At 64.8% G+C, this 41,040-nt stretch carries 40 protein-coding genes and 3 pseudogenes; 23 read left to right on the forward strand and 20 right to left on the reverse strand.

Annotated features, from left to right (window positions below; all coding sequences use genetic code 11):
• Positions 1–58: 58 nt before the first annotated feature.
• The 8 genes from LB528_RS26780 to LB528_RS26815 all read left to right on the forward strand — a co-directional run bounded on the left by LB528_RS26780 (position 59) and on the right by LB528_RS26815 (position 6,273).
• Positions 59–454 (forward strand): endonuclease domain-containing protein, encoded by a 396-nt coding sequence (locus LB528_RS26780; protein ID WP_224716905.1) that lies wholly within the window; start codon positions 59–61, stop codon positions 452–454.
• Positions 451–837: a VOC family protein gene (locus LB528_RS26785; RefSeq protein ID WP_224716906.1), complete on the forward strand. Its 387-nt coding sequence runs from the start codon at positions 451–453 to the stop codon at positions 835–837. The genes LB528_RS26780 and LB528_RS26785 overlap by 4 nt, the downstream gene beginning before the upstream one ends.
• A gap of 39 nt (positions 838–876) precedes the next feature.
• A complete protein-coding gene (locus LB528_RS26790) occupies positions 877–1,368 on the forward strand; it encodes a GFA family protein (protein WP_224512492.1) in 492 nt (163 codons plus the stop codon).
• Positions 1,365–1,841, forward strand: a complete 477-nt coding sequence (locus tag LB528_RS26795) for a GFA family protein (RefSeq protein WP_224512493.1) — start codon at positions 1,365–1,367, stop codon at positions 1,839–1,841. The genes LB528_RS26790 and LB528_RS26795 overlap by 4 nt, the downstream gene beginning before the upstream one ends.
• A complete protein-coding gene (gene pip, locus LB528_RS26800) occupies positions 1,838–2,803 on the forward strand; it encodes a prolyl aminopeptidase (protein ID WP_224716907.1) in 966 nt (321 codons plus the stop codon). Before LB528_RS26795 ends, pip begins: the two co-directional genes overlap by 4 nt.
• 54 nt (positions 2,804–2,857) lie before the next feature.
• Entirely contained in the window at positions 2,858–4,474 is a 1,617-nt protein-coding gene (cimA, locus tag LB528_RS26805) for a citramalate synthase (protein ID WP_224716908.1), read from the forward strand.
• A 129-nt stretch (positions 4,475–4,603) separates the two neighbouring features.
• On the forward strand, positions 4,604–5,533 hold the full coding sequence (gene rarD, locus LB528_RS26810) for an EamA family transporter RarD (RefSeq protein ID WP_224716909.1): 930 nt from the start codon (positions 4,604–4,606) through the stop codon (positions 5,531–5,533).
• A 53-nt stretch (positions 5,534–5,586) separates the two neighbouring features.
• Positions 5,587–6,273, forward strand: coding sequence for a glutathione S-transferase (locus tag LB528_RS26815; RefSeq protein WP_224512497.1), 687 nt, complete (start codon positions 5,587–5,589; stop codon positions 6,271–6,273).
• A 4-nt stretch (positions 6,274–6,277) separates the two neighbouring features.
• Here the strand turns inward: LB528_RS26815 and LB528_RS30315 are convergent, their stop codons facing one another.
• The 3 genes and pseudogenes from LB528_RS30315 to LB528_RS26825 all read right to left on the reverse strand — a co-directional run bounded on the left by LB528_RS30315 (position 6,278) and on the right by LB528_RS26825 (position 10,073).
• On the reverse strand, positions 6,278–6,511 hold the full coding sequence (locus LB528_RS30315) for a CorA family divalent cation transporter (protein WP_263487492.1): 234 nt from the start codon (positions 6,509–6,511) through the stop codon (positions 6,278–6,280).
• A 136-nt stretch (positions 6,512–6,647) separates the two neighbouring features.
• Positions 6,648–7,109 (reverse strand): annotated as a pseudogene (locus LB528_RS30320) (CorA family divalent cation transporter); the annotation flags it as partial.
• 366 nt (positions 7,110–7,475) lie between these two features.
• A complete protein-coding gene (locus LB528_RS26825; RefSeq protein WP_224716925.1) occupies positions 7,476–10,073 on the reverse strand; it encodes an EAL domain-containing protein in 2,598 nt (865 codons plus the stop codon).
• 356 nt (positions 10,074–10,429) lie between these two features.
• Between LB528_RS26825 and LB528_RS26830 the strand changes: the two genes are divergently transcribed.
• The 4 genes from LB528_RS26830 to LB528_RS26845 all read left to right on the forward strand — a co-directional run bounded on the left by LB528_RS26830 (position 10,430) and on the right by LB528_RS26845 (position 13,156).
• Positions 10,430–10,651, forward strand: coding sequence for a DUF680 domain-containing protein (locus tag LB528_RS26830; protein ID WP_224716910.1), 222 nt, complete (start codon positions 10,430–10,432; stop codon positions 10,649–10,651).
• A 298-nt stretch (positions 10,652–10,949) separates the two neighbouring features.
• Entirely contained in the window at positions 10,950–11,921 is a 972-nt protein-coding gene (locus LB528_RS26835; protein ID WP_224716911.1) for an MBL fold metallo-hydrolase, read from the forward strand.
• 36 nt (positions 11,922–11,957) lie between these two features.
• Positions 11,958–12,419, forward strand: a complete 462-nt coding sequence (locus tag LB528_RS26840) for a tetratricopeptide repeat protein (protein WP_224512505.1) — start codon at positions 11,958–11,960, stop codon at positions 12,417–12,419.
• A gap of 254 nt (positions 12,420–12,673) precedes the next feature.
• Entirely contained in the window at positions 12,674–13,156 is a 483-nt protein-coding gene (locus LB528_RS26845; protein WP_224512506.1) for a DoxX family protein, read from the forward strand.
• Between the two features lie 30 nt (positions 13,157–13,186).
• Here the strand turns inward: LB528_RS26845 and LB528_RS26850 are convergent, their stop codons facing one another.
• Complete coding sequence (locus LB528_RS26850) at positions 13,187–13,969, reverse strand: glucose 1-dehydrogenase (RefSeq protein ID WP_224716912.1); 783 nt, start codon at positions 13,967–13,969, stop codon at positions 13,187–13,189.
• On the reverse strand, positions 13,956–14,987 hold the full coding sequence (locus tag LB528_RS26855; RefSeq protein ID WP_224716926.1) for an L-idonate 5-dehydrogenase: 1,032 nt from the start codon (positions 14,985–14,987) through the stop codon (positions 13,956–13,958). The genes LB528_RS26850 and LB528_RS26855 overlap by 14 nt, the downstream gene beginning before the upstream one ends.
• Before the next feature lie 197 nt (positions 14,988–15,184).
• Here LB528_RS26855 and LB528_RS26860 point away from each other — a divergent pair, with 197 nt between their 5' ends.
• A complete protein-coding gene (locus LB528_RS26860; RefSeq protein ID WP_224512510.1) occupies positions 15,185–15,901 on the forward strand; it encodes a FadR/GntR family transcriptional regulator in 717 nt (238 codons plus the stop codon).
• A 57-nt stretch (positions 15,902–15,958) separates the two neighbouring features.
• On the opposite strand, the gene LB528_RS26865 is transcribed toward LB528_RS26860, so the two are convergent.
• The gene (locus tag LB528_RS26865) at positions 15,959–16,729 is read right to left on the reverse strand and encodes a pyrroline-5-carboxylate reductase (RefSeq protein WP_224716913.1); all 771 of its coding nucleotides are present in this window, start codon (positions 16,727–16,729) and stop codon (positions 15,959–15,961) included.
• Positions 16,730–16,858: 129 nt separating this feature from the next.
• Positions 16,859–17,149 carry a muconolactone Delta-isomerase family protein gene (locus LB528_RS26870; protein ID WP_224716914.1) on the reverse strand — a complete coding sequence of 97 codons (291 nt, stop codon included), beginning with the start codon at positions 17,147–17,149 and terminating at the stop codon, positions 16,859–16,861.
• A 107-nt stretch (positions 17,150–17,256) separates the two neighbouring features.
• Here LB528_RS26870 and LB528_RS26875 point away from each other — a divergent pair, with 107 nt between their 5' ends.
• Both LB528_RS26875 and LB528_RS26880 read left to right on the forward strand, forming a co-directional pair.
• Positions 17,257–18,141, forward strand: a complete 885-nt coding sequence (locus tag LB528_RS26875) for a LysR substrate-binding domain-containing protein (protein ID WP_224716915.1) — start codon at positions 17,257–17,259, stop codon at positions 18,139–18,141.
• Between the two features lie 184 nt (positions 18,142–18,325).
• Positions 18,326–19,017, forward strand: a pseudogene (locus tag LB528_RS26880) (molybdate ABC transporter substrate-binding protein).
• Between the two features lie 8 nt (positions 19,018–19,025).
• Here LB528_RS26880 and LB528_RS26885 read toward each other — a convergent pair.
• Positions 19,026–19,637, reverse strand: coding sequence for a TIGR00730 family Rossman fold protein (locus LB528_RS26885; RefSeq protein ID WP_224716916.1), 612 nt, complete (start codon positions 19,635–19,637; stop codon positions 19,026–19,028).
• A 120-nt stretch (positions 19,638–19,757) separates the two neighbouring features.
• Between LB528_RS26885 and LB528_RS26890 the strand changes: the two genes are divergently transcribed.
• The 4 genes and pseudogenes from LB528_RS26890 (at position 19,758) to LB528_RS26905 (ending at position 24,267) form a co-directional block, all read left to right on the forward strand.
• Positions 19,758–21,236, forward strand: coding sequence for a LysM peptidoglycan-binding domain-containing protein (locus tag LB528_RS26890; protein ID WP_224716917.1), 1,479 nt, complete (start codon positions 19,758–19,760; stop codon positions 21,234–21,236).
• Positions 21,237–21,452: 216 nt separating this feature from the next.
• Entirely contained in the window at positions 21,453–21,788 is a 336-nt protein-coding gene (locus LB528_RS26895; protein ID WP_224588895.1) for an ArsR/SmtB family transcription factor, read from the forward strand.
• Entirely contained in the window at positions 21,788–23,671 is a 1,884-nt protein-coding gene (locus LB528_RS26900) for an ABCB family ABC transporter ATP-binding protein/permease (RefSeq protein ID WP_224716918.1), read from the forward strand. Before LB528_RS26895 ends, LB528_RS26900 begins: the two co-directional genes overlap by 1 nt.
• A gap of 253 nt (positions 23,672–23,924) precedes the next feature.
• Positions 23,925–24,267: pseudogene (locus LB528_RS26905) on the forward strand (antibiotic biosynthesis monooxygenase).
• Here LB528_RS26905 and LB528_RS26910 read toward each other — a convergent pair.
• Positions 24,243–25,139, reverse strand: a complete 897-nt coding sequence (locus LB528_RS26910; protein WP_411962264.1) for an SMP-30/gluconolactonase/LRE family protein — start codon at positions 25,137–25,139, stop codon at positions 24,243–24,245. The pseudogene LB528_RS26905 and the gene LB528_RS26910 sit on opposite strands and share 25 nt — an antisense overlap.
• Before the next feature lie 149 nt (positions 25,140–25,288).
• Here LB528_RS26910 and LB528_RS26915 point away from each other — a divergent pair, with 149 nt between their 5' ends.
• On the forward strand, positions 25,289–26,026 hold the full coding sequence (locus tag LB528_RS26915; protein WP_318012362.1) for a phosphatidylserine decarboxylase: 738 nt from the start codon (positions 25,289–25,291) through the stop codon (positions 26,024–26,026).
• Between the two features lie 3 nt (positions 26,027–26,029).
• Positions 26,030–26,845, forward strand: a complete 816-nt coding sequence (locus LB528_RS26920) for a CDP-alcohol phosphatidyltransferase family protein (protein ID WP_411962265.1) — start codon at positions 26,030–26,032, stop codon at positions 26,843–26,845.
• Positions 26,846–26,854: 9 nt separating this feature from the next.
• Here the strand turns inward: LB528_RS26920 and LB528_RS26925 are convergent, their stop codons facing one another.
• Positions 26,855–29,077, reverse strand: a complete 2,223-nt coding sequence (locus LB528_RS26925; RefSeq protein ID WP_224716920.1) for an AMP-binding protein — start codon at positions 29,075–29,077, stop codon at positions 26,855–26,857.
• A 299-nt stretch (positions 29,078–29,376) separates the two neighbouring features.
• A complete protein-coding gene (locus LB528_RS26930) occupies positions 29,377–29,784 on the reverse strand; it encodes a tautomerase family protein (protein ID WP_224716921.1) in 408 nt (135 codons plus the stop codon).
• 112 nt (positions 29,785–29,896) lie between these two features.
• On the opposite strand from LB528_RS26930, the gene LB528_RS26935 reads away from it, so the two are divergent.
• On the forward strand, positions 29,897–30,751 hold the full coding sequence (locus tag LB528_RS26935; protein WP_224512535.1) for a LysR substrate-binding domain-containing protein: 855 nt from the start codon (positions 29,897–29,899) through the stop codon (positions 30,749–30,751).
• Between the two features lie 148 nt (positions 30,752–30,899).
• On the opposite strand, the gene LB528_RS26940 is transcribed toward LB528_RS26935, so the two are convergent.
• The 3 genes from LB528_RS26940 to LB528_RS26950 all read right to left on the reverse strand — a co-directional run bounded on the left by LB528_RS26940 (position 30,900) and on the right by LB528_RS26950 (position 34,387).
• Positions 30,900–31,817, reverse strand: coding sequence for a DMT family transporter (locus LB528_RS26940; protein ID WP_224512537.1), 918 nt, complete (start codon positions 31,815–31,817; stop codon positions 30,900–30,902).
• Positions 31,818–31,854: 37 nt separating this feature from the next.
• The gene (locus LB528_RS26945; RefSeq protein ID WP_224512539.1) at positions 31,855–32,751 is read right to left on the reverse strand and encodes a DMT family transporter; all 897 of its coding nucleotides are present in this window, start codon (positions 32,749–32,751) and stop codon (positions 31,855–31,857) included.
• A 139-nt stretch (positions 32,752–32,890) separates the two neighbouring features.
• Positions 32,891–34,387, reverse strand: a complete 1,497-nt coding sequence (locus tag LB528_RS26950) for a S10 family peptidase (protein WP_224512542.1) — start codon at positions 34,385–34,387, stop codon at positions 32,891–32,893.
• A 389-nt stretch (positions 34,388–34,776) separates the two neighbouring features.
• Between LB528_RS26950 and LB528_RS26955 the strand changes: the two genes are divergently transcribed.
• Positions 34,777–35,280, forward strand: a complete 504-nt coding sequence (locus LB528_RS26955) for an OsmC family protein (RefSeq protein WP_224512544.1) — start codon at positions 34,777–34,779, stop codon at positions 35,278–35,280.
• A 167-nt stretch (positions 35,281–35,447) separates the two neighbouring features.
• Here the strand turns inward: LB528_RS26955 and LB528_RS26960 are convergent, their stop codons facing one another.
• From LB528_RS26960 to radA, 6 genes are all read right to left on the reverse strand, one after another.
• Positions 35,448–35,672, reverse strand: coding sequence for a hypothetical protein (locus tag LB528_RS26960; protein WP_041008353.1), 225 nt, complete (start codon positions 35,670–35,672; stop codon positions 35,448–35,450).
• A 136-nt stretch (positions 35,673–35,808) separates the two neighbouring features.
• Positions 35,809–36,447 carry a hypothetical protein gene (locus LB528_RS26965; protein ID WP_224716922.1) on the reverse strand — a complete coding sequence of 213 codons (639 nt, stop codon included), beginning with the start codon at positions 36,445–36,447 and terminating at the stop codon, positions 35,809–35,811.
• A 76-nt stretch (positions 36,448–36,523) separates the two neighbouring features.
• Positions 36,524–37,267 (reverse strand): SDR family NAD(P)-dependent oxidoreductase, encoded by a 744-nt coding sequence (locus tag LB528_RS26970; RefSeq protein WP_224716923.1) that lies wholly within the window; start codon positions 37,265–37,267, stop codon positions 36,524–36,526.
• A 23-nt stretch (positions 37,268–37,290) separates the two neighbouring features.
• Entirely contained in the window at positions 37,291–38,772 is a 1,482-nt protein-coding gene (gene purF, locus LB528_RS26975) for an amidophosphoribosyltransferase (RefSeq protein WP_224512549.1), read from the reverse strand.
• A 114-nt stretch (positions 38,773–38,886) separates the two neighbouring features.
• Positions 38,887–39,564: a CvpA family protein gene (locus LB528_RS26980; protein WP_224716924.1), complete on the reverse strand. Its 678-nt coding sequence runs from the start codon at positions 39,562–39,564 to the stop codon at positions 38,887–38,889.
• 42 nt (positions 39,565–39,606) lie between these two features.
• A complete protein-coding gene (gene radA, locus LB528_RS26985; protein ID WP_224716929.1) occupies positions 39,607–41,010 on the reverse strand; it encodes a DNA repair protein RadA in 1,404 nt (467 codons plus the stop codon).
• Positions 41,011–41,040: the final 30 nt, after the last annotated feature.

Here is a 41,040-nt window from a genome sequence, read left to right on the forward strand (position 1 = left end):
GGGGGAGATTAGCCGGCGCGTCCGGTTTCGCTAATCTCCAGCGCAAGGCGGTCTGAACATGGGCCACGACCGCTTTCCTCTTGGTCAGCGCAAGAACGCCAAGTCGATGCGCCGCGCGATGACCGATGCCGAGCTGAAACTCTGGAACGAGTTGCGCGCTCACCGGCTGGGAATGAGCTTCAGGCGGCAAGTGCCCATCGGACCCTACATTGTCGATTTCGCATGTTCGGCATATCGCCTCATAATCGAGGTTGATGGCAGCCAGCATGGTGATGCGGAACACTCTCGGCGGGACGAGGAAAGAACTGCCTATCTAGCTGCCGGAGGCTGGACCATTCTGCGCTTCTGGAACGACGACGTGATCCGCGATATCGACAATGTCTGCCAGCACATCGTCATCGTGGTCGGCCTTGCCGATGCGCCCGCGCCACAAACGGAGGAGTTCGTCCCGTGATCGATCATCTTGGCATCAATGTTTCCAACTTCGGAAAGTCCAAGTCCTTCTACGACAAGGCGATGGCGCCGCTGGGGGCTTCGCTGCTTTACATGGTGCCTGAGCAATATACCGGCGGCGCCAAGGTTGGCGGCTATGGTCGCGACCGGCCGGTGTTCTGGCTGAGCGACAGCACGGACAAGCCGAAATCCACCCAGCATGTCGCCTTTACCGCCCGCAGCCGCGCCGAGGTCGATGCCTTCCATGCGGCTGCACTTGTCGCCGGCGGCAGGGACAATGGCGCGCCGGGCCTGCGTCCACATTATCACCCCAACTATTACGGCGCCTTTGTCTTCGATCCCGACGGCAACAATGTCGAAGCGGTTTGCCATGACCCGGAGTAAACCCATGACCCGGAGTAAGCCGATACCCAGGAGTGAGCGATGAGCCTCGACAACCGGCCGGTCTATACAGGTGGCTGCCAGTGCGGCGCCGTGCGCTTCCGCGTCGAAGGCGCGCTGGGAGACGCCTCGGTCTGCCATTGCCGCATGTGCCAGAAGGCGAGCGGCAATTTCTATCTGCCGCTGGTCTCGGTGCGCGGCGCTACGCTCGACTGGACGCGCGGCGAGCCGAAACGCTTCCGCTCGTCCAATGCCGTCCGGCGCGGCTTCTGCGCCGAATGCGGCACGCCGCTGACCTTCGAGGCGCCGGATGGCATCGCGCTAGCGATTGCCGCCTTCGACGACCCGACCGGCATCGCGCCCACCATCCAGTGGGGCGTCGAAGCAAAGCTTCCCTATGTAGACGGCATCGCGAAACTGCCGTCCGAGGAGACGATGGGCGATATCACGTCCGCGCCTTACCTCGCCGAGCTCGTCTCCTATCAGCATCCCGATCACGACACCGAGCAATGGCCGCCGGAGGAAAAACCATGACCGATCAAGTTCGAACCGGCGGCTGCCAGTGCGGCGCCGTGCGCTTCCGCGTGCACGGCAAGCTCGGGCGCCCGTCCATCTGCCATTGCCGCATGTGCCAGAAACAGTTCGGCAATTTCTTCGGCGCGCTGGTGACGGTGCCGAAGGACGGCGTCGAGTGGACCCATGAGGAGCCGAGCTATTTCCAGTCCTCGGTCAACATCGACCGCGGCTTCTGCGCCCGCTGCGGCACGCCGCTGACCTACCGCCAGCCCGGCTCGCTGGAGATCGCCATCGGCGCTTTCGACGACCGCTCCGACCTCGCACCGCAGATCCAGGTGAATTACGCCGTTCGCCTGCCCTGGGTGGAAAAGATCTTCGAGGCGCCGATCCTTGACGACCCCGACTTCTATCGGCGGCAGGAGCAGATCATCTCCTTCCAGCATCCCGACCACGAGACGGCCAACTGGCCGCAGCACGGTTTGAAACTATGACGATCCACGGCAGTTCGTTGTGTACGCTCTATCCCGAGATCGAGCCGTTCGAGTCAGGCATGCTCGATGTCGGCGACGGTCACACCGTCTATTGGGAGCGCTGTGGCACCAAGGGCCGCAAGCCCGCCGTGTTCCTGCATGGCGGTCCGGGCGGCACCATCTCGCCGAAACACCGGCGCCTGTTCGACCCGAAACTTTATGACGTCATCCTGTTCGACCAGCGCGGCTGCGGCAAGTCGATGCCCAACGCCTCGCTCGAGGCCAACACTACCTGGCATCTCGTCGCCGATATCGAGCGTCTGCGCGAGATGGCGGGCTTCGACAAATGGCTGGTGTTCGGCGGCTCCTGGGGCTCGACCTTGGCGCTCGCTTATGCCGAGACGCATCCGGAGCGCGTCAGCGAGCTCGTCGTGCGCGGCATCTACACGCTGACCCGCGCCGAGCTCGAATGGTACTATCAGTTCGGCGTCTCGGAGATGTTTCCCGACAAATGGGAGCGGTTCCTGGCGCCGATCCCCGAGGCCGAGCGCGGCGACATGATGGCCGCCTATCGCAAGCGGCTGGTCGGCTCCGACCGCAAGGCTCAAGTTGAGGCCGCCCGCGCCTGGAGCATCTGGGAAGGCGAGACGATCACGCTGCTTCCCGAGCCCGAGACCAGCGACCAGTTCGCCCAGGACGACTATGCGATCGCCTTCGCCCGCATAGAGAACCACTATTTCGTCCATGCCGGCTGGCTGGACGAAGGGCAGCTTTTGCGCGACGCCTGGAAGCTGAAGGACATTCCCGGCACCATCGTCCACGGCCGCTATGACATGCCGTGCCCGGCGAAATATGCCTGGGCGCTGCACAAGGCCTGGCCGAAGGCGGATTTCCACCTCATCGAGGGCGCCGGCCACGCCTATTCGGAGCCCGGGATTCTGGACCGGCTGATCCGGGCGACGGATCGGTTCGCGGGGAAATAGTGATGCACGTTCGCGGCTCCACGGTGAAGGAGCGCGGGATTTCGAGCTACTGCCATGACAAAGCAACGCCTCTACCTCTTCGACACGACCCTTCGCGACGGCCAGCAGACGCCGGGCATCGACTTTTCTGTCGAGGACAAGATCGCGATCGCCAAGCTGCTCGACGACTTCGGCATCGACTATGTCGAGGGCGGCTATCCGGGCGCCAACCCGACCGACACGACCTTCTTCCAAAAGAAACGGACTGAGAGCGCGAAATTCGTCGCCTTCGGCATGACCAAGCGGGCGGGGGTCTCGGCCTCCAACGACCCGGGGCTGGCGGCGCTGGTGCAGTCGAAGTCGGATGCCATCTGCTTCGTCGCCAAGAGCTGGGACTATCATGTGCGCGTCGCGCTCGGCTGCACGAATGAGGAGAACCTGGACTCGATCAAGACCTCGGTCGAGACGGCAGTCGCGGCCGGCAAGGAGGCCATGGTCGACTGCGAGCATTTCTTCGACGGCTTCAAGGCCAATCCGGGCTACGCGCTGGCCTGTGCGAAAACCGCTTATGATGCCGGCGCGCGCTGGGTGGTGCTGTGCGACACCAATGGCGGCACGCAGCCTTCGGAGGTGCAGGAGATCGTTGGGAAGGTCATCGCCGGCGGCATCCTAGGCGATCATCTCGGCATCCACGCCCACGACGACACCGGCCAGGCGGTGGCGAATTCACTCGCCGCCGTCGAAGCCGGCGTGCGTCAGATCCAGGGCACTCTGAACGGCATCGGCGAGCGCTGCGGCAATGCCAATCTGATCACGATCATCCCGACGCTTTCGCTGAAGCCCGCCTTCGCCGACCGCTTCGAAACCGGCATTTCGGCCGAAGATCTGACGGGGATATCCAGGCTCTCCCGCGCCTTCGACGAATTGCTCAACCGGGCGCCGGAAGCGCAGGCACCCTATGTCGGCTCCTCCGCCTTCGCCACCAAGGCCGGTATCCACGCCTCGGCCCTGGCCAAGGAGCCGGCGACCTATGAGCATGTGCCGCCGGAAGCCGTCGGCAACCGCCGCCGCGTCATGGTCTCCGACCAGGGCGGCAAGGCCAATTTCCTCGCCGAGCTGAAGCGGCGCGGCATCGACGTGCCGAAGGACGATCATCGGCTCGACGCGCTGATCGCCGTGGTCAAGGAGCGCGAGGCGGAAGGCTATGCCTATGAGGGCGCCGACGCCTCTTTCGAGCTGCTCGCGCGAAAAATGCTGCACGGCCTGCCGGAGTTCTTCAACGTCACGTCCTTCCGCTGCATGGTCGAGCGCCGCTTCGACGCCAACGGCAATCTGAAGACCGTCTCCGAGGCGATCGTGAAGGTGGAGGTCGACGGCGAGGAGAAGATGTCGGTCGCCGAAGGCCACGGCCCGGTCAACGCGCTCGACATCGCGCTGCGCAAGGATCTCGGCAAGTACCAGAACGAGATCGCCGATCTCGAGCTCGCCGATTTCAAGGTGCGCATCCTCAACGGTGGCACCGAGGCCATCACCCGCGTCCTCGTCGAATCGCATGATTCCACCGGCGCCCGCTGGTGGACGGTCGGCGTGTCGGAAAACATCATCGACGCCTCCTTCCAGGCGCTGATGGATTCGATCGTCTACAAGCTGATGAAGAACCGCGACATGGCGGGATTGGTGGCGGCGGAGTAGGCCGCCGCCCTTCCTCGTCCCCAAAGTGAGGCGAGAACTGGGACCTCCTTGAACCATCACCAAAACTCCGTTGATCCATCATGATTTTGTGATGGTCTTGGGCGCTCCGCTGGGCCATAGCGTTAGGCCATGGTCACCGCTACAGCCGATCTCGATCAGGATGCCAAGGCCCGCCGCGGGTTCCTCCTGGCGCTTGGCGCCTATTTCCTTTGGGGGCTCTTACCCTTCTACATGAAGGCGGTGGCGCATCTGCCGCTTGCCGAGGTGATCGCCAACCGCGTCGTCTGGTCGGTGCCGATCGCGGCGGCGGTGCTCATCTGGGCCGGCCGCACCGCCGATTTCAAGGCGGCGATCCGCTCGCCGAAGAGCCTTGCCATGGCGGCGCTGACGGCGGTGCTGATCTCGATCAACTGGGGTATCTATGTCTGGGCGATCGCGGTCGACCGCACCGTCGAGACCGCGCTTGGCTACTATATCAACCCGCTGGTCAGCGTCGTCGTCGGCGCCGTGCTGCTCGGCGAGCGGCTCGACAGGCTGCAGATCGCCGCAGTAGCGCTCGCCACGATCGCGGTGACGGTGCTCACAGTCGAGGCCGGCAAATTGCCATGGGTATCGCTGGCGCTCGCCTTTTCCTTTGCCGCCTATGGCTTCTTCCGCAAGACGCTGCCGATCGGCCCGAGCCAGGGTTTTCTGCTCGAGGTGCTTTTGCTCTCGGTGCCGGCGCTTGGCGACATCGCCTACCTGATCGCCACCGGCCAGGATCATTTCATCTCCAGCAGCGGTGCCGACACGGCCTTGCTGATCGGCTGCGGTCCGGTCACCGCGGTGCCGTTGCTGCTGTTTGCCTTCGGCGCCAGGCTGCTGCGCCTGTCTACCATCGGCATCATGCAATATATCGCGCCGACCATGGTGTTCCTGATCGCCGTGCTGATCTTCGATGAGCCGTTCGGCACCACGCAGGCGATCGCCTTCGCACTGATCTGGACGGCGCTGGCGATGTATTCATGGTCGATGTTCAGGGGCCGCGAGGTCCGCCCGCCGGCGCCCGCAACAAGATAGGCAAGCGCAACGTTCTCCGTCTGAGATTGCGTGACCAGGGGAAGGGGCGTCAGATGTACGTTCTGCATATCGGCAACAAGAACTATTCGTCCTGGTCGCTGCGGCCATGGCTGCTGATGCGCGTCCTCAACATTCCGTTCGAGGAGCGGCTGACGCCGTTCCCGACCGGGCCGAGTTTCGAACTCTACCGACAATTCTCGCCTAATGGCCGGGTACCCTGCCTGGTCGATGACGGCTGGGCGGTCTGGGATTCGCTCTCGATCGTCGAATACCTGGCCGAACGCCACCAGGGCGTCTGGCCGGCGGAGGCGAAGGCGCGCGCCTGGGCGCGCTCGGCCGCCGCCGAGATGCATTCGAGCTTTACCGCGATGCGCAATGACTGCCCGATGAGCTGCGGCGTCCGCGTCCAGCCATTGCCGATGTCCGGCGCGCTGAAGCACGACATCTTCCGCTTGGGAGACTTGTGGAACGATGGCCTTGCGCGTTTCGGCGGGCCGTTCCTGGCCGGCGACCGTTTTGGTGCCGTCGATGCCTTCTTTGCCCCCATCGCATTCAGGGCGCAGTCCTATGGCCTGATTTTCGAAGGCGAAGCGGCTAACTATCCGCAGCGGCTGCTCGACCTCCCGGCCATGCGCGAATGGTACGCGGCCGGACTTGCCGAGACGTGGCGCGAACCCGGCCACGAAGCCGAAGTCCAGGCCGCCGGCACGATCGTCGAGGATTTGCGGGCAACCGCCTGAAGCGCTACACGCGCCCCAGCCGTCGCACGACCATATAGATGATGCCGGCGATGACGACCGAGATCGTCGTCACCGCCCAGAATCCCAGCGGCGTGCCGACCAGCGGCAATCCGCCGACATTCATGCCGAACAGCCCGGAGATGATGGTCATCGGCAACAGCACCGCCGTCATGACGGAGAGGATATAGAGCAGCTGGTTCGACTGCTCGGTCAGCTTGGCCATCAGCTCGTCCTGCAACAGGCGCGTGCGCGCCTGCAGTTGTTCGCCGTCGTGATGCAGCGTGTGCGCCCGATGCGAAAGCCATGTCGTTGATGGGGTCGGGCAGTTCGTTGCGATGCGAATGGTCGAGATGGCGGAAGAGGCTGGTGAGCGTCGCCATCTGCCGGTGGATCAGCACCAGCTGCCGGCGCGCGTCGACCAGCGCCTGGCGCTCATTGTGCCATGCATCGCACACGATGCGATCCTCGATTCCGTCGAGCGTGTCGCCCATCTTGCCGAGCTCGGCCGCCATGCCGTCGAGCGACTGGCCCATCACCGCCTCGATCAGCTCGGCCGGCGAGCGGAATTTTCGCGTGCCGCTCTCCACCAGCTTGCGGATCTTGTCGACCGATTCCAGCGGCTGCTTGCGGGCGCCGACCAGCATCTTTTCGTTGAAGCCGAAACGGAAATGCGTGAGCCCGCGCGCCTCGGCAAAATCGTGCCTGAGGTCGGGCAGGTCGCCATAGAGGAAGTCGTCCTCGAAGTCGATCTGGCAGCCATGGCTGGGCGACAGGAAAGCATCGCGCACCGCCGCCGGCAAGGCCTGCTCGGCGCCGATCTCCTGGCGGGCGCGCATGTCGGTGATCTGGTAGCTGCGCCAGCTCCAATGCGCCTCCGCTGGATCCTTGGTGCGGCTCCCATCGGCCTTGAAATGGTAGATGAAGAACAGCCCGTGCTCGTCCGGCAAATAGGGCGAGAGGTCGGTGCCTTCGGCGGGGGAGGGCGATGTTCATGGCGGCTGCGCCGGCTCTTGATGTGGTCAGGGGCCGCGGAGGCGGCCTCGGCAAACCTACCATGGCGGTTGCCGCCTGGTGTGACAGTTTGGTGACTTATGACTGCAGCTGCTCTCGCTCTCGACAGGGCTGTCCTATCGTTTGCTCGTTTGCCGAACGGGTTGCGCAGCCGGTAGCGGTGCGGTCAAACGGAAGCTCGCTTCATCCGCCTATGCCGTGGCCAGCCATTTGCGTGACGCCGCGAAGGTCCTGAAGGACTTTGCGTCCATCGGGCGCCCGAATGCGTAGCCCTGCAGGATGTCGCAGCCAAGCTCTTTCAGGATTCGCGCATGTTCCATCGTCTCGACGCCTTCCGCCACGACCCCGATGCCTAGCGATTTGCCGATCTCGATGATGGACGACACCAGCCGCCGCTGCGCCGCCGAGCCCGTTATCGGCGTGACGAGCTGTCGGTCGATCTTGAGACGGCGCGGTTGCAGCTTGAGCAAGCTGACGACGGACGCATGGCCCGTGCCGAAATCGTCGATCTCGATGTCGATCCCGAGCTCTTTGATGTGCTCGATGTTCCAGGCGACAAGCTCGTCATTTTCGTCCAAGAAAATGGATTCCACGAGCTCGAACGAGATGGTTCCCTCCTTGATCGCCAGCATGCGCAGGCCGTTGATCAAGTCTTTGTCCTCCAGCCTTCGTGCTGAGACGTTGACGGAAAAGCGCGGGATGTTGAGGCCGTCGCGCGACCAGCGCTGGAAATTCTCGAGCGTTTGTTCGAGGATCGTGCGGTCGATCAGCGAGACCACATTCAATTCCTCGGCCACTTTGAGGAAGATGTCGGGGGCGAGGAGGCCGCGCCGTGGATGGCGCCAGCGCGACAGCGCCTCGACGCCGACGATCTCGAGCGTCTTGGCATCGAACTGTGGTTGATAGTAGGCGATGAATTCGTTGCGCTCCAGCCCGCCGAGGATCTCGTCAGCGGTCTGCTTGGTCCTGACGATCTCGCTCTGCAGCTCTTCGTTGAAGAACTCATAACGGTTGCGACCGCGGCTCTTGGCTCGATAGAGCGCGAGATCGGCGTTGACCAGCAACTGCTTCGCATCGACGCCGCTAAGCGCCGCAATCCCGATGCTGACCCCGAACCGGCATTGGTGGCCTTTATAGTCGACGGGCTGACGCATTTCTTCGATGATACGGTCCGCTAGCGCGGCGAGTTCATTGTCATCGCGCCCCTGGCACACCACAACAAACTCGTCCCCGCCGATGCGCGCCACGAAGTCGCCTGCCCGGACGTTGGCTTTGATGACCTTCGAGGCGTGCATGAGCATGGCGTCGCCCGCCGCATGGCCGAGCGTGTCGTTGATGTGCTTGAAGCGGTCGAGGTCGAGATGCAGCAGCGCAGTGCGATCCTCGGGCGAACTGGCCAGCATCTCGTCGAGGTAACGGCGATTGGGTAGGCCTGTTAGCGAATCGTGCAGCGCCACATGCTCGATGCGCGCCTTGGCGGTCTTGAGTTCGGCATTCTTCGATTCCGACAATTGCCGTTCACGCACCAGATTCTCGTTGAGCAGAACGTCGCTGGTCACGTCCCATTCGGCCCCGACCATCTTCGGCGTGCCGTCGCTGTCCTGGAAGTAGCTTGCGCGCGCGCGCACATGGCGGACGGTGCCGTCTGGGCGAAGCAGTCGATACTGCGAGGAGTAGGGACCTTTTGCAGCCACGGCAAGGTCGAACTCGCGCTGTGCCCGCGCGATATCCTCGGGGTGGATCGCCAGTGCCCAGTCGTCATAGCCGCGCGGCTTCCCGTCGGCGGGCTTGCTGTAGATCTCATTGACGCGATCGTCCCACAGCAGCTCGTCGGTGACGAGGTCTTGCTCCCACACGCCGATGCCTGAAGCCTCCAGAGCTAGTTCCAGCCTCCCGGACAGGCGCCTCAATTCGGCATAGTTTTTCTGCCTTTCGCCGAACAGCCGTCCGGCCACCAGGATGGGCAGCACCACCAGCACAGCGGCGAGCGCCATGAGCGCCTGCAAGACTCGCTCGTTCTTCGGCACGGTCGGCCAACCGCCCTTGGGAATTGCCGAAATCTGCCAGGAACCGAACGGTAGCTGCACTTCTGCCGTCACCGGATTGTTCTCGACGATGTCGGCGCTACCGAAGAAGCGCTGGCCGCCCCCGCCAAGCGCGTCCTTTCCGGTAAGCGCCACGTCTATGTCGAGATCGGGGTCGGTGAGTCCGCTTGCGGCGTAGAGCCGATCGATGTCGATAGCCGCCGAGACAAGGCCCCAGAAGCGATCGCCGCCCCCCGCCGTCGGTACGAAGACAGGGATCCGGCCGATGAAGGCGCGCCCGCCCTGCCTGAGGTCGACGGGACCGGCAAGCACCGATATGCGCTGGTCGCGCGCCCTAAGTGCCGCCAAGCGTTGCGCCTCGTTCTTGCGGTAGTCGAGCCCGATCGCCTTCTCGTTGCCCTCCATCGGATACATCATCGAAATGACGAGATCGGGCGCGCCGCCAATGTTGCGCAACTGCGATTTTTGCTTGAAGAGATTGGCAGCCAGGGAGGCAAATCTCTGCTGGCCCATATAGGGCTCGGTGACGATGGCCGCGACGAGGCCCTGAACCAGCTGGAGATTGCCGTTGATGTTTCCTTCCAGCTTGGCGCGGATGATGTTGACCTTGTAGAGGACGTCGGCGCGCGTGAGTTGATCGGAAACCCTTTTGTTCTGCTGGTCGACGAAGATCGCGCAGATCAAGAGCACGACGAAAGCAATCGCCGCCGGCACGTTGGCGGAAGAAAAAACGGCCTGCCTGATACGGCCGATGTTGAAATTTGTCGCGGTCAATTCAACCCGAATAGCTTTCCTGGACGACGCTCCGTCGATCGGAGGACGACGCGCCATCGATCGGAGTTAAAGGAAAGTGCTTAAATTAGAACTTCCATGCCCGCCTCAAGGTGCGCCATTCGCGGCCTGGAGGCTTGCCTTGAGCCAACAAACTCAAGCCATGATTAACGCCGGCTAACTGGGCCGTTCATTCCACAAAAATCGCGATCTTCCGTTGCCAAAAAATTCTTCCGCGTCCCGGGAATAAAGCCCGGGCCTTCCGGGTCTTGGCTGTAGCGGGGCCATCCTCCCAAGGCACGCATCAACCAACCGGAAGGACTACGCATATGAACAGAACCGCTTTTGCCGCAGTCGCCATGCTCGTTGCCACCGGCAGCGCCTTCGCCGGCAGCGACCACTTCTCCGGGACAAATGGCGGCCAGCAGGCCGTCGCCATCGACACCACAACCACCGCTTCCCTCGCGAAGCCCGACATGGACCGCCTCGCCATGAAGCCGGCGGCCAGGATCGCTGCGGAAGAGCCCGGCCAGGGCATTTGGGGTCGGTAGGCAGGCGGGACCGAAAGGTCCTCGCCCAGGAGTAGGGACTACAGGTCCCGATCCCAGGCGGGACCGAGGTCCTCGCCCGGGAGTCGGGACCAAAGGTTCTGATGCCGGTGTGAGGAAGGCACGCCTCGCCTCGGGTCAACGACCAGACGTCCCGATCTCCCCGGCGCCGGCCGGTCTTCAGTCGGATCGGCCGGTTACGGTTTCCGCAGCCGGCGGAGGGCAGCACTGGGCCCTCCGCCATTCTCTCACGCCGCCTGAAACTTGAAGCAAACGCGCAAGCCACAAGAGGAGATTTCTGATGTTCAACATGACACGCCGCATGGTGCTCGGTTCCGCCGCCGCCGCGGCCGCCTTCGGCATTGCCGGCAAGCTGGAATTCGCGCCCGCGGCTCACGCCGAAACCCCGGTGGAGCCGCTGGTCGGCTTCTACAAATACAAAGTCGGTTCGCTTGAGGTCACCGCCGTCTATGACGGCATTTGGCGCAAGCCCCACGACCCGGCCTTCATCAAGGGCGTGTCGGTCGACGACACCAAGGCAGCGCTTGCCAAGGCGGGGCTGACCACCGAGTTCATGCCGATCCCGCTCACCGTCGTGGTGCTCCAGATGAACGGCCGCACCATCATGATGGACGCCGGCTCCGGCGTCGGCCAATGGCAGGCCAACGCCACGCATCTGCCGGCCAACATGAAGGCGGCCGGCATCGACTACAAGGCGATCGACACCATCATGATCTCGCATTTCCATCCGGATCATGTCTGGGGCCTGATGGAAAAGGGCACCAACAATCCGGTGTTCCCGAATGCCGAGCTGATCGTTAACGCGACCGAGTACAATTGGTGGACGGATCCGAGCCGCCTCGCCAAGCTGCCCGAGGGCCGCAAGCCGGCGGGCAAGCGCATCGCCGAGAACTTCCCGAAATGGAAGAACTGGAAGCTGGTCGACGACGGCACGGAAGTGGTGCCCGGCATCCGCATCATGGCGGCGCCCGGCCACACGCCCGGCCATTCCGTCTACCATGTCGACGCCGGCTCAGAGCAATTCCTCGTCTCGGCCGACACCATGTACGTGCCGGCGCTGCTCGCCCCGCATCCCGAATGGCAGGGCAGCTACGACCAGGACGGGCCGATGGCGATCGCCACACGCCACAAGATCATCGACCAGGTGATTGCCGACAATATCCGCATCTGCGGCTCGCACTTCCCGTTCCCTGGCACAGGCAGCTTCGTCAAGGACGGCAACGCCTACGCCTTCACCCCAACGCAGATCTGATCTGAATCGGATCCTGAAGAGAAAGCGACATCTCCCATGAAACACGCACTTTTCGCGGTGCTCGGCGCCATTGCGGTCTTGACCGCGGCCCCGATCGCCATCGCCGTGCCGGCCTATGCCGTGGACGACATCGAAGGCGCCGACGCGCCGGACCTGACGGCGGTGAAGGCCAAGATCGAGGCCAAGGATTACAAGGGCGCGCTAGCCGACCTGCGCGACCTGGCGCAGGACAACCAGCAGGCCGACGTCTACAATCTGCTCGGCTTCACGCTGCGCAAGACCGGCGACTACCAGACCTCGCTGACCTACTACACCAAGGCGCTGGAGCTGCAGCCCGATCATAAGGCCGCGCATGAATATCTGGGCGAGCTCTATGTCGAGACCGGCGACATGGCCAAGGCGAACGAGCAGCTCGCCTCGCTGCAAAAACTCTGCCCGGCGGGCTGCGAGGAGCTTTCCGACCTCAAGCAGGCCATCGACACCAAGGTGACGAAGTAGCTCGACCTGTTTCCTGGTCCCCACAAGGTGGCGGAGAACTGGCCGCGGAGCGGCCGGAGAGGGGCTTGGCACTGACCTTGCCCCGAGTGCCGACTTTTGGGCGCCACGGCGGTAGCGTGCCCGAAAACCGGAGCCGGCGTTCCTCTCCCTCGCGCCGGCTCCGACCTTTCAACCTCGAGCACTTGCAGGCGCACGTCCATCGGCGTGGCGCCCCGCTCATACCAGATGCCTGTTTTCAAAGACCGGAGCCGACCATGACACCGATCGAACTTGCCGAAAGACTTCACGCCAGGGACGTCGTCCTGCTTGCCGGCCGCCTGCTTCTATCGCTGATCTTCGTGCATGAGGGTCTGCAGTTGGCGACGCATTTCGAGGGCGCTCAGAAGGCGATGGCCGCGGTCGGCGTCAGCACGCCGCTGCTTTTGGCCACCATCGCGCTGCAGCTTGGTGCCGGCCTGTCGGTGGCGCTCGGCATCCTGGCGCGGCTGGGAGCGATCGGACTCGGCCTGTTCTGCATGATGACGGCCGGCCTATTCCACACCAGTTTCGCCAGCCAGAACGAATTGCTGCATTTCGAGAAGGACCTGGCAATCGCTGGTGGCATGTTCATCCTGGCGCTCGCCGGTTCGGGCAGGCTGTCTGTCGACAGGGTGCTGGCTGGGTTCGCAAGAGACACCAAGATCGATCCGCCCATCGAGCAGCATCCGTCGGTGGGGGAGACGAGCTTGCCGGTTTGAGGCGCGGGTCCGCGTGAGGTGAGGGCGGCCTTACAACACGCTTGTGATCCCGCCATCCACCAGCAGCGTCTGTCCCGTCACGAAGCTCGCCGCATCCGAGGCCAGGAACACCGCTGCGCCCGCCAGTTCCTCCACAGCGCCCCAGCGCCGCATCGGCGTGCGGCCGGTCAGCCATGTCGAGAATTTCTCGTCGGCGACCAAGGCGGTGTTGAGCTCGGTCTTGAAATAGCCGGGCGCGATGGCGTTGACGCGCACGCCATGCTGGCCCCATTCGCCGGCCATCGACTTGGTCAGCATGGTGATGGCGCCCTTGCTTGCCGCGTAAGGCGCGATCGAGGGGCGGGCGAGCACGCTCTGCACCGAGGAGACGTTGATGATCACGCCCCTGCAGCGCGAAATCATGCCCTTCACCGCGGCGCGGCTCACCTTGAACACGCCGTCGAGATTGGTCGCCATCAGCGCGTCCCAGTCGGCATCGGAAAAAGTTTCGAGCGGCGCGCGGCGCTGGATGCCGGCATTGTTGACCAATATGTCGATCGGGCCGGTGCCGGCTTCGCTCGCTGCGATCGCCGCGCCGACCGACTGCGTGTCGGTGACGTCGATCTCGGCTTCCGCCACGGTGTAGCCGTCGGCGCGCAACCGATCGCCGGCGGCCTTGAGCTCGTCGGCCTTGCGGCCGCCGATGGTGACGCGCGCGCCGGCGGCGGCCAGCGCCTCCGCGAAGGCGAAGCCCAACCCGCGGCTGGCGCCGGTGACGAAAGCATGCCTGCCTTCGAGGCCGAAGAGACGGCCGAGATAATCAGTCGAACGCAAGTTGCACCTTCATCGATTGGGATTTGTCGCAGGCCAGTTCGAAGGCTTTGCGGGCCTCGGCAAGCGGCAAAGTATTGCTGAGCAACGGCGCGACGTCGATGCGGCGGGAGCCGATCAGGTCGACCGCGAGGGCGAATTCCGTGTCGAAGCGGAAGCTGCCTTTCACCTGGATTTCCTTGGTGACGATCATCGAAATGGAAAGCTCCGCCGTCGCGCCCTGGCCGACGGTCACCAAGGTGCCGCGCGGCTTGATGATAGGCAAGGCGCTGGCCACCGTGGCGCCCTGGCCGGCGGCCTCGAAGACGACCTCGAAATACCCGTTGTTGGCGGCATAGCCATCCATTGCCTCGGCATTGGTCGCGACATTGATGGTGCGGTCGGCACCGGCCTTGGCGGCGTATTGCAGCGGCTTGTCCTGCACGTCGGTTACGACGATTTCGCGCGCGCCGGCAAAGCGCGCGGCCAGCACCAAGAGCGTGCCGATCGGCCCGGCGCCCATGATCAGCACGCGGCTGCCATAGACCGGCGCCTGGGCGACGGCATGCAGCGTCACGGCAAGAGGCTCGGCGAAGGCGCCGGCGGTAGGGTCGGAACCCTTCGGCAGCGGCACGGCGTTTTCGGCGCGGCAGACGAGATGCTCGGCAAAGCCGCCCTGCACATGCGGCGTGCGCATCGCAGATCCCAGAAAGCGCATGTCGAGGCAGTGAATCGGCTCACCCGTGCGGCAGAAGGCGCAGATGCCGCACGGGTTGGCCGGATTGACGGCGATCGCCGTGCCGACCGCCGGTCCCGAAACGCCGGCGCCCAGCGCCTCGACGCGACCGGCGATCTCGTGGCCGAGGATCATCGGCTCCTTCATGCTCACGGTGCCGAAGCCGCCATGGCGGAAATAGTGCAGGTCCGAGCCGCAGATGCCGCCGCGGGCAACACGCACCAGCACCTCGCCGGGACCGGGCGAGGGGACTGCTCGCTCCTCGACATGGAGGTCGAGTGGCCGGCGCAGCACCACCGCGCGCATGGAGGATATTGGCGACAAACCGGCTCTCCGCTGCTTCGCCCTGAAATTCTCGATCCTCCAGTTAGCAGGAAAGCGACGCTTGTTGAAAACAATTCATCTGATAAATCGGATAAAATCCGCAGCGCCGATAATTAGTCGGTGCGTCGATCGCCGGCGCGTGTAACACTGTCGTGAAGACTCTGAATTGGGCCGGGACAATGGCAGGCAATCAGACCTCGTCGGTGACCGATGAGATAACCAACATTCTCGGCCGCGAGATTCTCGGCGGGCTGTTTCCGCCCGGCGCGACACTGCTCGGCGAGGAGGAGATTTGCGCCCGCTTCGGCGCCAGCCGAAGTGCTGCCCGCGAAGCGGTGAAGATCCTGTCGGCCAAGGGCCTGCTGCTCACCCGCCCGCGCCGCGGCTCGCGCATCCGCCCGCTGAAGGACTGGAATTTCCTCGACCCTTCGGTGCTGGGCTGGTTGCGCGCCAGCGCCACCCCGCGCCACTTCATCATCGAGCTTCTGGAAGTGCGGTTGGGCTTCGAATGCGAGGCCGCGGCCCTTGCCGCGAGCCGCAACAAAGCGGACGAGATCGCCGCCATCCGCGAGGCCTTCGAAGCGATGCGCGCGGCATCCTCGGGCCAGGGCGATCCGGTCTTGTCGGACGCCGCCTTCCACGAAGCGGTGCTCGCGGCCACTGGCAACCGCTTCTTCCTGCCGCTCTCGGCGCTGATCCATACCGCCCTGCAATACAGCGTGCCGACCACCAACGCGCTGTTCGGCCATCCGGTCGGCGACCTCGATGCGCACGGCAAGGTGCTGAGAGCGATCGAGGCCGGCGACGCGGCCAGGGCGCGCAAGGCCATGCACGATATGCTGAGCGAAGTGCTCGCCCGCGTACGCACCGCCGTCGAGTTGACCGGTGTCACCTAAGCCAGTCAGGGAGGCGCGCCGTCACCAACCAGTGCCCGGCAGCATTGGCGCTCAGGGCTACTTGCCTGAAATACGCTTATGCACGCGCTCCAGGCTCTCCGCGAAGGTCTCGAACGTTCCCCGCTCGGCGAGCTCGCGCAGCACCTGCTCGTTGATGCCGCCGCGCGTCGCATAATCTTGGGCAAGATGCATGAAGTCTTCGTTCGGGGCCGTGTCCGGCGCGTTGGCCAGCGCCTTGTAGATGCTGGTGATGTACGCGCGCGCCTTGTCGCCCGGCACGCCCTGGCCGCGCACCCACGCGTGGATCGTGTCGAGATACTTGAAATAGCTGGCATAGGTCGCGGTGACGACGCTGAGCACGTCGAACTCGCTCTGGTCCTCGACCTCGATCACGCCGCCCAGCCTGCTGAAGAACGTCGCCAGGATCGGGTCCGGCGGACAGATGATCGTCGCACCCTGCAGGCGCGCGATCATCGGCATCGGCAGGGCCTTGCCGACATGCGCCGCCGGCGCCACGAGGCCGGCGATCTCCTCGCACGATATCGTGGCGATCAGGCTGACGACGTGATGGTCCGGCCGGAACCGCAGTTCCCTCAGCACCTCGCGCGCGATCTGCGGCCGCACCGCGAGCATCACGGTGTCGCATTGGTCGAGCACGGCTTGGTTGTCGGCGGCGACGCGCACGTCCGGATAGCGCGCGGCAAGTTCCGCCGCGATCGCCTCGTTGCGCGGCGAGACAGCCACCGGCGTCGTCTCGCCCGGCAGCGATTTCAATCCCGTGACGATGGCCGAGCTCAGCGCGCCCGTCCCGACAAAGCCAAGTTTCATAAATGTTCTGCCCCATGTTTCGGATCGCCGTCGACAATAGCGACGGCCTCTTCTTCGGCAAGGGTGGCCGCATTGACGCTCGAGGCTGTGAGGCTGCTGCGCGCTACAACAGCCTCACCGAAGTCCCGCTCAGCGCTTCGGCCCGAAACCGGGATAAGGGTTAAGCGGCACGATCGCCGTGATGTCCATCATGCCGGCTTCGATCAGCGGCAGCGTGGCGAGATGGCCGCGCACTTCCTTTTCGTCGGCCGCTTCGAACATTATGCCTGTGCCGGGAACGTCGCCGCGGTTCCAGATCTGGCGCACCGCGCCTTGGGCGTAGAGCGTCTTGCGCTGTTCGGATTCGGGCGGCAGCAGCGGCGCGAAGTCGGCGTCGCCGAACTTCTGGGTATTGCGGGTGAGCAGGGCAAAGAACTGCATCGCGGTCTCCTTTCATGGCTGGTTGACGCCGGGAGATATCGCGCGCCGCTGGTCAGACTGTCCAAGACCGATTAGGCTAAAGTTAGGACCTTTGAGGACTTGGACGCATGCTCGACCTACGCCAGATCAGATATTTCGTCGCCGTTGCCGAGACCGGCAATGTTGGCCGCGCCGCCGAGCAATTGCACATTTCGCAATCGCCCCTGAGCCGGCAGATCATCCAGCTCGAGGAGCAGCTCGGCGTCACCTTGTTCGAACGGGCGAAGCAGCGCGTCCATCTCAATGCCGAGGGCAGGGCCTTCCTTGCCGAAGCCCGAGCGTTGCTTGCCAATGCGGCGCGGCTGGAAGAGCTCGGCCGCAACCTCGCCACCGGAGCCGCCGGCAGCCTGGCCATCGGCTATGTCGAGGGCGCGGTGCATTCCGGATTGGTCGCGGACATGCTGAGGGATTTTCGACGCGCGCGGCCGGATTTCCATCTGCAATTGCGCAGCCGAAGGACCGCGGCGCAATTCGAGGATCTGCGCCAGCGCGCCCTCGATCTCGGCTTCGTCTATTCGCCGGCGCCCGCGAGCGATCCCGATATCGAAAGCATATTAGTGCGGCGCGAGCCGTTGGTGCTGGCAATGCCGGAAGGCGATCCGCTCGCCGCTGTCGCCGATATCGCGCCCGGCCATCTCGACGGCCGCGTCTGGATCACCGTCATGCGCCAGCCCGGCGACACCAACCGCGCGCAGTTCCTGGCGGCCTGCGTCGAATCCGGCTTCATGCCCGACATCGCCTACGAGACGGCCGATCCCTTGACTTCGCTTGGCCTGGTCAGCGCCGGGCTGGGCCTGGCGACGGTACAGGAAAGCCTGCGAAGCGCGGCACCGCCCGGCGTGATCTTCCGCGACCTGGCCTGGTTCAAGCGCAACGTGTCGATCCATCTCGCCTGGCGGCGGAATGACCGGCGGGCGGTGGTTGGGGATTTGAGGCGGTCAGTAGGACTGTAGGGCAACGGGACGTGAATTCCAGGCAAGCTCCAATGGGGCGGAAAGGTGCATTCCGGACATGACTTTGGCGCGATTCTTCGAGCCGGTTTGATCAGAAGGCCGGCACCACCGGACGCGGAGCATGGAGTCCAAGCTTAGCTAGGTATTATAAGGAAGGCCGTTTCGGCCGATTTCGGGTTAGGCCATGAATAACGCTGTCCGACTTTTTGGTGCTATTGCGGTTCGTCCCGCCGTGCTTGCACTCATATCCCAGTTCGAAAAGGCCACAGGATTCACCGTAGCGGCCAAGTGGGAGCTCAATCCGACAGTAAAAAAGCAGATTGAGGCTGGGGAACCTTTTGACCTTGTCATCACCAATCCGAACCTGATCCAGGGTCTGGTCGCCTCGGGAAAGGTCAAGGCCGGAAGCCAGGCGGCGTTCGGTCGGGTAGCAATGGGGGTGGCGGCCAAGGCAGGCTGTCGACAGCCCGAGATTGGGTCCGTGGAAACATTCGAACACGCGTTGAAGAGCGCCAGATCAGTCGCCTACGCCAGCGAAGGGACCAGCGGTGGCTACTTCTCCGATTTGCTGGAACGCTTGGGAATAGCGGATGAGGTGAAGCCCAAGCTGGTTGCCATATCGGGAGGGCAGACAGCAGCGGCCGTAGGCCGTGGGGAAGCTGAGTTGGGGTCATTCCCGTGACTTCGATTCTCGCCGCCGCTCCCGAGGTCACGCTTCTCGGCCTGTTTCCGGCGGAACTCCAAAGTTACGTTGAATTCGCCATTGGCCTCAGCACCGATCCAACGCATGCAGAAGCCGCCAAGCAGCTATCGGGATTTCTGACGTCGATGGCCGTTGACGACATCTTGGCTGCAAAGGGCGTCGAGCGCCGCTAAATGCGCCCTTACATTTTGTCGATAACCGACTGCACCCCTTCCGTCGGCGCGTCGACAGACGAACCCGCCACCATGATGGCGGCGACGATCGCTTCCGGGTCGTTGACCACCAGTGGCTTCACCCTATGCGCGGTATGGATGAAGCCTTCCTCCGACATGTGCTCGATCAGCGTCAGCATCGGGTCCCAGAAACCTTTGATGTTGGCGAAGACGATCGGCTTGCGGTGATGGCCGAGCTGCGCCCAGGTCATGATCTCGACGATTTCCTCCACCGTGCCGATGCCGCCAGGCAGCGCCACAAAGGCGTCGGATTTTTCGAACATGCTGTGCTTGCGCTCATGCATGTTGTCGGTGATCAGCAATTCGTCGAGCTTGTCGAGCGCGGTTTCGGTCGCTTCCCTGTTGATCAGGAAGCGCGGGATGATGCCGGTGACCTTGCCGCCGGCCTTGAGCGCGCCTTCGGCGACGGCGCCCATGATGCCCTTCGTGCCGCCGCCGTAGATCAGGCGCAACCCGGATTTGGCAAGCGAGCGGCCGAGTATGTGGCCGGCCTTGATATAGGCCTCGTCGCGGCCCGGAGACGAGCCGCAATAGACGCAGACGGATCGAATCGTGTTCATGGCGATGATTGGTGATGGGGACGGTTGGCGCGGTCAAGCCCGTGGACGGGCTTTTTCTTGTGAGCTTGGAGAAAACACGCTAGACCGGGCGTTAGGTGGCTAAGGGGGCAATACGGAATTATGGCTATCAATCCTTCTAAGGCGTTTTTGTTCGCGGCGGGCGGCGTTGTCGCCGTCGCGGCGGTCGCCTACGGCTCGGGCGCGCTGGACCCTTACATTAACAGCCAGAAGCCGGCGCAGGTTGCGGCGCTGCCGCAGAGCGATGCGAAACCGGCTGAATCCTCGAGCACGAGCACGGAGGCGCGCGTGCCCCAGGCTCCTTCAAACACAATGGCTCCGGCCAACACCATGGCGCCCGCCAATAAGATGGCGCCGGCCAACAACGCGACGGCCCCGGCCAGTACAACGCCCATCCAGGCGCCTGCTGCCGCGGCTGGTCCGACACTGCCGACCTTCGATGTCGTGCGCGTCGAAGGCAATGGCTCGATCGTCGTCGCCGGCAGCGCCGCGCCCAACGCCAAGGTCGAGATCCTGAATGGCGGCTCCGTGCTCGGCTCGACCGATTCCGGCCCCGATGGCGCCTTCGCGATCGTGCTCGATAACCCGCTGAAGCCCGGCGACTATACGATCACGCTGCGCCAGACGGTTGGCGGCACTGCCGTCGCCTCGGCTCAAACCGCCGTGGTGTCGGTGCCGCAGAGCCCGACGGGCCAGGTGCTGGCCATGGTCGAGGAGCCGGGCAAGGCCTCGCAACTGATCACCGTGCCGGAGGCCGAAAGCAAGCCGGCCGCGCCGGTAGCTGGCGATCAGGCGGCAGCGCTTGCTACGACCGCGCCGGCCGCCACGGACCAGGCGACCGCGCCGGCTGCGGCCGCTGCTGCGGAGCCCAAGATCACCGTCGAAGCGGTCGAAATCGATGGCAGCAAGATCTTCGTCGCCGGCACGGCCGATCCCGGCCGCAAGGTGCGCGCCTATGCCGACTCCATCCTGCTCGGCGACGCCAAGACTTCGGCCGACGGGCATTTCCTGATCGAAGCGACGCGCGACATTCCCGTCGGCAGCTACACCATCCATGTCGATGGCCTGGACAACGATGGCGCCAAGGTCGTCGCCCGCGCTGCCGTCCCGTTCGAGCGCGAGCCCGGCGAGTCGATCGCCGCCGTCGCACCCAATGAAACAAAGACCGGCGATGCCAAGCCGGCGGAGACCAAGACCGCCGCCGCCGTGGCTCCAGCAGCCACGACGGCCGAAGCGGCCAAGCCTGCTACGTCGGTCCCGGCAGCCGAGGCGCCCGCGAAAGTCGCCGAGGAGACGCTTTCGACCGACATGCCTGAGACGGTCGCGCCGAAGCTCGAACATGCCGACAGCGCCGTCATCATCCGCCGCAACGATACGCTCTGGCGCATCTCGCGCCGCGTCTACGGCCACGGCACTCGGTTTTCGACGATCTATCTCGCCAACAAGGACCAGATCCGCGATCCCGACCGCATCTGGCCGGGCCAGGTGTTCAAGGTGCCCTCGACTTCGAAGGAAGGCGAGGCCGCCGACATGAAGGCCATGGGCGAGCAGATCACAGCGGCGCCGGCGAAGACGGAGTAGCGCCAATCTCCCCCGTAAGGGCGGAGATTGGCAGTTCTCGCGCCTCGCCAGTTCTGCGGCGTTGAAAATTGGCGAAAGCCTACGTGACGTCTAATCTCCCCCCTCGCGGGGGAGATGCCCGGCAGGGCAGAGGGGGGTGCTGTCCCGCCAGCACCTCAAATCTACCCATCCGCCTAGCTTGCCCCATTCCTCTTCATCGTCTATCGCCGATGGACGATGGCCGAATCCCCCGAAATCCGCTGCAGCGACAGTCACGTCATGGCGCTCCGCCTGGCGGCGCTCTCGCATCCGGCACGCATCGAGATCCTGAAACGCCTTTCGGCCAGCCGCTGCTGCTCATGCCGTGAGGTGGTCGACCATCTCGACCTCGCCCAGTCGACCGTTTCGCAACATCTGAAGGTGCTGGTCGAGGCGGGGCTCGTCCGCTTCGAGGCCGATCGCCAGCGCTCGCGCTATGCCGTCGACCATGTCGCGCTGGCGGGCGTCTCAGCCTCGCTCAGTGAACTCGTTAACTCCTGCTGCCCCAGCCTCTCACCTAAAAGGCAAGATTAGTGGCCGAAAAGACCGTATCCGCCGAAGCCGGCACCCTCACCACATTGCGCAATCTCTGGCCCTATATGTGGCCGGCCGAGCGCGCCGATCTCAGAGCCCGCGTCACCTGGGCGACGCTGTTGCTGGTCGTCGCCAAGGTCACCTTGGTCGCCGGGCCGTATTTCTTCAAATGGGCGACCGATGCGCTGGCCCATGGCTCGAAGACACCGCCGCCGCTGCCCGCCTTCCTGCTGGCGCCGGTTATGTTGGTCATCGCTTATAACGTGCTGCGCCTGGTCCAGCTCGGCTTCAACCAGCTGCGCGACGCGCTGTTTGCCCGGGTCGGCCAGTATGCGGTGCGCCAGCTCGCCTTCCGCACCTTCGTCCACATGCATCAGCTGTCGCTGCGCTTCCACCTCGAGCGGCGCACCGGCGGCCTGTCGCGCATCATCGAGCGCGGCACCAAAGGCATCGAGACGATCGTACGCTTCATCATGCTGAACACGGCGCCGACCATTCTGGAATTCGCGCTGACCGCCGGCATATTTGCTTTCACCTATGGCTGGAAATACGTCGCCGTGGTCGCCGTCACCGTCTGGCTTTATGTCTGGTTCACTGTCAAGGCGAGCGACTGGCGCATCTCGATCCGGCGCGACATGAACGACAGCGACACCGACGCCAACACCAAGGCGATCGACTCGCTCTTGAATTTCGAGACGGTCAAATATTTCACCAACGAGCGCATGGAGGCCGAGCGCTTCGACCGTTCGATGGCGCGCTATGAGATCGCCGCGACCAAGACCTGGACCTCGCTCGGCTGGCTGAACTTCGGCCAGGGCCTCATCTTCGGCCTAGGCACGGTCATCGTCATGTGCATGTCGGCGCTGGAAGTGCAGGCCGGCACGCAGAGCGTCGGCGACTTCGTCTTCATCAACGCCATGCTGATCCAGCTTTCGGTGCCGCTCAACTTCATCGGCTTCATCTACCGCGAAATCCGGCAAGGGCTGACGGATATCGAGCACATGTTCGACCTGCTCGACGTGCCCCAGGAGATCGTCGACAAGCCGGATGCCAAGCCTTTGAAGGTCGGTCCCGGCAAGGTGGAATTCCGCGACGTGCATTTCTCCTACGACCCGAACCGCAAGATCCTGAAAGGCGTCTCCTTCGAGGTTCCGGCCGGCAAGACGGTGGCGATCGTCGGCCCGTCCGGTGCCGGCAAGTCGACCATTTCCAGGCTTCTGTTCCGCTTTTACGATGTGCAGGGCGGCCAGGTGCTGATCGACGGCCAGGACATCCGCGACGTCACGCAGGAGAGCCTGCGCGCGGTGCTCGGCATGGTGCCGCAGGACACCGTGCTCTTCAACGACACCATCGCCTACAACATCCGCTACGGCCGCGTCGGCGCCAGCGAGGAGGAGGTGCGCAAGGCGGCCGAGCTCGCCCAGATCGGCCCGTTCATCCAGAAGCTGCCCGAGGGCTACAAGTCGATGGTCGGCGAGCGCGGGCTGAAACTGTCGGGCGGCGAGAAGCAGCGCGTGGCGATCGCCCGCACCATCCTCAAGGCGCCGCCGATCCTGATGCTGGACGAGGCGACCTCGGCATTGGACACCCAGACCGAGCAGGAGATCCAGGCCGCGCTCGACCTCGTCAGCAAGGGCCGCACCACCATCGTCATTGCCCACCGGCTGTCGACGGTGATCTCGGCCGACGAGATCATCGTGCTGAAGGATGGCCAGATCGCCGAGCGCGGCACCCACGCGGCGCTGCTTGTCAAGCACGGCCTCTACGCCTCGATGTGGGACCGCCAGCGCGAAGCGACCGAAGCCGAAGAGCGCCTGCGCATCGCGCGCGAGAGCGACGAGTTTGGGGTGGTCGTGCGCAGGAGGACGGCGGAGGTGAGCTGAGGCTTCTCCTTCTCCCCTTGTTTGTGGGAGAAGGTGGCCGCGAAGCGGCCGGATGAGGGGTGTTCCAGCGGAGTGAGACGCTGGCGTTCCCTGGAACACCCCTCATCCGTCTCGGCGCTTCGCGCCGATCCACCTTCTCCCACAAGGGGAGAAGGGAAGGACAAAATCCCCCTTGACCTCAACCTATCTTGAGCTTGCAGACCCATCTCCGAGCCACCAGCCAGGCAACCCTAACAACGGAGATGGATCAAAAATGACGACCAATAATCACCGCACCGGCAGCGTGTTCCGCGTCGACAAGTTCGTCGTGCCGGCGCACGCGCGCGACGAAATCCTCAGCAAGGCCAGGATGACGCACGAGTTGCTGCGCCGGCAGGAAGGTTTCGTGCAGGACTTCCTGCTCGAACAGTTCTCCGGCCCCGGCGAGTTCAACTTCGTCACCGTGGTCGAGTGGGAAAGCCAGGCCGCCGTCGACAAGGTGGTGCCGATCGTCTAAGGCCGCGCATGAGCGCATCGCCTTCAGCGCGCAGGAAACCATCGCGCGCCTCGGCGTCAAGGCCGACATCGCCAACTACCAGCGCGTGCCGGAAGTGTAGGACGGCCATCCGGCTCCAGGCACGGAGACAGCGGCGCTCAGCACCTGGCCGGTGCGGGCGTCGCTCACCATGTTTTCGAAGCCGCGCCATTCGGCAGCGGCGATGAACAATGTCCTGCCGTCGACGCCGCCCAGCATGCAGGCAAAGCAGCCGCGATCGACCTCGACCCTGTCGATTTTCTCGCCGCCCCCGCGCACCCTGACACAGTGCCGGTTCGGCACGTCGGCGTACCAGACGCAGCCTTCGGCATCGATGCAGATCCCGTCGGGATAGTCGTTGCCGAGATGGGCCCAGACGCGCCGCTTGGAAAGGCTGCCGTCTTCGCCAATATCGAAGGCGGTCAGCCGTCTGGCGTGGGATTCGGCGACGATCAGTGTCTTGTTGTCCGGTGTCACCGCCATGCCGTTGGCGAACGCGATGTCCTCGGCGACCTGCCGCACGCCGCCGTCCGCTGCGATCAGCACGATCGTGCCCGGGCCGAAATGCTCGCCCGGCGCCGGTGCCGGCCCGCCGCCATTGACATAGATGTTGCCGCGCCCATCGACGACGATCTCGTTCCACGGGTTCTTCGACAGATGTCTGAGATCGGCATGGATGACGAGCGCCCCGCCTACTTCCCGCCTGAGCAGCAGGCCTTCCCGGCCCGAGACCACCAGAAGCCTCCCATCCGGCAGCCAGTCGATCGAATAGGGCAGGACAGCCGGGACGGTAAGCATCATCTCGCTCCGGCCATTTTCGTCCACCGCGACGATCTCGCCGGTGCTCCAGTTGCACAGCCAGAGCCGGCCGTCATGCCAGCGCGGCGACTCGCCGAAGGCGAGGCCTGTTGTGACGATATTGGCACTCATTGCAGACGGTTTCTGCGAAGGCATTGGCGGGCTCCTTGGGTATCCTCTCGCAAGGACGCGCGACGGAGCCGAGTTCCGACAACAGGAGCAAAATTAGGCTTGCGCGCCGGCGCTGCCGTCTGGGGCTCATCCTATCCCCCATTGTTGCGTTGCGGGGAGGGGTGCTTTCCGCTATTGAGGCGCAACCTGAAACAGGGACCGCCCCAAGCCCTATGACGCTTCTCGACTCGGTCAAGAATACGTTCGTTCCGATCCATCGCGAAGGTTACCCCTTCATCGCCGCCTTCGCCGCGGCGACGCTGTTTCTCGGCTATTTCTCCTCGGTCCTGGTCTGGATCGGGCTGATCCTCACCGCGTGGTGCATCTATTTCTACCGCGACCCCGAACGCGTCACGCCGGTCGACGACCGGCTGGTGGTGAGCCCGGCCGATGGCGTGATCTCGGCGGTCGGCCCCGCCGTGCCGCCGAGCGAGCTTGGTCTGGGCTCGGGCGAGATGACCCGGATCTCGGTGTTCATGAACGTGTTTTCCTGCCACATCAACCGCGCTCCGGTGCGCGGCCGGATCACGCGCATCGAGCACAAGCCCGGCAAATTCCTCAATGCCGAGCTCGACAAGGCCAGCGCCGAGAACGAGCGCAACGGCGTGGTCATCGACAGCCCGAACGGCACGATCGCCGCCGTGCAGATCGCCGGCCTTGTGGCGCGCCGCATCGTCTGCTGGGCCGAAGCCGGCGGCTCGATCGCGATCGGCGAACGTTTCGGCCTGATCCGCTTCGGCTCGCGCGTCGACGTCTTCCTGCCGTCGGGCGCCGTGCCGCGCGTCGCGGTCGGCCAGACGGCGGTCGGCGGCGAGACCGTTCTTGCCGAATTCGGCGGCGCCGCCGTCACGCCCCTGGTCAGGATTTCCTGAGCGTTGGGCGCGCCGTTCAAAAAATTCGAGGCCCATGCCAGCGGCGGTCCGCGCATCCGCGAGATCCCGATGCGCATGGTGCTGCCCAACCTGGTCACCGTGCTTGCCATCTGCGCCGGCCTTTCCGGCATCCGCTTCGCCTTCGAGAACCGCTTCGAGATCGCGGTGGTCATGGTGCTGCTCGCCGCCTTCCTCGACGGCATAGACGGGCGGCTGGCGCGCATGCTGAAGGCGACCTCGAAATTCGGCGCGCAGATGGATTCGCTGGCCGACATCGTCAATTTCGGCGTGGCGCCGGCCCTGGTGCTCTATGCCTTCCTGCTCGATCGCGCCGGCTCGCCGGGGTGGATCGCGGCACTTCTCTTCACCATCGCCTGCGGCATGCGGCTTGCCCGCTTCAACGTGTTGGCCGACGATACCGACCAGCCGGCCTGGCAGACCGAATATTTCGTCGGCGTGCCGGCCCCGGCGGGCGCTGTACTGGTCATGCTGCCGCTCTATCTCTATTTTCTGCGGCTCGGGCTGGAGCCCACCCGGCCGGCGGCCTTCGTCGGCTCGGGCTTTACCGTATTGGTGGCGTTCCTGCTGGTCAGCCGCCTGCCGGTCTATTCGGGCAAGAGCGTCAAGATACCCGGCGACCGGGTGCTGCCGGTGATCCTCGGCGTCTTGCTCTACATCCTTTTGTTGATGGCCTATCCCTGGTACACGCTGACGGCTTCCGTCGCCGGCTATCTGCTTTTCCTGCCATTCTCGGTGCGCGCCTATTCGAAGCGGGCCATGCGCGAAGGCGAGAAGGTGCCGCCGTCGGATATCGGGTAGCGCTGCGCCCTAGGCCGCCGCACTCAGCCCCAGCCGGTCGATCGCCAGCTTGCGCGCCGAGATGTAATCCGTCTTGCCCGAGCCCAGCACCGGGATCTCATTGACCTTGATGATGTCGTTGGGCACCATCAGCTCGGCCGCGCCGGCCTTCTTGCCGAACTGGCGCAGTTCCTCGGCATTGGCGTCGTCGGCGGTGGTGACCAGCACGATGCGCTCGCCGCGCCTCTTGTCGGGCACCGCCACCGCCGCGTGGCGCTCTTCCGGCCACAGCGACTGCACCAGCATCTCGACGGCGCCCAGCGACACCATCTCGCCGGCAATTTTGGCGAAGCGTTTGGCCCGCCCGCGTATGGTGATGAAGCCCTCGCGGTCGATCGAGACGATGTCGCCTGTGTCGTGCCAGCCTTCCAGCCGCTGCAATTCGCCTGGACGGTCGGCGGTCATGTATCCCATCATCATGTTCGGTCCGTCGAGCCACAGCCGGCCGCCCTCGGCGATGCCTTCGACCGGCTCCAGCTTCACGCGGATGGCCGGCAGCGGCCGCCCGACCGTGCCGTCGCGGTTATGGATGGCGGTGTTCACCGCCACCACGGGCGCGGCCTCGGTCAGCCCGAAACCTTCGACGATCGAGGCCTGGAAACGATCGCGATAGGTGCGCCGCGTCTCCGGCTTCACCGCTTCCGCGCCGGCCACGACGAAGCGCAGACTGGAGAAGTCGCCGTCCTTGGCGGTGCGGGCATAGTTGGCGAGGAAAGTGTCGGTGCCAAACATCACGGTAGGCTTCACTTTGCGGGCGATCTCCGGGATGATCTTGTAGTGCAGCGGCGAGGGATAGAGGAACAGCTTTATCCCCAGCACCAGCGGCAGGATGGTGCCGCCGGTCAATCCGAAGGAATGGAACACCGGCAGCACATTGAGCAGGATGTCGGCCGGCGAGACGGAGACGCGCGCCTCCGCCTGCATGACATTGGCAAGCAGGTTGCGGTTCGACAGCACCACCGCCTTGGGCGTGCCTTCCGAGCCGGAGGTGAACAGGATGACAGCGGGCTTCGAGGCTTGCTGCCGCTGCAGCGGCAAACGCCACAGAAGCGCGGCGGCGACCTTGTCCAGGGTCGTCACGCCGGCGCGCACATCCTCCAGCCACAGCATCTTGGCGCCGCCCGCCTCGACCGCAGCGACGATATCGTCGATGGCGGCCTTTTCTATGAAGGCGCGGGACGAGATCACGGTGCGGATCACAGCGGTGCGGACCGCCGCGGTCACGCTGGCCGGGCCGGCGGTGTAGTTGATCATCGCCGCCACGCGGCCCGCGGAGATCAGGCCGACGAAGGTAAGCACCACGCCATTGGCGTTGGGCAACAGCACGCCGACCGCTTCGCCCGGCGCCGTCACCGCCTCGAAATGGCGGCCGAGCACGCGCGCGCCGATGAACAGCTTGCGGTAGCTGAGCGAACCGGAAATCACGTCCTCGATGATCGGGCTGGAAGGGCCGATGCGGTCGGCGGCGTCGCGCATGGCGAGGAAGAGCCCGCGATCGAGATTGGTGCCGTAGAGCCGCGCCTCGGCGAACCGGTCGAACAGCGCGTTGGTGTTGGAGGCCATGTCGGGGTTGCGCGCCACCAGCTCGGCAATGGTCATCGGCTCCAGAACGCTCACCGAAAGCCGCGGGAACCAGTGGCGCGGCGCTTTCTCCTTCGGCGTCAGCGAGACCGGCAGGTCGCGCGTGCCGGCAACGAAGATCGGCACGATGGTGGCATCCGCTTGCATGGCGATGCGGGTAATGGCGCGAAACAGCCGGAACGATTTGACGTCGGGCTCGACATTGTCCGGCAGGTAGACGGCGAGCCGTCCCTTGCCCTTGAGCACGCGCACCAGTCGCCGGCTGACGAAGATATGTTCGGCGTTGAAGGCGATGGTGCGGGCAAGCTCTCGCCACGGCTCCAGCCACGGCGAGCGCGCGGAAGCCTCGTCCAGGATGTGCAGCGTGTCGTCGGGAAGCAGCGACAGCATAAGCGCCGGCTCGATGCGCGACTGGTGCGAGACGACATAGATGACCGGCGTCTTGGCGCTGCGGGCGATGCGCATGCGATTGTCGGCGATGCGGTAGGCGAGCTTGAACGGCACGTAGAGCAGCGCCTGGGTGAAGCGCAGGTCGAGCCGGAACCGCTCGATCACGCCGATCAGCAGCCAGGCAAAAACAAGACCCGCCAGCAGCGCCAGGGTCAGGATCATGCCGCTCTCTCCCAGTCCTCCAGCGCGGCTCTTGAGCGGCCGCTTCGGTGGCAGAGGGTAGCGGAAGTGGGGGCAAGGTCAATGCGGGGAAGGCTGCGCTCCCCTTCTCCCCTTGTGGGAGAAGGTGGATCGGCGCGATAGCGCCGAGACGGATGAGGGGTGCTGGACGAAATGAGTCGCCGGAAAATCGGGCAATTTGACGCACTTAACTTGCGATGCCGCGCTCCGTCCATCACCCCTCATCCGACCGAGCTTCGCTCGGCCACCTTCTCCCACAAGTGGAGAAGGGGAAGAGGGCGCTATGCCGCCTTCAGCCTCCCGCTGATGAAGCGGAACTCCTGGCTCTTGCCGCCATAGCCATAGGCCGCGGCCGGCACTTCGTGCACAAAGGCGTAGCTTTCCTCATGCACGCCGCCCAGCAGCCGTCCGAAAGCCTCGAAGATCGCCTTGAGGTAGGCTTCGAGCTCCAGCTTGGTGTTGGTGCCGTCGACCACCTTGATATCCAGCCAGAATGTGCTGGTCTCATGCCCGGCCAGCGATTTGCCGCCAGCGAACCAGTGCTGCGGCTCGACGTAGTTGACGGCGACCGCGGTGATGGTCGGATCCTTGTGCAACAGCTTCGCAGTGATGTCGGTAGCCTCCTTGGCAATGGTGGCGGACAGCTTGGCGTCGGGCTTGCCGGTGACGCTTATGTTGATGATCGGCATTTTTCTCTCCTCTGGCTTCGCGCGTCGCGCTTTCGACGGGAGAGATATGGGCTCATCTATACGTTAAAAAAAATCGAATTGTTTTTGACAATTGCTTCGATATTGTCGAACTGTGGAAACGCTCGATCCCGATCTCTTGAAAACCTTTCTCGCCTTCGTCGACAGCGGCTCGCTCGCCAAGGCCGCATCCACCATCGGCCGCACGCCGTCGGCGGTGACCGCGCAAATGCAGCGGCTGGAAGAGATCGTCGGCGAGCCGCTGCTCATCCCGCAGGGCAGGGGACGCGGGCTGACCCCGGCCGGCGAGGACCTTGTCGGCCATGCGCGGCGCATCCTTGCCGTTCACACCGAGGCGTGGCTGGCGCTGAAGGGCGCGCGCGCCGGCGGGCGCATCGCCATAGGCACGACGCAGGATTTCGCCGATCAGGGCCTGCCGGACCTGCTCCGGGCCTTCGCCGCCAGCCATCCGCGCATCAGGATCGAGCTGCGCGTCGGCCGTTCCCTGGAGCTCGGGTCAGCGCTGCAGGCAGGTCAACTCGATCTCGCGATCACCATGCGCCATGCCCCCTCGCCGGATGAAGCGGCCCTGATCAGCGAGCCGATGCTGTGGCTCTGCTCGGAAAAAGGACTGGCGGCTCGGCAGGAGATGGTACCGCTGGCGCTGCTCGATCCCTATTGCGGCTTCCGCGAGGCCGCGCTCAATGCGCTCGATGCCGCCGGCCGCCGTTACCGCATCGCCGCCGGCAGCGCCAGCCTTGCCGGCCTGCGCAGCGCGGTCAATGCCGGCATCGCGCTGACGCCGCGCACCCGGCGTTTTGCCCATTCCGGCATCGTCGAGGCATCTGCCGATTTCGACCTCCCGCCGTTGCCGATGGCCGATTTCGCCATCCGGGTCGGCCGCGAAGCTGCGCGTCCGGCGCGGGATCTGGCGGAGCTTCTCGGCAGCGGCCTGGCCTTGTCGTCCTGAACAGCGAGGAATCCTCAAAGAAAAAGCCGACCTTTTTGCGGGTCGGCTTCTAGTCGGACGGGTCGAGGGGTTTGGGGGGACTTGGGGGGTGACCCGTCGATCTAACAATGCCTGAGACTGATGATGGTTCCGTGACTGCGAAAATAATTTACGAGCCCGCCGATTTCGCCTTCATCCAGTCGCGTCCGGCATGCGCAAAGACCGCGCAGAGCACGATGGCGCCGCCGATGACGCTGGCCATGGGTGGGACCTCGCCGAGGAACAGCAGGGCAAACAGGATGGCGAACGGCACCTCGGCGGAACCGAGCAGCCCGGCTTCCGCCGACGGGATCAGCCGCGAGCCTTCCGTCCACAGGATCGAGGCCAGCGCGAAAGAGCAGCCGAAGGTGGCAAGCAGCGCGACGTCGCGGGCGGACACGGCCAGCGGGTCGGTCACGAACCAGCCGAGCACGAAAAGCAGAAAGGCCGAGACCGCGCCAGCCCACACGACCGGCGAGTCGCGAAAAGCGCGCACCATGATCATGTAGAGCGCACTGCCGGCGGTCATCAGCAGCGCCAGCCCGTCACCGAACAGGTGCCCGCTGCCGAGGCCGGCGCCCACCATGATGGCGACGCCGCACAGGGACACGGCGGCCGCAACCATCGTCTGCAGCCGGAATTTTTCCCGCACCAGAAGGAAGGCAAGAAGTGCGGCGATGAAGGGCGAGGTCGCGTAGATCACCGCGACATTGGCGACATAGGTGAATTTGAAGGCCGAGATGAAGGCGATGCTGGCGGCGGCGCCCTCGACTGCCAGCAGCCAGCCCCGCCAGCCCAATCTCAGGCTCTCGCGCCCACCCGAGCGGCGCCGGCGCCACAGCACGTAGAAGCTGATCAGGATCGAGCCGAAAAAACCGCGCCAGCAGGTGATCGTCAGCGGATCGGCATGGATCGACTTGGTCAGTACGCCGGTGAGTGCAAAGGCGATCGCCGATGCCGACACCAGGATGATGCCGAGCGTGCGCTCGGCTGCCACGTCGGCGGCGGCAGGCGCAATCTTTTCCGGCATGTCGAGCGTGTCCGTCATGGCACCAGCCTACCCAGTTGCTCCTGACAGCCTTCCGTCATGAGGCCTGCTCCCGTCTGCGGAAATGCTCGTTGCCGACGATGAGCAGACCCGCGCCGATGATCAGCGCCGCGCCCATGAACACTTCCGTGCGGGGCACGTCGCCCCAGATGGCGTAGCCCAGCGCGAAGGCCCAGACCAGCGAGGTGTATTCGAACGGCGCAATAATCGACACCGGCGCGCGCTTCATGCCCTCGAACAGCGCATATTGCGCCACCCCGCCGAGTGCCCCGACGCTGACAAGCAAAAGAAGCTGCCGCCCGTCGGGCATCCGCCACCAGAGCAGTGCCGGCGCCGCTGAGAAGAGCAGGAAATAGAAATTGTTGAGAACGAGCTGGATCATGGTGCGCTCTTGCAGCGCCGTCTTGCGCAACAGCACCACGGCGATGCCCCAAAGCACCGCCGCCGCCAACACCAGGAGCACCGGCACGGAGAAGCCGAGCCGCGTCGGATCGCAGGCGATGAAGACGCCGACGAAGCCGATGAACACCGCGATCCAGCGCAGCAGCGGCACCGTCTCGCCCAGGATCAGCACGGACAGCACGGTAACGATAATCGGCGCGGCGTAGTAGATGGTGGTAAGCTCGGCGAGCTGCAGCGAGCGGGCGGCGTTGTAGTAGCAAAGCCAGGCGGCGAGCGTGAAGGCGCTGCGCACCAGCATCGGCTTGACGATCGGCGAGCCGATCGTGTCGGCGAACAGCCGCTTGCCGCCGACCGCGCCGCAGGCGACGAGCACGGTGATCGAGCGGACGAACATGATCTGCCAGACCGTCATGCCGACGACCAGGAGCTTGATCGAAGCATCCTGCGCCGAAAACAGGAAATAGGCGGCAGCCGTGAACAGGATGCCGGCCAGCACCCTTTCGCGGCTTTCCAGGATGACGACATCGGCCATGAGGGTTCAGCGCGTTTGCGTGAGGCGGTTCCGCCCCAGTCGGGACCGCTGCTCCAGCTATAGGGGCTAAACCTTGCACGGCGCTGCTCCAGCGCGACGCTTGCGTTGGCGCAGGTCGTTTGCCGGAGGCCGGTCGGAGTTACTGCGTCGCCTGGTAGAGCTCCGATGCGGCATCCTTCAGCGCGCGCCGCCCGCCCGGCCGCAGATACATCATATGGCCGCCCTCGACGACGTCGATGCGGATCGGCTTGGCGTCTGACAGCGAAGGAAGCTGGTTCACCAGATAGCGCGAGGCGAGATAGGGCGTGACGAGGTCGGTATAGCCGTTGACGATGACCACGCCGAGCGCCGGGTTGAGCGAACGCGCCCGTTGCAGGTCGTTCATCACACCGGCATAGCCCTGGCCCGATGTGCCGTAATCCCAGCTGCGGCTGACCTCGCCATTGAGCAGGCGGTAGCTGACATTGGTGCGGTAGTTCAGCTCGTCGCGGGCGTAAGCGACGAAGGCGGAGGTCAGCACCGGAACGCTGCGGTCGAGCACCGGGTCGGGGCCGGCCTCACGGGCGCTTTGCGGCGCGATGTCAACGGTGCCGATGGTGGCGTCATAGGGGCTGAGCACCTTGCCCGTGGCGCGCTGGAATTCCTTGGCGAACAGCCCGATGGGGATGCGGGCGAAATTGCGCTGGACGAGCTCCAGCGGCAGGCCGGTGATCTCCGATACGCGCCCGCCGGCGAGCTTGCCGCCTTGCTCCAGCCCGCTGTTCAGCGCCGTCAGGTAATCGCCGAGCGCGTAATGCTCGACCTCGGCCAGCCTGTCGCGCAACGCGTCGCCGCTCACGCCGTCGGCCTTGAGCCGCGTCGCCGCTAGCGAAGGCAGCTCCAACGCCCAGTGCAGCTGGTCGAACTGGTCTGGCCGCACCAGCATGAACTCCAGTGCCGGCGAGATCAGCACGATGCCGCTGGGGCTCAGGCCGACATCCTCCTGCAGCGTGCGGGCAAGCAGCGCGGCGCGAAAGCCGCCATAGCTTTCGCCGGCGAGGAACAGCGGCGATCCCGTGCGGCCGTTCTGCGCCAGATAGAGGCGGATGAAGGCGCCGACCGAGCTGGCGTCGGCGTCGACGCTCCAGAATTCTTTCGGCTCATGCCCCGGCGCTTCGCGGCTGTAGCCGGTGCCGACGGGATCGACGAAGACGAGATCGCTCATGTCGAGCCAGCTGTCGGGATTGTCGATGAGCTTTTGCGGCGGCCGCAGGAACTCGCCGTCGGCGGCGGTCTCGACGATGCGCGGACCGATCGCGCCGAGATGCAGGTAAGCCGAAGCAGCACCGGGTCCGCCGTTGAAGACGAAGGTGATCGGCCGCTCCTTCGCCGGGGCCGGCGACTGCTGCGTGTAGGCGACATAGAAAATCTCGGCCGTCACCTCGCCCTTGCCGGACAAGAGCGACAGCGTGCCGGCCTTGGCCTGGTAATCCAGCTTGCGCCCGCCAAGCGTGATCGAATGCTCGGTCACTTGTGGCTGCGGCAGCAGCGACAGCACGCCGCCGGTCGGCGCCGGTCGTTCCGGTGTGTCGGCGAAGCTTGGCTGCGCGAAGGCGGCGAGCGCCAAGAGGATGAGGGGGACGAGCTTGGATCGCATGAGGGCTCCGCGGGAACGACAACCGCAAAGGTATGGCCGGGGCGTGGGAAATCAAAGGGGCGCGGCGCAGAAGCTGCCAATCTCCCCCCTTGCGGGGGAGATGCCCGGCAGGGCAGAGGGGGGTGTGACGGAACTCGGCCCTGGTCGACGCATCTTTCTGCAGCAACTTCTGTCCGAGTTCGCGCGCTGTGAACAGCTGATAGGATAGCGGGACAGCACCCCCCTCTGTCCTGCCAGACATCTCCCCCGCAAGGGGGGAGATCAGCTGTTATTCTCGTCTTCACCAATCTCCGAGTTGGCAGAAAATGATAGTCGCCAGCAGGATTTCCCTGCCATGCTCACACAGTGCTATCAACCGGCAAAGACAGTATGAAAAGGACCCCCACACAATGGACTCCACCGCCCTCAAAACCATGCAGGCTCCGCTGAAGGATGCCTATCGCGAGGACGCCGCCAAGGCGCTGATCACGCTGAGAGCCCGCGGCACGCTCGACGACCAGTCGATCGCCTGCAAGGTGGAGACGGGCAGGGCGCTTGCGGTTGCCGGGCTTCATCCGGCCACCGGCGGCTCGGGCCTCGAGCTCTGCTCGGGCGACATGCTGCTGGAAGCGCTGGTCGCTTGCGCCGGCGTGACGCTGAAAGCGGTAGCGACCGCCTTGGAGTTCAAGCTCGGCAACGCTACCGTCGAGGCCGAGGGCGACCTCGATTTTCGCGGCACGCTCGGCGTCGCCCGGGACGCGCCGGTCGGCTTCCGCGAAATAAGGCTGAAATTCGACCTCGACACCGATGAACCGCAGGAGCGCATCGATGCGCTCGTGAAGCTCACCGAGCGCTACTGCGTGGTGTTCCAGACGATCAACAACAAGCCGGCGTTGAGCGTGAGCGCAAGCTGATCTCCCCTCATGAGGGGGAGATGTCGCCAAAGGCGACACAAGGGGGTCGTCTCACATAGAGTGCCGGCGTTGTTCGTCTCAGAAAGAGGTCGGCGCTCCACGCGAGGAGCCCCCCTCTGACCGCTTCGCGGCCATCTTCCCCCTCGAGGGGGAAAGATAAGTCGGCCCTACTGCGCCGAGGGCGTTTCCGCATCCCCTTCGTCGGTGAACGGCGAGGCGCTCGGTACGCATTGCACGGCCCAGCCCTGCGGCGTCGGCTGCTTCTGATATTCGGTAATGGCGTTGGTGCATTGTTCGCGGGTGTCGAAGGTGCTGGGCAGCACCACCATGCCGCCTTGCGGGCCGGCGATCACCAGGTACCAGACCAACGCTACGCTGGGAGTAGCAGCCATGGGAATTCCTCGCTTTGCTTAGATGTCGGAGTCGGACCGATCCTAGCAACTCCTTCGGAGCGGCGGAAGCGGGGCGGCGGCACACGCTTCCACCGCCCCGGTCACAGACCCGTGAATGGAGTGGTCGCGACGCGGCTCACTCGACCGCGAAGCAGTAGAACAGACCGTCGCCGCCGGTGCCCTGGAGCGCTTCCTGGCTGCAGCCGCCACGCGAGGCGTGCGAGGAATTCCAAGACTTCGCCGCCGCCGAATCGTCAAGCCCGGTGCGGTCGTGATGGCCCATCATCGCGGCACCCTCGGCGCCGCTCATCGTCCAGTCGCCGCAGGTCTGGTCGGCGATCTTCGTGCCGTCGGGCTTGGAGCCGGTTAGCATGTCGTGCCGGTTCGGTGTGTCGCCGCGGCCGTTGATGATTTCGCCCTTTTCGGTCAGCGCCGTTTGCTTGGTGATGCCGTTGGCGTCGCTGTGCAGCGAGGCGACATCGTCGGCGATCTTCTCGCCCTTGGCATTGAACCACGGACCCTTGCCGATGCGGTCGCGCGCATCTTCCGTGCTGGAGGAAAGATAGGCATGCCAGGTCTTGCCGGTGACGCCGGCCGCTTCCGCGAGCGACGCGCAGTGGGCATCGGCGCCTTTCAAGCCGCCGAGATCGGCGCCCTTGCCGGAGCCGACGCTGGTAACGAAGAAGCTCATCGTCTTATCTTGCGAGAGGGCTACGCCAGCCGATGCGGCAAGTGCCGCGACGGTGGTGGCGGCAACGAGAAGAAGTCTACGCATATCAGTCCTCCGGTTTCGAATGCCTTGCATTCGAAGAACGTTGCCGGAGCCCGGTTTAATCCCGTCTGAGCTTCTTCTATTCCGGCTGCCGGTAGGCGACGAAGCGGTTGTGCTTGGCCTGGAAGATCAGGCCCGTCTCCTTCAGCTCCGGGCTTGCCAGGGGCACGATGCGCCTGGCGATCTCGGACGGATGCGGCAGCGTCTCCGGATCCTCGCCGGGCATGGCCTGGGCGCGCATGGCCGTGCGGGCCGCGCCCGGATCGGCGGCGTTCACCCTCAGCGGCAGGCTCTCGGTCTCATGCGCCCAGGACCGCATCATCGTTTCGACGGCGGCCTTGGAAGCCGCATAAGGGCCCCAGAAGGCGCGCGCCGAATGCGCCGCGTTGGAGGAGAGAATGATGGCGCGGCCCGCGTCGGAGAGCCTGAGCAGCGGGTCGACCGAGCGGATCAGCCGCCACGTCGAAGTCACGTTGATGGTCATCACCTTCTCGAAGGTCTTGGCCTCGACATGGCCGATCGGCGAGATGACGCCGAGCACGCCGGCATTGGCGATCAGGATGTCGAGCTTGCCCCAGCGCTCGTGGATCGCTGCGCCCAGCCGGTCGATGCCGGCCATGTCGGCAAGATCGAGCGGCACAAGCGTCGCCTGTCCGCGACCGTCGGCCTTGATCTGGTCATCGAGCTCTTCCAGCCCGCCCACTGTGCGCGCCACCGCGATCACATGCGCGCCGGCCGCCGCCAGCTCCGTAGCGATGAAATAGCCGATGCCGCGCGAAGCGCCGGTTACGACCGCCACGCGGCCGGAAAGGTCGAGAGTCATTCAGGAATTTCCGTAAACTGCGATTACGACCCGCCACTCGCCAGCAGCGACAGCGTACGCACATTGTCGTGGCCTTCGAAGTCGAGCAGACGGGTGGGGTACTGGCCGGTGAAGCAGGCGTCGCAGAATTGCGGCTGGTCGTTGTCGCGGCGCGCTTCACCGACGGCACGGTAGAGCCCGTCGATGGAGAGAAAACCGAGCGAATCGACGCGGATGAATTCCGCCATCTCCTCGACCGACATGCGCGATGCCAGGAGCTTCGACTTCTCCGGCGTGTCGACGCCGTAGAAGCAGGATGCGCTGGTCGGCGGCGAGGCGATGCGCATATGCACTTCCTTCGCGCCTGCGTCCCGCACCATCTGCACGATCTTCTGGCTGGTGGTGCCGCGCACGATCGAATCGTCGACCAGCACCACGCGCTTGCCCTCGATCATGCGGCGGTTGGCATTGTGCTTCAGCTTAACGCCCATATGGCGGATCGAATCGCCCGGCTGGATGAAGGTGCGCCCGACATAGTGGTTGCGGATGATGCCGAGCTCGAAGGGAATGCCGGCGGCCTGGGAAAAACCGATCGCAGCCGGCGTGCCGGAATCCGGAACCGGCACCACGATGTCGGCGTCGACCGGGCTTTCCTGCGCGAGTTCGGCGCCGATGCGCTTGCGCACCTCGTAGACATTGCGGCCCTCGACCGAGGAATCCGGCCGCGCAAAATAGACATATTCGAAAATGCAGAAGCGCGTCTTCTGCGGCTCGAACGGGAAGATGCTCTCGATCCCCTTCGAGGTGATCACCACCATCTCGCCGGGCTTGATGTCGCGCACGAAGCGGGCGCCGATGATGTCGAGCGCGCAGGTTTCGGAAGCGAGAATCCAGGCGCCGTCGAGATCGCCCAGCACCAGCGGGCGGATACCGAGCGGATCGCGGCAGCCGATCATCTTCTTGGCCGTCATCGCCACCAGCGAGAAGGCGCCCTCGACCTGGCGTATCGCGTCGATGAAACGCGAATTCAAATCGCGCTCCTTGCTGGTCGCGATCAGGTGCAGCAGCGTCTCGGTGTCGGAGGTCGAGGAAAAGATCGAGCCCTGCTTCTGCAGCACGCGCTGCACGGTGAGCGCGTTGGTGAGGTTGCCGTTATGGGCGACCGCCAGGCCGCCCTCCGCAAGCTCGGCGAAGAAGGGCTGGATGTTGCGAATGCCGGCGCCGCCGGTGGTGGCGTATCGCGTATGTCCGATGGCGCGGTTGCCTTGCAGGCTGTCGATGACGCGCTGCTTGGTGAAGGTATCGCCGATCAGGCCGACATGGCGTTCGACATGAAACTGGGTGCCGTCATAGGAGACGATGCCGGCCGCTTCCTGGCCGCGATGCTGCAGGGCATGAAGCCCGAGCGTGACGATGGCCGCCGCATCCTGCCGGCCGAAGATGCCGAATACGCCGCATTCGTCGTGGAAATGATCGTCGGCCTCGGCGGAAAGGACTTTGCCTCTATCTGCCGTTGAGTCTGCCATTTGGTGCTCAAGCTCCGCTAAAGCCGCCATATAAGGCGATCGCTCGCCGAACGCAACGCGCGTAGTTAGGCATTCACAAAATGCCTCAGGCCAGCGCCATGGCTGGCCTGGACTTCAGTTTGCCGGCGCTGGAGCGGGAGCCGGGGCAGGCGCTGGAGCCGGCTCGTTGTCGGCCGGTGCCTCGCCCTCGCTGTCGTCGGGTGCCGGCGCGTTGTCGTCACCGGCGGCCGGCGGCTCAGCCGCCGGCTGATCGGTCGTCGCCGGCGCGCCGGCCTGCGGCGTGCCCTTATGCGTGTATTTGTTGACCAGTTCCTCGGTGTTCTCGGGCAGCACGCTTTCGAGCTTGGCGCCGATCGTCTCGAGCAACGGCCGCGACTTGGCGTTGGCGACCCAGGCGGGCGCCTTGGCGCCCGCCAGCCAGTTGAAGAACAGCAGCGCCACCGCGACCACCAGGATGCCGCGCGCCGCGCCATAGAGGAAGCCGAGCGTCCGGTCGAGCGCGCCGATGCGTGAATCGATGATCCAGTCGGCGAGCTTCATGGTGATGACGGAGACGACGATCAGCGCGATGAGGAAGACGATGCCGGCAGAGGCCGCCATCGCGATCTTGTCGTTGTCGACATAGGGCTGAACATAGGGCAGGACCGGCTTGTAGAAGAAGAACGCCGCCGCCGCGGCCGCTACCCAGGAAACCACAGACAGCACTTCGCGGGAGAAGCCGCGCACCATGGCGAGCATTGCTGAGACCAGAGTGAAGCCGACGAGGATTCCGTCAAGCAGCGTAATCGGCATGGTTCTCGCCCCACTTCCTGTCTTGCGGCGTGATGAACCGCATCACTCCCCGTCGTCGGCATGGCCGCGCCGTGAGCCGGCTATGCGCGCCACAAGGTCGGCCAGCTCGGTGGGCTGGAACGCGCCGGCCCCGATCCCCCCGGCAACTTCCTCGCTGCCGAGCGGCAGCACCGCGCTTCCAAAACCCAGCTTTTCGGCTTCTTTGAGACGCTGCTGCGCATGCGCAACTGGCCTCACGGCGCCCGATAGGCTGATTTCGCCGAAATAGACGCAATCGGCGGGAAGGGCAAGACCGGTGAGCGAGGAAACCAGTGCGGCGGCGACCGCGAGATCGGCCGCCGGCTCCGAGATCCGGTAGCCGCCGGCGACGTTGAGATAGACGTCGTGCTGGCCGAAGCGCACGCCGCAATGCGCCTCCAGCACGGCGAGCACCATCGACAGCCGCGCCCCGTCCCAGCCGACCACGGCGCGGCGCGGCGTGCCGAGCGAGGAGGGCGCGACCAGCGCCTGGATCTCGACCAGCACCGGCCTGGTGCCTTCCATGCCAGCGAAAACCGCGGCGCCCGGCGATTTCGCGTGACGTTCGCCGAGGAAAAGCTCCGATGGATTTGAGACCTCGCGCAGGCCTTTGTCCGACATTTCGAAGACGCCGATCTCGTCGGTCGGCCCGAAACGGTTCTTCACGGTGCGCAGGATGCGGAAGTGGTGGTTGCCCTCGCCCTCGAAATAGAGCACGCCGTCGACCATGTGCTCGACGACGCGAGGGCCTGCAATCTGGCCCTCCTTGGTGACATGGCCGACGAGCACGATCGCAGCGCCTGTGGATTTCGCGTAGCGGATCATCGCCTGGGCGGCGGCGCGCACCTGGGTGACGGTGCCAGGCGCCGAATCGGCAAGGTCCGTCCACAGCGTCTGGATGGAATCGAGGATGACGAGGTCCGGCCGCCTGCCGTCCGCGATGGTGGCAAGAATGTCCTCGACATTGGTCTCGGCGGCGAGTTCCACCGGCGTTGAGGCGACGCCGAGGCGCTGCGCCCTGAGCCTGATCTGCGCGACGGCTTCCTCGCCCGAGACATAGACGATGCGGTGGCCTTTCGAGGCGAGCGCCGCGGCGGCTTGCGTCAAAAGCGTCGACTTGCCGATGCCGGGATCGCCGCCGACAAGAAGTGCGGAGCCGCGCACGAAGCCACCGCCGGTGGCGCGGTCGAGTTCGCCGATGCCCGATACGATCCGCGGCGCATCCTCGATGTCGCCGGCGAGACTGGTCAGCACCACGGCGCGGCCCTTGCGGGCGTTGCGCATGTTCGCCGGCCCCGAGCCAATGCCGCCGGACGTGCCTTCCTCGACAAGCGTATTCCACTCGCCACAGGCATCGCATTTGCCGGCCCAGCGCTGATGCACCGAGCCGCAATTCTGGCAGATGAACTGAACGCGCGATTTGGCCATTAGGCGCGGCCCGACATTGGATAGGCCGGC

Origin of the sequence: Mesorhizobium sp. CA4 (assembly GCF_020165075.1) — a bacterium.
Lineage (GTDB): Bacteria > Pseudomonadota > Alphaproteobacteria > Rhizobiales > Rhizobiaceae > Mesorhizobium.

What these genes read in the sequence shown, in the direction of transcription:
- radA (WP_224716929.1), bottom strand. Translation starts at nt 41,010, where the DNA reads ATGGCCAAATCGCGCGTTCAGTTCATCTGCCAGAATTGCGGCTCGGTG.
- LB528_RS26835 (WP_224716911.1), top strand. Translation starts at nt 10,950, where the DNA reads ATGTTCAACATGACACGCCGCATGGTGCTCGGTTCCGCCGCCGCCGCG.
- LB528_RS26815 (WP_224512497.1), top strand. Translation starts at nt 5,587, where the DNA reads ATGTACGTTCTGCATATCGGCAACAAGAACTATTCGTCCTGGTCGCTG.
- LB528_RS26965 (WP_224716922.1), bottom strand. Translation starts at nt 36,447, where the DNA reads ATGCGTAGACTTCTTCTCGTTGCCGCCACCACCGTCGCGGCACTTGCC.
- LB528_RS26955 (WP_224512544.1), top strand. Translation starts at nt 34,777, where the DNA reads ATGGACTCCACCGCCCTCAAAACCATGCAGGCTCCGCTGAAGGATGCC.
- LB528_RS26890 (WP_224716917.1), top strand. Translation starts at nt 19,758, where the DNA reads ATGGCTATCAATCCTTCTAAGGCGTTTTTGTTCGCGGCGGGCGGCGTT.
- LB528_RS26870 (WP_224716914.1), bottom strand. Translation starts at nt 17,149, where the DNA reads ATGCAGTTCTTTGCCCTGCTCACCCGCAATACCCAGAAGTTCGGCGAC.
- LB528_RS26960 (WP_041008353.1), bottom strand. Translation starts at nt 35,672, where the DNA reads ATGGCTGCTACTCCCAGCGTAGCGTTGGTCTGGTACCTGGTGATCGCC.
- pip (WP_224716907.1), top strand. Translation starts at nt 1,838, where the DNA reads ATGACGATCCACGGCAGTTCGTTGTGTACGCTCTATCCCGAGATCGAG.
- LB528_RS26795 (WP_224512493.1), top strand. Translation starts at nt 1,365, where the DNA reads ATGACCGATCAAGTTCGAACCGGCGGCTGCCAGTGCGGCGCCGTGCGC.
- LB528_RS26980 (WP_224716924.1), bottom strand. Translation starts at nt 39,564, where the DNA reads ATGCCGATTACGCTGCTTGACGGAATCCTCGTCGGCTTCACTCTGGTC.
- purF (WP_224512549.1), bottom strand. Translation starts at nt 38,772, where the DNA reads ATGGCAGACTCAACGGCAGATAGAGGCAAAGTCCTTTCCGCCGAGGCC.
- cimA (WP_224716908.1), top strand. Translation starts at nt 2,858, where the DNA reads ATGACAAAGCAACGCCTCTACCTCTTCGACACGACCCTTCGCGACGGC.
- LB528_RS26790 (WP_224512492.1), top strand. Translation starts at nt 877, where the DNA reads ATGAGCCTCGACAACCGGCCGGTCTATACAGGTGGCTGCCAGTGCGGC.
- LB528_RS26945 (WP_224512539.1), bottom strand. Translation starts at nt 32,751, where the DNA reads ATGGCCGATGTCGTCATCCTGGAAAGCCGCGAAAGGGTGCTGGCCGGC.
- LB528_RS26885 (WP_224716916.1), bottom strand. Translation starts at nt 19,637, where the DNA reads ATGAACACGATTCGATCCGTCTGCGTCTATTGCGGCTCGTCTCCGGGC.
- LB528_RS26840 (WP_224512505.1), top strand. Translation starts at nt 11,958, where the DNA reads ATGAAACACGCACTTTTCGCGGTGCTCGGCGCCATTGCGGTCTTGACC.
- LB528_RS26930 (WP_224716921.1), bottom strand. Translation starts at nt 29,784, where the DNA reads ATGCCGATCATCAACATAAGCGTCACCGGCAAGCCCGACGCCAAGCTG.
- LB528_RS26970 (WP_224716923.1), bottom strand. Translation starts at nt 37,267, where the DNA reads ATGACTCTCGACCTTTCCGGCCGCGTGGCGGTCGTAACCGGCGCTTCG.
- LB528_RS26895 (WP_224588895.1), top strand. Translation starts at nt 21,453, where the DNA reads ATGGCCGAATCCCCCGAAATCCGCTGCAGCGACAGTCACGTCATGGCG.
- LB528_RS26940 (WP_224512537.1), bottom strand. Translation starts at nt 31,817, where the DNA reads ATGACGGACACGCTCGACATGCCGGAAAAGATTGCGCCTGCCGCCGCC.
- LB528_RS26925 (WP_224716920.1), bottom strand. Translation starts at nt 29,077, where the DNA reads ATGATCCTGACCCTGGCGCTGCTGGCGGGTCTTGTTTTTGCCTGGCTG.
- LB528_RS26780 (WP_224716905.1), top strand. Translation starts at nt 59, where the DNA reads ATGGGCCACGACCGCTTTCCTCTTGGTCAGCGCAAGAACGCCAAGTCG.
- LB528_RS26860 (WP_224512510.1), top strand. Translation starts at nt 15,185, where the DNA reads ATGGCAGGCAATCAGACCTCGTCGGTGACCGATGAGATAACCAACATT.
- rarD (WP_224716909.1), top strand. Translation starts at nt 4,604, where the DNA reads ATGGTCACCGCTACAGCCGATCTCGATCAGGATGCCAAGGCCCGCCGC.
- LB528_RS26865 (WP_224716913.1), bottom strand. Translation starts at nt 16,729, where the DNA reads ATGAAACTTGGCTTTGTCGGGACGGGCGCGCTGAGCTCGGCCATCGTC.
- LB528_RS26910 (WP_411962264.1), bottom strand. Translation starts at nt 25,139, where the DNA reads ATGCCTTCGCAGAAACCGTCTGCAATGAGTGCCAATATCGTCACAACA.
- LB528_RS26845 (WP_224512506.1), top strand. Translation starts at nt 12,674, where the DNA reads ATGACACCGATCGAACTTGCCGAAAGACTTCACGCCAGGGACGTCGTC.
- LB528_RS26830 (WP_224716910.1), top strand. Translation starts at nt 10,430, where the DNA reads ATGAACAGAACCGCTTTTGCCGCAGTCGCCATGCTCGTTGCCACCGGC.
- LB528_RS26855 (WP_224716926.1), bottom strand. Translation starts at nt 14,987, where the DNA reads ATGCGCGCGGTGGTGCTGCGCCGGCCACTCGACCTCCATGTCGAGGAG.
- LB528_RS26875 (WP_224716915.1), top strand. Translation starts at nt 17,257, where the DNA reads ATGCTCGACCTACGCCAGATCAGATATTTCGTCGCCGTTGCCGAGACC.
- LB528_RS26950 (WP_224512542.1), bottom strand. Translation starts at nt 34,387, where the DNA reads ATGCGATCCAAGCTCGTCCCCCTCATCCTCTTGGCGCTCGCCGCCTTC.